At 49.0% G+C, this 57,671-nt stretch carries 58 protein-coding genes (2 of these 58 cut by a window edge); 36 read left to right on the top strand and 22 right to left on the bottom strand.

Going from position 1 to position 57,671, the window contains the following annotated elements; translation table 11 throughout:
- Together glnE and tfpB are read right to left on the bottom strand one after the other, a co-directional pair.
- Positions 1–629, bottom strand: partial view of a bifunctional [glutamate--ammonia ligase]-adenylyl-L-tyrosine phosphorylase/[glutamate--ammonia-ligase] adenylyltransferase gene (glnE, locus tag ACYX4J_RS01085; protein ID WP_476177680.1) — the start only. It extends 2,215 nt beyond the left edge of the window; the window shows 629 of its 2,844 coding nt (coding positions 1–629); its start codon is at positions 627–629; its stop codon lies off the left edge, out of view.
- Positions 630–798: 169 nt separating this feature from the next.
- The gene (gene tfpB / locus ACYX4J_RS01080; RefSeq protein WP_476177679.1) at positions 799–2,574 is read right to left on the bottom strand and encodes a type IV pilus assembly ATPase TfpB; all 1,776 of its coding nucleotides are present in this window, start codon (positions 2,572–2,574) and stop codon (positions 799–801) included.
- A 146-nt stretch (positions 2,575–2,720) separates the two neighbouring features.
- Here tfpB and ACYX4J_RS01075 point away from each other — a divergent pair, with 146 nt between their 5' ends.
- The 7 genes from ACYX4J_RS01075 to ilvD all read left to right on the top strand — a co-directional run bounded on the left by ACYX4J_RS01075 (position 2,721) and on the right by ilvD (position 12,042).
- Entirely contained in the window at positions 2,721–3,398 is a 678-nt protein-coding gene (locus ACYX4J_RS01075) for a TIGR00153 family protein (protein ID WP_476177678.1), read from the top strand.
- 10 nt (positions 3,399–3,408) lie between these two features.
- Positions 3,409–4,683, top strand: coding sequence for an inorganic phosphate transporter (locus ACYX4J_RS01070; protein ID WP_282930993.1), 1,275 nt, complete (start codon positions 3,409–3,411; stop codon positions 4,681–4,683).
- Between the two features lie 153 nt (positions 4,684–4,836).
- Positions 4,837–6,528 carry a thiamine pyrophosphate-binding protein gene (locus ACYX4J_RS01065; protein WP_476177677.1) on the top strand — a complete coding sequence of 564 codons (1,692 nt, stop codon included), beginning with the start codon at positions 4,837–4,839 and terminating at the stop codon, positions 6,526–6,528.
- A gap of 107 nt (positions 6,529–6,635) precedes the next feature.
- Positions 6,636–7,559, top strand: a complete 924-nt coding sequence (locus ACYX4J_RS01060; RefSeq protein ID WP_444907067.1) for a carboxylate/amino acid/amine transporter — start codon at positions 6,636–6,638, stop codon at positions 7,557–7,559.
- Positions 7,537–8,700: an acetylornithine deacetylase gene (argE, locus tag ACYX4J_RS01055; RefSeq protein WP_444907066.1), complete on the top strand. Its 1,164-nt coding sequence runs from the start codon at positions 7,537–7,539 to the stop codon at positions 8,698–8,700. The genes ACYX4J_RS01060 and argE overlap by 23 nt, the downstream gene beginning before the upstream one ends.
- Positions 8,701–8,759: 59 nt before the next feature.
- Positions 8,760–10,082 (top strand): amino-acid N-acetyltransferase, encoded by a 1,323-nt coding sequence (gene argA / locus ACYX4J_RS01050; RefSeq protein WP_444907065.1) that lies wholly within the window; start codon positions 8,760–8,762, stop codon positions 10,080–10,082.
- Between the two features lie 127 nt (positions 10,083–10,209).
- A complete protein-coding gene (gene ilvD, locus ACYX4J_RS01045; protein ID WP_476177676.1) occupies positions 10,210–12,042 on the top strand; it encodes a dihydroxy-acid dehydratase in 1,833 nt (610 codons plus the stop codon).
- A gap of 42 nt (positions 12,043–12,084) precedes the next feature.
- On the opposite strand, the gene ACYX4J_RS01040 is transcribed toward ilvD, so the two are convergent.
- From ACYX4J_RS01040 to lgt, 10 genes are all read right to left on the bottom strand, one after another.
- The gene (locus ACYX4J_RS01040; RefSeq protein ID WP_476177675.1) at positions 12,085–12,729 is read right to left on the bottom strand and encodes an energy transducer TonB; all 645 of its coding nucleotides are present in this window, start codon (positions 12,727–12,729) and stop codon (positions 12,085–12,087) included.
- 223 nt (positions 12,730–12,952) lie between these two features.
- Positions 12,953–14,305: a tetratricopeptide repeat protein gene (locus ACYX4J_RS01035; RefSeq protein ID WP_476177674.1), complete on the bottom strand. Its 1,353-nt coding sequence runs from the start codon at positions 14,303–14,305 to the stop codon at positions 12,953–12,955.
- A 12-nt stretch (positions 14,306–14,317) separates the two neighbouring features.
- Positions 14,318–14,935 carry an energy transducer TonB gene (locus tag ACYX4J_RS01030; protein ID WP_476177673.1) on the bottom strand — a complete coding sequence of 206 codons (618 nt, stop codon included), beginning with the start codon at positions 14,933–14,935 and terminating at the stop codon, positions 14,318–14,320.
- A 5-nt stretch (positions 14,936–14,940) separates the two neighbouring features.
- Positions 14,941–15,342 (bottom strand): ExbD/TolR family protein, encoded by a 402-nt coding sequence (locus tag ACYX4J_RS01025; protein ID WP_444934360.1) that lies wholly within the window; start codon positions 15,340–15,342, stop codon positions 14,941–14,943.
- A gap of 112 nt (positions 15,343–15,454) precedes the next feature.
- Positions 15,455–15,982, bottom strand: coding sequence for a MotA/TolQ/ExbB proton channel family protein (locus ACYX4J_RS01020; RefSeq protein WP_282930984.1), 528 nt, complete (start codon positions 15,980–15,982; stop codon positions 15,455–15,457).
- A 14-nt stretch (positions 15,983–15,996) separates the two neighbouring features.
- Positions 15,997–17,367, bottom strand: coding sequence for a MotA/TolQ/ExbB proton channel family protein (locus ACYX4J_RS01015; RefSeq protein ID WP_476177672.1), 1,371 nt, complete (start codon positions 17,365–17,367; stop codon positions 15,997–15,999).
- A complete protein-coding gene (locus ACYX4J_RS01010; RefSeq protein ID WP_413663573.1) occupies positions 17,364–18,146 on the bottom strand; it encodes a DUF3450 domain-containing protein in 783 nt (260 codons plus the stop codon). Before ACYX4J_RS01010 ends, ACYX4J_RS01015 begins: the two co-directional genes overlap by 4 nt.
- Before the next feature lie 287 nt (positions 18,147–18,433).
- Positions 18,434–18,943 (bottom strand): dihydrofolate reductase, encoded by a 510-nt coding sequence (locus tag ACYX4J_RS01005; RefSeq protein WP_445362660.1) that lies wholly within the window; start codon positions 18,941–18,943, stop codon positions 18,434–18,436.
- Between the two features lie 9 nt (positions 18,944–18,952).
- Positions 18,953–19,786, bottom strand: a complete 834-nt coding sequence (locus tag ACYX4J_RS01000; RefSeq protein ID WP_445362661.1) for a thymidylate synthase — start codon at positions 19,784–19,786, stop codon at positions 18,953–18,955.
- Positions 19,787–19,792: 6 nt separating this feature from the next.
- The gene (gene lgt / locus ACYX4J_RS00995) at positions 19,793–20,644 is read right to left on the bottom strand and encodes a prolipoprotein diacylglyceryl transferase (RefSeq protein ID WP_413665894.1); all 852 of its coding nucleotides are present in this window, start codon (positions 20,642–20,644) and stop codon (positions 19,793–19,795) included.
- 88 nt (positions 20,645–20,732) lie between these two features.
- On the opposite strand from lgt, the gene ACYX4J_RS00990 reads away from it, so the two are divergent.
- From ACYX4J_RS00990 to mepK, 5 genes are all read left to right on the top strand, one after another.
- On the top strand, positions 20,733–21,554 hold the full coding sequence (locus ACYX4J_RS00990) for an NRDE family protein (RefSeq protein ID WP_476177671.1): 822 nt from the start codon (positions 20,733–20,735) through the stop codon (positions 21,552–21,554).
- 414 nt (positions 21,555–21,968) lie between these two features.
- Positions 21,969–23,921, top strand: a complete 1,953-nt coding sequence (locus tag ACYX4J_RS00985) for a L,D-transpeptidase family protein (RefSeq protein ID WP_444907056.1) — start codon at positions 21,969–21,971, stop codon at positions 23,919–23,921.
- A 187-nt stretch (positions 23,922–24,108) separates the two neighbouring features.
- Positions 24,109–25,332: a L,D-transpeptidase family protein gene (locus ACYX4J_RS00980; protein ID WP_444907055.1), complete on the top strand. Its 1,224-nt coding sequence runs from the start codon at positions 24,109–24,111 to the stop codon at positions 25,330–25,332.
- A 56-nt stretch (positions 25,333–25,388) separates the two neighbouring features.
- Positions 25,389–26,567 carry a L,D-transpeptidase family protein gene (locus ACYX4J_RS00975; protein WP_444907054.1) on the top strand — a complete coding sequence of 393 codons (1,179 nt, stop codon included), beginning with the start codon at positions 25,389–25,391 and terminating at the stop codon, positions 26,565–26,567.
- A gap of 861 nt (positions 26,568–27,428) precedes the next feature.
- A complete protein-coding gene (gene mepK, locus ACYX4J_RS00970; RefSeq protein ID WP_282930973.1) occupies positions 27,429–27,962 on the top strand; it encodes a peptidoglycan L,D-endopeptidase MepK in 534 nt (177 codons plus the stop codon).
- 68 nt (positions 27,963–28,030) lie between these two features.
- On the opposite strand, the gene ACYX4J_RS00965 is transcribed toward mepK, so the two are convergent.
- Together ACYX4J_RS00965 and ACYX4J_RS00960 are read right to left on the bottom strand one after the other, a co-directional pair.
- Positions 28,031–29,215 carry an imelysin family protein gene (locus tag ACYX4J_RS00965; RefSeq protein WP_413663580.1) on the bottom strand — a complete coding sequence of 395 codons (1,185 nt, stop codon included), beginning with the start codon at positions 29,213–29,215 and terminating at the stop codon, positions 28,031–28,033.
- Positions 29,216–29,257: 42 nt separating this feature from the next.
- Positions 29,258–29,926 carry a histidinol-phosphatase gene (locus tag ACYX4J_RS00960; RefSeq protein ID WP_444919255.1) on the bottom strand — a complete coding sequence of 223 codons (669 nt, stop codon included), beginning with the start codon at positions 29,924–29,926 and terminating at the stop codon, positions 29,258–29,260.
- Between the two features lie 338 nt (positions 29,927–30,264).
- Here ACYX4J_RS00960 and ACYX4J_RS00955 point away from each other — a divergent pair, with 338 nt between their 5' ends.
- The 10 genes from ACYX4J_RS00955 to ACYX4J_RS00910 all read left to right on the top strand — a co-directional run bounded on the left by ACYX4J_RS00955 (position 30,265) and on the right by ACYX4J_RS00910 (position 39,223).
- The gene (locus ACYX4J_RS00955; protein WP_413665896.1) at positions 30,265–30,771 is read left to right on the top strand and encodes an RNA pyrophosphohydrolase; all 507 of its coding nucleotides are present in this window, start codon (positions 30,265–30,267) and stop codon (positions 30,769–30,771) included.
- Positions 30,772–30,879: 108 nt separating this feature from the next.
- Positions 30,880–33,132 carry a phosphoenolpyruvate--protein phosphotransferase gene (ptsP, locus tag ACYX4J_RS00950; protein WP_475709249.1) on the top strand — a complete coding sequence of 751 codons (2,253 nt, stop codon included), beginning with the start codon at positions 30,880–30,882 and terminating at the stop codon, positions 33,130–33,132.
- Between the two features lie 1,196 nt (positions 33,133–34,328).
- Positions 34,329–34,784 (top strand): hypothetical protein, encoded by a 456-nt coding sequence (locus ACYX4J_RS00945; RefSeq protein ID WP_476177670.1) that lies wholly within the window; start codon positions 34,329–34,331, stop codon positions 34,782–34,784.
- A gap of 175 nt (positions 34,785–34,959) precedes the next feature.
- The gene (locus ACYX4J_RS00940) at positions 34,960–35,268 is read left to right on the top strand and encodes a transposase (protein ID WP_282933834.1); all 309 of its coding nucleotides are present in this window, start codon (positions 34,960–34,962) and stop codon (positions 35,266–35,268) included.
- A gap of 8 nt (positions 35,269–35,276) precedes the next feature.
- Positions 35,277–36,122: an IS3 family transposase gene (locus ACYX4J_RS00935; RefSeq protein ID WP_282933833.1), complete on the top strand. Its 846-nt coding sequence runs from the start codon at positions 35,277–35,279 to the stop codon at positions 36,120–36,122.
- A 52-nt stretch (positions 36,123–36,174) separates the two neighbouring features.
- Complete coding sequence (locus tag ACYX4J_RS00930; protein WP_475709243.1) at positions 36,175–36,777, top strand: hypothetical protein; 603 nt, start codon at positions 36,175–36,177, stop codon at positions 36,775–36,777.
- Positions 36,778–36,858: 81 nt separating this feature from the next.
- Entirely contained in the window at positions 36,859–37,320 is a 462-nt protein-coding gene (locus ACYX4J_RS00925; protein ID WP_475709242.1) for a hypothetical protein, read from the top strand.
- Positions 37,321–37,376: 56 nt separating this feature from the next.
- Positions 37,377–37,781 (top strand): SMI1/KNR4 family protein, encoded by a 405-nt coding sequence (locus tag ACYX4J_RS00920; protein WP_444896463.1) that lies wholly within the window; start codon positions 37,377–37,379, stop codon positions 37,779–37,781.
- 477 nt (positions 37,782–38,258) lie between these two features.
- Positions 38,259–38,477, top strand: a complete 219-nt coding sequence (locus ACYX4J_RS00915; protein WP_475709241.1) for an Imm32 family immunity protein — start codon at positions 38,259–38,261, stop codon at positions 38,475–38,477.
- A 104-nt stretch (positions 38,478–38,581) separates the two neighbouring features.
- The gene (locus ACYX4J_RS00910; protein WP_476177669.1) at positions 38,582–39,223 is read left to right on the top strand and encodes a hypothetical protein; all 642 of its coding nucleotides are present in this window, start codon (positions 38,582–38,584) and stop codon (positions 39,221–39,223) included.
- 28 nt (positions 39,224–39,251) lie between these two features.
- Here the strand turns inward: ACYX4J_RS00910 and ACYX4J_RS00905 are convergent, their stop codons facing one another.
- A complete protein-coding gene (locus ACYX4J_RS00905) occupies positions 39,252–40,193 on the bottom strand; it encodes an IS110 family RNA-guided transposase (RefSeq protein ID WP_476177668.1) in 942 nt (313 codons plus the stop codon).
- 323 nt (positions 40,194–40,516) lie between these two features.
- Between ACYX4J_RS00905 and ACYX4J_RS00900 the strand changes: the two genes are divergently transcribed.
- The 7 genes from ACYX4J_RS00900 (at position 40,517) to ACYX4J_RS00870 (ending at position 45,098) form a co-directional block, all read left to right on the top strand.
- Positions 40,517–40,831, top strand: a complete 315-nt coding sequence (locus ACYX4J_RS00900) for a hypothetical protein (protein ID WP_475709240.1) — start codon at positions 40,517–40,519, stop codon at positions 40,829–40,831.
- A 78-nt stretch (positions 40,832–40,909) separates the two neighbouring features.
- The gene (locus tag ACYX4J_RS00895; RefSeq protein WP_444940560.1) at positions 40,910–41,284 is read left to right on the top strand and encodes a DUF6896 domain-containing protein; all 375 of its coding nucleotides are present in this window, start codon (positions 40,910–40,912) and stop codon (positions 41,282–41,284) included.
- A gap of 114 nt (positions 41,285–41,398) precedes the next feature.
- Positions 41,399–41,812 (top strand): hypothetical protein, encoded by a 414-nt coding sequence (locus tag ACYX4J_RS00890; protein WP_444918418.1) that lies wholly within the window; start codon positions 41,399–41,401, stop codon positions 41,810–41,812.
- 434 nt (positions 41,813–42,246) lie between these two features.
- Positions 42,247–42,636: a hypothetical protein gene (locus ACYX4J_RS00885; RefSeq protein ID WP_475709239.1), complete on the top strand. Its 390-nt coding sequence runs from the start codon at positions 42,247–42,249 to the stop codon at positions 42,634–42,636.
- A gap of 502 nt (positions 42,637–43,138) precedes the next feature.
- Entirely contained in the window at positions 43,139–43,582 is a 444-nt protein-coding gene (locus ACYX4J_RS00880; RefSeq protein ID WP_476177667.1) for a hypothetical protein, read from the top strand.
- Between the two features lie 331 nt (positions 43,583–43,913).
- Positions 43,914–44,639, top strand: coding sequence for an MBL fold metallo-hydrolase (locus tag ACYX4J_RS00875; protein ID WP_475709237.1), 726 nt, complete (start codon positions 43,914–43,916; stop codon positions 44,637–44,639).
- A 114-nt stretch (positions 44,640–44,753) separates the two neighbouring features.
- Positions 44,754–45,098, top strand: coding sequence for a hypothetical protein (locus ACYX4J_RS00870; RefSeq protein ID WP_476177666.1), 345 nt, complete (start codon positions 44,754–44,756; stop codon positions 45,096–45,098).
- 93 nt (positions 45,099–45,191) lie between these two features.
- Here ACYX4J_RS00870 and csrA read toward each other — a convergent pair whose 3' ends face one another.
- The gene (gene csrA / locus ACYX4J_RS00865) at positions 45,192–45,380 is read right to left on the bottom strand and encodes a carbon storage regulator CsrA (protein ID WP_444895861.1); all 189 of its coding nucleotides are present in this window, start codon (positions 45,378–45,380) and stop codon (positions 45,192–45,194) included.
- 1,543 nt (positions 45,381–46,923) lie between these two features.
- Between csrA and ACYX4J_RS00860 the strand changes: the two genes are divergently transcribed.
- From ACYX4J_RS00860 to ACYX4J_RS00830, 7 genes are all read left to right on the top strand, one after another.
- Positions 46,924–47,196 carry a hypothetical protein gene (locus tag ACYX4J_RS00860; protein ID WP_475709234.1) on the top strand — a complete coding sequence of 91 codons (273 nt, stop codon included), beginning with the start codon at positions 46,924–46,926 and terminating at the stop codon, positions 47,194–47,196.
- 434 nt (positions 47,197–47,630) lie between these two features.
- Positions 47,631–48,593 carry an alpha/beta hydrolase gene (locus ACYX4J_RS00855; RefSeq protein ID WP_476177665.1) on the top strand — a complete coding sequence of 321 codons (963 nt, stop codon included), beginning with the start codon at positions 47,631–47,633 and terminating at the stop codon, positions 48,591–48,593.
- Positions 48,594–48,653: 60 nt separating this feature from the next.
- Complete coding sequence (locus ACYX4J_RS00850) at positions 48,654–49,268, top strand: DUF1963 domain-containing protein (RefSeq protein ID WP_476177664.1); 615 nt, start codon at positions 48,654–48,656, stop codon at positions 49,266–49,268.
- 198 nt (positions 49,269–49,466) lie between these two features.
- Positions 49,467–49,832, top strand: coding sequence for a hypothetical protein (locus tag ACYX4J_RS00845; protein WP_476177663.1), 366 nt, complete (start codon positions 49,467–49,469; stop codon positions 49,830–49,832).
- A 121-nt stretch (positions 49,833–49,953) separates the two neighbouring features.
- Positions 49,954–50,151, top strand: coding sequence for a hypothetical protein (locus tag ACYX4J_RS00840; protein WP_475709229.1), 198 nt, complete (start codon positions 49,954–49,956; stop codon positions 50,149–50,151).
- Positions 50,152–50,280: 129 nt separating this feature from the next.
- The gene (locus tag ACYX4J_RS00835; protein WP_444934380.1) at positions 50,281–50,664 is read left to right on the top strand and encodes a DUF7674 family protein; all 384 of its coding nucleotides are present in this window, start codon (positions 50,281–50,283) and stop codon (positions 50,662–50,664) included.
- A 173-nt stretch (positions 50,665–50,837) separates the two neighbouring features.
- The gene (locus ACYX4J_RS00830; protein WP_475709228.1) at positions 50,838–51,497 is read left to right on the top strand and encodes a hypothetical protein; all 660 of its coding nucleotides are present in this window, start codon (positions 50,838–50,840) and stop codon (positions 51,495–51,497) included.
- 92 nt (positions 51,498–51,589) lie between these two features.
- Here ACYX4J_RS00830 and gcvH read toward each other — a convergent pair whose 3' ends face one another.
- The 6 genes from gcvH to ACYX4J_RS00800 all read right to left on the bottom strand — a co-directional run.
- Complete coding sequence (gene gcvH / locus ACYX4J_RS00825) at positions 51,590–51,976, bottom strand: glycine cleavage system protein GcvH (RefSeq protein WP_444895858.1); 387 nt, start codon at positions 51,974–51,976, stop codon at positions 51,590–51,592.
- Between the two features lie 66 nt (positions 51,977–52,042).
- The gene (gene gcvT, locus ACYX4J_RS00820; RefSeq protein ID WP_445360953.1) at positions 52,043–53,131 is read right to left on the bottom strand and encodes a glycine cleavage system aminomethyltransferase GcvT; all 1,089 of its coding nucleotides are present in this window, start codon (positions 53,129–53,131) and stop codon (positions 52,043–52,045) included.
- 268 nt (positions 53,132–53,399) lie between these two features.
- Entirely contained in the window at positions 53,400–54,515 is a 1,116-nt protein-coding gene (locus tag ACYX4J_RS00815) for a CNNM domain-containing protein (RefSeq protein WP_444940548.1), read from the bottom strand.
- 5 nt (positions 54,516–54,520) lie between these two features.
- Positions 54,521–55,462 carry a rhomboid family intramembrane serine protease gene (locus tag ACYX4J_RS00810; protein WP_476177662.1) on the bottom strand — a complete coding sequence of 314 codons (942 nt, stop codon included), beginning with the start codon at positions 55,460–55,462 and terminating at the stop codon, positions 54,521–54,523.
- A 149-nt stretch (positions 55,463–55,611) separates the two neighbouring features.
- Entirely contained in the window at positions 55,612–56,850 is a 1,239-nt protein-coding gene (locus tag ACYX4J_RS00805) for a UbiH/UbiF/VisC/COQ6 family ubiquinone biosynthesis hydroxylase (RefSeq protein ID WP_413663601.1), read from the bottom strand.
- Between the two features lie 50 nt (positions 56,851–56,900).
- Positions 56,901–57,671: the 3' portion of an FAD-dependent monooxygenase gene (locus tag ACYX4J_RS00800; RefSeq protein WP_476177661.1), read on the bottom strand. 468 nt of this gene lie beyond the right edge of the window; 771 of the gene's 1,239 nt are visible here — the last part of the coding sequence; its start codon lies beyond the right edge, outside the window — the gene reads right to left on this strand; the stop codon is at positions 56,901–56,903.

Here is a 57,671-nt window from a genome sequence, read left to right as displayed (position 1 = left end):
ATCAAGCGCTGGCCAAGCTTTTGGAAAAACTGCTGATTCTCTATGCTCTTTCCACCATCGGTATAACCAGGCTCTGGGTAAGCAAAAATCAGATCGATATCCGATGAAAGATTGAGTTCCCGGGCTCCCAATTTGCCCATTCCCAACACCACCATCGACTGACTATCGCCAGCTATACTACGAGGCTCGCCATAGCGCTCAACTAATTTCTCATGGTGCCATTGCATCGCCGTACGAATGGATAGCTCAGCCAATTCACTGAGCCGCAGACATGCCTGGGGAATATCCCACTGGCCGGCAAAATCGCGAAATATGACTTCAGCCGTTACCCGGTTACGCAATAAACGCAATTGAAGATCCAGTTCCTCATCACTTCCTATGATCGGCAGGGAGAGCCCAAGATCTTGTTTAAGTAACAAATCCCGGAAAAGCTCTGGGCGGCGACAGCACTGTTGATAAAAAAATTCTGAACCAATTAAGCTCCGAGCCACTCCTTGCGCAAGCAATGGCTCTGCCAGCAAGCTCTCCACCTCAACAACAAGCGCGGCCTCCACCAGTTCACACCAGTCATGCCAAAGTGACTGAAGTTGAGCGCGGATGGGTTTTGGGCACTGAATGTTGTCAAACATGAGGGTCGATCCTTGGTGCGAATATCAGCGGGCAATTCTGCCTAGCTATCGGCATTCCGATAGCTAGCGGTGGTATCGGATAATGATGAGTGGCCGAGCAAGCCCGCCCCTCGCGTCACTTCACTGGCCTCTACATCTTCAAACAGTTATCTCAGAGAGGCCACCGAAGCTAGAAAGCGATATCCGGCGGTGGGGCCACCCTCAATACCTCTGCCACAGTGGTCAAACCCGCCGCTACTTTTTTCGCACCGGAAAGCCTCAGGCTATTCATACCTTCGCGCATCGCCTGGCGCCGCAGTTGCTGTAAATCACAATCGGTGGTGACAATAGCTTGTACCGACTCGCTAAATGGCAGGATTTCATAAATACCCTGACGCCCACGATAGCCCGTATTACGACACTCCAGGCAACCTTCCGGCCGGTAGACTTTGTCCGGTAACGGCGCTCTCCAGGGTTTCACCAGAGACTGCCAATCGGCCTCTTCAATTTTGTCCTCCTGCTTGCAACTGGGACATAGTGTGCGCACCAAGCGCTGGGCCATCACCCCGAGAATGGTGGACTTCAATAAATAATGCGGCAAGCCCAGATCCAATAAGCGGGTAACCGCTGTTGGAGCGTCATTGGTATGCAGGGTTGAGATAACCAGGTGGCCTGTCAGTGCCGCTTGAACCGCCATCTGAGCGGTTTCCAGGTCACGAATTTCACCAACCATGATGATATCGGGATCCTGACGCATCAGGGTTCTAATACCTGCAGCAAAATCAAAGCCAATAGAGTGATGAACCTGGGTTTGGTTAAAGCTCTCTTCCACCATTTCGATAGGATCTTCAACCGTGGAAACATTCACTGCACTGGTGGCCAACTGCTTAAGACCAGTATACAAAGTGGTGGTTTTACCCGAACCGGTAGGGCCCGTAACCAACACAATACCATTGGGCCGTGACAGCATCGCCTGCCAGCGAGCCAAGTCATCACCACCCAGTCCCAGATCGGAATAAGATCGCGCGAGAACCTCTGGATCGAAGATCCGCATTACCAGCTTCTCGCCAAAGGCTGTGGGAAGAGTGGAGAGGCGCAACTCCACTTCGCTGCCGTCGGGCCTTTTTGTCTTGATGCGGCCATCCTGGGGTTTGCGCTTCTCCGCCACATTCATGCGCCCTAGAATTTTCAGGCGACTGGTAACCGCAGCATTCACTTGATCTGGTAACTCATGGATTGGATGCAGTACACCATCAATACGAAAGCGAATACGTCCCACTTCCCGGCGCGGTTCAATATGGATATCACTGGCACGCTGATCAAAGGCGTGCTGCAACAACCAATCGACGATATTGACGATGTGTTGATCGTTAGCTTCAGGGTCCTTTAAGGCGCCCAACTCCAGCAACTGTTCAAAATTATTTGCCGCTGAGGTTCCCTGAAGGCCGCTTGCACCAGAGATTGAATTGGAAAGGGAGTAAAACTCGACGCAGTGTCGTTTGATATCGGCCGGATCAGCCACCACACGGCGTACTCTGCGGCCAGTGGTATGTTCCAGCTGCTCCTCCCAACCATGGTTAAACGGTTGAGCTGTCGCCACCAGAAGTTCTTCGGTACTCGCCTCAACACAGAGAATTTGGTGTCGCTTGGCAAATTGGAAGCTCATCACCTCGGTGACAGCGCTCACATTAACCTTCAGAGGATCAATATGATACAAGGGGTGGGAGGAGCTCTCCGCTAACCAGGCGCTAAGGATTTCACTATTGAGCAGACTACCCGGTTGCTTGCGGTTGGCCAGGTCACAACTGGCGATATAGCTGAGCGGGTGCATCTGGGCCTGCTCTGCTGTCCGCGGGGTCCCGACAATACGGTTGGCATCCTCTCGGCTAACAAAGCCCTGCCCCACCAAATCTTCCAGTAATCCGCGCAGTTCCAGTATGCGGTCTGCAACTCTACTCTCTGCCATTGGTAACCCCTTTATTCTCATATGGCGACGTCGCATTGTAGCCCTATCATCAAGCTGTGAAAGTGCGCTGTTAACGCACTGTTACGAAGTTGCCCCGATTGGGGTACCATGCCGCCGTTTTCGCATTCTGAGCAATGGAGCTAACCATGGCCCTGTCGAATATTGCCAACTTATTTGGCCGCTCTCCGATTAAGCCAATCGAGAAGCATATGGCTACGGCCCACGAGGCATCGGCTGACCTGATCCCCTTCTTTGAAGCACTGATCAAAGGTGACCTCAAAGAGGCAGAACAGATCCAACTGCGTATCTCCGCCTCGGAGAACCGCGCTGACGATATCAAGAGAGACCTGCGCCTGCATCTGCCGGACAGCCTGTTTATGCCAGTGTCCAGGACCGACTTGCTGGAATTGCTGCATGCCCAGGATGAGGTAGCCAACACTGCCCAGGATATCGCTGGTCTGGCTGTAGGCAGGAAGATGCAGATTCCCGAACCTCTCCAATCCTTGATGACCACCTTTGTGGAGAGCGCTGTCGCCACCTCTGCACAAGCACTGCGCGCGATCAACGAACTGGACGAGTTGCTGGAAAGCGGCTTTGCCGGGCGCGAGGTGGATATCGCCAAACGCATGACTGAAGAGCTGGATGAACTGGAGCGCAAGTCAGACAAGCTTGAAGTCGAAATTCGCGCGTCGCTGTTTGTTATTGAGAAAGACTTACCTCCGGTGGACGTTATGTTCCTCTACCGGGTTATTGAATGGATCGGTGAACTCGCCGATCGCGCCCACAGCGTGGGCAACCGATTGCAGTTGTTGTTAGCACGTTAGGGGGTTTGGCGTGGAAATTATTAGTCAATACGGCCATATATTATTGATTTTGGCCTGTGTGGCAGGCTTCTTTATGGCCTGGGGCGTCGGTGCCAACGACGTAGCCAACGCCATGGGTACCTCCGTAGGTTCCCGTGCACTGACTATCAAGCAGGCGATTGTTATCGCCATGATCTTTGAATTTGCCGGCGCCTATTTGGCAGGCGGAGAGGTTACCGCAACCATCCGCAAAGGCATTATCGATTCTGAAGTCTTCGCCGCCCAACCGCAGCTGTTGGTATACGGTATGCTTTCGGCACTACTGGCGGCGGGCACCTGGCTGCTGGTAGCCAGTATTCTCGGCTGGCCGGTATCCACCACCCACTCTATTGTCGGCGCAATTGTCGGCTTCTCTGCGGTAGGTATATCCCCAGATGCAGTGGCCTGGGGTAAAGTGGGCAGCATCGTGGCTAGCTGGGTGGTCTCCCCGGTTCTCGCGGGCACCCTGTCTTTCCTGTTATTCCGCAGTGTCCAGCGCCTGATCCTAGACACGGAAGACCCCTTCAACAATGCCAAGCGCTACATCCCCTTCTACATGTTTGCAGTGGGCTGGATGATTGCCATGGTGACCCTTACCAAGGGCCTCAAGCACGTTCTTAAAGATGCCAATATCCAGCTCAGCTTTATCCAGGATGCCGGTATCGCCGCCCTGGTGGGCCTTGCTGTCGCCGGTATCGGAGTCACCATGCTCAAGCGCGTCCAGCGCGACCCGGCAGCTGAAGCTGAAAACCGTTTCGCCAACGTCGAGCGCGTATTTGCGATCCTGATGGTCTTCACCGCCTGTGCCATGGCCTTCGCTCACGGCTCCAACGATGTCGCCAACGCCGTTGGTCCTCTGGCTGCCGTAGTTAACACCATCCAGAGCGGTGCTATCACCGTTAAATCCACTATGCCTTCCTGGATATTGCTGCTCGGCGGTATCGGTATCGTGGTGGGCCTGGCGACATACGGCTTTAAGGTAATGGCCACTATCGGTAAGAAAATCACCGAGCTGACCCCGAGCCGTGGCTTCGCTGCCGAGCTGGGTGCGGCCTCCACCGTCGTACTGGCTTCTGGTACCGGCCTGCCAATCTCCACGACTCACACTCTGGTGGGCGCGGTATTGGGTGTTGGCCTGGCGCGGGGTATTGGCGCCCTGAACCTGCGTATGATCACCACTATCGCCGCATCTTGGGTGGTCACCCTCCCAGCGGGTGCAGGTATTGCGATCCTGTTCTTCTACTTCTTCAAGGGCCTGTTCGGCTAAAGCTGCAGTAGCATTGAGCAATAAAAAGGGGGCCTAGGCCCCCTTTTTTGTTCCTCTCACTCATACCAATCTCAACTAAGCTGTGCCAATAGCTGAACAGATATCTGGCGCACATCAACTTCGCCTTCCCCTCACTTCATTCGTGTAAATCACATGACTACTTGCAACTGGACAGTGGGAACCTACCTGGCACAGAGATTAAAAGACGCCGGTATAAAGCACTACTTCGCCTTACCTGGCGATTACAACTTAGTGCTACTGGATCAATTGCTACTCCACCCAGACCTAAAAATGATCAGTTGTTGTAACGAGCTGAACGCAGGCTACGCCGCCGACGGCTATGCACGAGCTACAGGTGGGCCCTCAGCGGCTGTGGTCACTTTTTCTGTAGGCGGCCTGAGCATGATCAATGCGGTAGCCGGTGCCTTTGCGGAAGACCTCCCTTTGATCGCTATCTCAGGAGGGCCAAATACTAACTCTGAGGCTGAGTGGGAATATTTACACCACACTTTAGGCAAGGTCGATTACAGCTATCAGAGCGAAATTTATTCACGGGTCACAGCCGAGACTGTAATTATCCACCACCCATCCCTCGCTCCTGCGGCAATAGACAGAGCAATTGATACTGCGATGCTACGGCGTAAGCCGGTCTATATCGAAATTGCAGCCAATATTGCCAGCGCTCCTACGTCAGCTCCTATCCCCCGGGGATTTGCTCGGAGTGCCACGAGCGACCCGGACTCACTCGCTGCTGCGGTAGATCATATTGCCGCATTCCTCAATACTGCCGAGCGGCCAGTGTTGATTGCCGGGGGAAAAGTACGTGCAGCCTCTGCTGAGGAATCCCTGCGGGAACTAGCTGCGAGCAGCCGCTACGGTGTAGCCTGTATGGCCGATGCCAAGGGACTGCTTTCAGAGACTCACGACAATTTTATGGGTATGTACTGGGGACCAGTCAGTACACCGGGGTGCAGTGAAATTGTTGATACCGCCGATGCACTGCTCTTTGCCGGCCCAATATTTACCGATTACACCACTACCGGGCACCAACTATGCTTCGACAAAAGCAAGACCGTTATTGCATTACCAGCATCTGTACAACTGGGAGATACCTGTTACAGCAATGTCCATATGAATGACTTATTGGAAGCCCTGGTCAATAAGCTCAACCCCAATAACGGTGCAGTAAAAGCCTACCGCCGGGTCAGTAGTCCAAAACATATCCCACAACCAGGCAAGCGAGGCGATGCTTTAACGATTCGACAACTGTTTGCCCGAATCCAAAAAGTGCTTGAAAGCGATACCGCCCTGCTAGTGGAAACCGGGGACTCCTGGTTTAACGGTATGGAACTATCGCTACCAGATGGAGCCCGCTTCGAAATACAAATGCAATATGGGAGTATCGGCTGGTCTGTAGGAGCAACTCTCGGTTATAGCTTGGGTATGGGAAAAGGGCGCATGATCGCCTGTATTGGGGATGGGTCTTTCCAACTGACCGCCCAGGAAATCTCCACAATGATCCGCTACAACGTTAATCCAATTATTTTTTTGATAAATAACGGTGGCTACACCATTGAAGTAGAAATTCACGATGGACCCTACAACAATATTAAAAACTGGGAGTACGCGCAGTTAGTCGAGGTTTTCAGTGCAGGAGAGGGTCGCGCCTGGGGTTGTAAAGTCACCACTGAGGGGGAGCTGGATAAAGCAATAAAAGATGCCCTAAAGCACGATGGACTTTGCCTGATAGAAGTAATTATCGATCGCAATGATTGCAACGTAAATTTGCTTAGATGGGGAAACCAGGTAGCTAGGAACAATAGCCGCCCAAGCCGCAGTGTTTAATTATTCCCTCACCTTGCTTGAAAAACCAAGCTAACTCTAAAAATAGATTTGGAACTCCAAATCCATATCTATTTATTACAAGCAACAGTAGTATTCGGAGTCATAACTTGGGCCTGCCCCACCAATTTACTGCTGCCTGCGAATTTATCCAGATGCCATTACTGTTGTTTGTCACTCTTCTGTGGGCCTTTTCCTTCAGTTTGATAGGCGCCTACCTGGCCGGACAGGTGGATAGCTATTTTTCCGCAATGACACGGGTGCTCCTTGCCACAGCGGTATTTCTACCCATGCTGAAATGGAAGGGTTGCCCTCCCCGTACCGCAATACGTTTAATTGTGATCGGTGCGGTACAATTGGGGCTGATGTACTTGTTTTACTACCAGTCATTTTTACTGCTCAGTATCCCCGAAGTATTGTTATTTACTATTTTCACTCCCCTGTATATCACCGCCCTTGAGGACTTCCTTAACAGGCACTTTTCTGTCTGGAACCTCACTATCGCAGCCATAGCCGTATTGGGAGCCGCCACTATTCGCTGGGGCTCTCCCAGTAACGACTTTTGGATTGGGTTTGCAGTTGTCCAGGGTGCCAACCTATGTTTTGCCGTGGGGCAGGTGGCATACAAGCGCCTGATGTCCAGAGAGCAAGGCCCCCTCCCGAGACAAACCTTCGCTTGGTTTTTTGTAGGCGCCAGCTTGATCACTGTTATTGCCTGGCTCCTGCTTGGGAAACCGCAGTACCCACAGGGCTCACAGCAATGGGGTGTTCTACTCTGGTTGGGGTTGGTGGCATCAGGTCTGGGGTACTTTTTGTGGAACAAGGGTGCTACGCAGGTCTCTACTGGTACCCTGGCCGCAATGAATAATGCACTGATTCCCGCTGGCTTATTGGTAAATCTGTTAATCTGGAATCGGGATGCCGATCTAACCCGTCTCGCCCTTGGGGGAGGACTGATCGGAGCCGCTGTTATCTTGAATGAATGGCGCAACAAGAGTAGGGAAAGTCACCATGGCGAGTATCGCAGTACCTGACCTGAAGACCCAATTACATCAACTGATAGCCTGCCCCAGTATCAGTGCAACCGATCCTTCCCTGGATATGGGTAACCGCCCGGTGGTTGAGCTACTGGGTGGATGGTTGGAAGGACTTGGTTTCAATGTAGAGATAATGCCTTTAAAGGGCTCTCCCAACAAAGCCAATATGATTGCTACTCTCGGAGGTAAAAGTGGTGATAAAGGCGGGCTCGTTCTATCCGGACACACTGATACAGTCCCCTTTGATGCGGGGCGCTGGCAATCGGACCCCTTTAAGGTTTTAGAGCGCGACAACCGCTTATACGGTCTCGGCACCAGTGATATGAAGGGTTTTTTCCCTATGGTTATCGAGGCTGCGCAGACTTTTCTCGACAAGCCTTTACAAAAACCATTGATTGTTTTGGCAACAGCCGATGAAGAAACAAGTATGAGTGGTGCCCGCGCCCTGGTGCAGGCTGGCAAACCCCAAGCGCGCTACGCGGTAATTGGTGAGCCCACCGGGCTTCGCCCGATACGTATGCACAAGGGGGTTATGATGGAAGCAGTGCGTATTACTGGGCAATCCGGCCACTCATCAGATCCCAGTTTGGGGGCCAACGCTCTCGAGGCCATGCATAAAGTTATTGGTGAACTATTAACACTGCGAAAAGAGTGGCAGCAAAAATACAACAACCCCGGATTCGCCGTTCCAGTACCCACGATGAACTTAGGCTGTATCCATGGGGGTGACAACCCCAATCGGATCTGCGGCCATACAGAACTCCAGTTTGATATTCGTCCGTTACCAGGAATGCAGCTTACGGACCTACGGGAAGAACTAAACAAACGTATCCTAACCATTCCACAAGACAATAAAATTCAGGTGGAAGTGGCCTCTTTGTTCCCCGGCACTGCGCCCTTTGAACAGGATGCCCATTCAGAGTTAGTAAAAGTTGCAGAACAACTTTGTGGCCATCCCGCTGAAAGTGTTGCCTTTGGTACTGAAGCGCCCTACTTGAAGAGTTTGAATATTGACACTATCGTGCTCGGCCCCGGCGATATTGACCAAGCTCATCAGCCGGATGAATTTCTCGCCCTGGATCGTATCAACCCTATGGTCAATATTCTGCGCGACTTGATTGGCCGCTTTTGCCTTTAATCTGCCTGCGACAGCCTCCGGGGCTTTAACACCACAAGACTTGCACACGGTAAGAATTAGTGAGCGACGATAACGCCTCCCTGAACTGGTTTCGCCACGCGGCACCTTACATCAACGACCTGCGCGGTCGCACTTTAGTAGTTGGTATCCCCGGCGACGCTTTAGAGCACGCCAATTTCCGCAATCTGGTGCACGATATGGCGCTGCTTGCCAGCCTGGGGGTTCGCTTGGTTGTTGTGCACGGCGCGCGGGAACAAATTAATCGAGCCCTGGATGAGCGCGGCATTGAAAATCGATTTCACGAGAGCCAGCGTATTACCAATCGAGAGACATTGGAAATTGTTAAGTCCGTCGTGGGCAAACTGCGCTTCGATATTGAAGCTGCTTTTTCCCAGGGACTACCAGACTCACCGATGGCGCGTTCGGCCCTCAAGGTGGTCTCAGGCAATTTTGTTACCGCCCGCCCCAGTGGCGTGCTCGATGGCGTAGACCTGGGCTGGACCGGCACGGTTCGGCGCATGGACACCGGCACTCTGGAGCAAAACCTGGATCAGGGTTCCTTGGTACTCCTTTCTCCCCTGGGCACATCCCTGACCGGGGAGCTTTTCAATATCAATTACCTGGATCTTGCCGCTGAGGCTTCCAGAGTATTGCGCGCTGAGAAACTAGTGCTATTCCGCGAACCTGAGCAACTTCAAGTGGACGGAAATCCGGTACACGAGTTAAGTATTTTGCAGGCAGAGCAGGTTTCACCCAAGGTGCAAAGCGCAACCCTACGCTGTGCCATTCGGGCCTGTAATGCAGGGATCGCCCGTACACACCTACTTAGCTTTTGTAAAAACGGCGCCTTAATTCAGGAGCTGTTCCGCCGTGAAGGGGCCGGTACCATGATTTACCGGGACAGCTACGAAGTTGTGCGCAGAGCGCGAATTACCGATGTGGGCGGCATTCTTGGACTGATCCGCCCGTTAGAGAAAGATGGCGTTTTGGTACGGCGCTCCCGCGAGAAGCTCGAGGCAGAAATCGAACACTTCACGCTTGTGGAAGTGGATGGTACTCCAGTTGCCTGTGCAGCTCTGTATCCCATTAAGGATGATAAGGGCACTACCACAGCAGCCGAAGTTGCCTGCCTTGCAAGCCACCCGGAATTTCGCGGTGGCGGGCGTGGTGCCAAGCTGATGCGCCACCTTGAGAGACAGGCGCAAACAGTCCAGGTTGATGAGCTCTACGTCCTCACCACCCAGACAGAGCACTGGTTTATCGAGCAGGGCTTTGAACAAGTCGGTATCAGTGAGCTGCCTACCGCGCGAAAGTCCCTGTACAACATTCAGCGCAATTCGAGAATCCTGCGTAAACGCCTGGGGAAAAGTCAGTCCACTTAGTCATAGAAATTTGAAATATCTATCCTTAATACTCCTTTAATGGGTAGTTTGGGCGCAAAAACATCCCAGGAAAGTCCATTTTTTGCTAAGCTGGCGCATTCATTGTTGCCAGCTGGAATCTGTGACTATGCCCCAATACCGCTCCCGCACCTCTACCGCCGGTCGCAATATGGCCGGAGCCCGCGCCTTGTGGCGTGCCACCGGTATGACGGACGAGGACTTCCATAAGCCAATCATTGCCATCGCAAACTCTTTTACCCAGTTTGTCCCCGGACACGTACACCTAAAAGATATGGGTCAGCTTGTCGCAAGGGAGATTGAACGCGCCGGCGGCGTGGCCAAGGAGTTCAATACGATCGCTGTGGATGACGGTATCGCAATGGGTCACGACGGCATGCTCTATAGCCTGCCCAGCCGCGAAATTATCGCTGACTCAGTGGAGTATATGGTCAATGCCCACTGTGCCGACGCCCTGGTTTGTATCTCCAACTGTGACAAGATCACACCAGGAATGATGATGGCAGCCATGCGCCTGAACATTCCAGTTATCTTTGTCTCCGGTGGCCCCATGGAGGCCGGCAAAACCAAGCTGGCTGACCACAAGCTCGACTTAGTAGATGCTATGGTGATCGCCGCTACAGATACGGCCTCCGACGAGGAAGTTGCTGAGTATGAGCGCTCTGCCTGCCCGACCTGCGGCTCCTGCTCAGGAATGTTTACAGCGAACTCCATGAACTGCCTGACCGAGGCCCTGGGGCTTTCACTCCCTGGTAACGGCACCATGCTAGCGACTCACGCCGACCGCAAGGAGCTATTCCTCCGCGCTGGCCGCGAGATCGTAACCCTAACCAAACGCTACTATGAGCAGGATGACGAAACTGCCCTGCCGCGCAACATCGCCAACCGCACAGCCTTCCGCAATGCCATGGCTCTCGATATCGCCATGGGAGGCTCCACAAATACCATCCTGCACCTGCTGGCAACCGCTCAAGAGGGTGAGATTGACTTTACCCTGGAAGATATCGACAGCCTCTCCCGTGAGGTTCCACAGCTGTGCAAGGTTGCCCCCAATACCGAGAAATACCATATAGAAGATGTACACCGCGCCGGTGGTGTAATGGCCATCCTCGGGGAGTTGGAGGCCGCAGGTCTTATCGACTCCTCGCTGCCAACCGCCTACGGTGGTTCACTCGCCGATGCCCTGGCGCGCTGGGATATTTGCCGCACGGACGACCAATCTGTACTGGAATTCTATCGCGCGGGACCCGCAGGTGTTCCCACGCAAACAGCTTTCAGCCAGGATTGCCGCTGGTCCACTTTAGATGCCGATCGCCAGCGCGGCTGTATCCGTTCTGCGGAGCACGCCTACTCCTCTGAGGGAGGGCTCGCCGTTCTCTTTGGTAACCTGGCCCCCAATGGCTGTGTAGTGAAGACTTCCGGCGTCGATGAGTCGCTGTGGAAGTTCGAAGGCCCCGCCCACGTAGTAGAAAGCCAGGAAGAGGCGGTTTCCAATATCCTCGAAGGGAAGGTCAGTAAAGGAGAGGCTGTTATCGTCCGCTATGAGGGTCCTAAAGGAGGACCTGGGATGCAAGAGATGCTTTACCCCACCAGCTATTTAAAGTCCAAGGGACTCGGTGAGCACTGCGCATTGATTACCGATGGCCGCTTCTCAGGCGGCACTTCAGGCCTCTCTATCGGACATGTTTCACCGGAGGCGGCGTCTGGAGGTAACATCGCTCTGGTTCGTAATGGAGACCTTATACGTATTGATATTCCAGAGAGGAAAATTGAGATCGCTATTGAGGAAAGTGAACTCGATAAGCGGCGCAAAGAAATGGAAGAAAATCCCAATGGCTGGAAGCCCATTGAAAAGCGCCATCGTAAAGTCAGCAAGGCACTGAAAGCCTATGCCATGCTTGCCACCAGTGCAGACCGCGGGGCGGTAAGGGAAATTGACTGATTAAAACTGTTCTAAAAAAAACGGCCCCTTGGGGCCGTTTTTTTATTCCGCTATTTTGTAGCTGATTCGATTGCGTACCCCGTAGCGTTCCACTGGCTGGCCATTCTCCACTTGGGGTCGATACTTAAACCGTTCTGCCGCGGCTATCGCAGAACGATCGAACACACGCGTTGGGTTCCCATTAGAGTCATAACCACCGACAACACGAGCATCTCGCACTGCCCCTGTTTTTGTCACTGTAAACTCTACAACAACATATCCTTCAATTCCCCTGCGCAAGGCGGCACTAGGATATCGCGGTGCAGCTTTGTACACAGGCAAAGGATCTTGCGATACCTTCATCCCAGTTTCAGAGACTGGTGTTGGAGAGCCTATTTGAATATTCAACTTAACTGGCAAGACTTCAGTCTGCTCAACTCGCATATTCGGCTGCTCAATGACTGTTTGTGGTGGTGTAGGTGCCTCATAATTTTCGGTAACAATCACCTTTTTCGGCATATGTACTGATTTAATCTGTGGCAACAACTCAACTGTTGGCTCTTCAATATCAGTTGCCACCAGCTGGCTCATTAAAAAGAGCAGTCCCACTGTTGTCACGGCAGCATATCCCAGGCCCTTCACGTAGCCTGCAAGTAAATGCTGGGGGAAAAACACAGGGTTGGAAATTGACTGACAAGCTCTATCCATAACACCTCTCCTATTATTTTTAGGGTGCAATAAGCGGCATTCTTGTGCCGAAAATGGAAAAACTGATCAGCTGACTTAATCATTAGTCAATTTACAAAAAAATGCAAATAGTCTGTTAATACAGGTTATATCAAAATTTTGTATCGGCATTCACAAACAAACAGGTATAAAAAAAGCCACGCATTTCTGCGTGGCTTTCAAGGGGCTAAGAAGTCAACCGGTATTAAATTGCCAGTTGCTCTTCACGCTCCTTTTCACCTTCGACAAAGGAAATCCACTGTTCAGCGAACTTCTCTGAGCGCTCATCTTTACGTGCAAGTTTGAGGCTCTTTAAAGCTGCGTCATAACGCTTAAGGTTGGCATTCGCCATACCCATTACGATATGCAACTGATCAACACGCTTAATACTACCTTTGGCCAGAGCTTTTTTACCCATAGAAAGGGCTTTCTCGTTCTGATCCAGGTCCAGGTAAATACCGGCCAGGCGTGAATAGATCTCACCTTTATCAGAAAGCTGTGCTGCCGCTTCCAACTGGGGAATAGCTTTCTGCAGCTCTTGTGACATCTGGTAAGCCTGAGCAAGGGTTTCCAGGTTTTTAGCTGTGCGCGGGATCTTCTTATCTTGAATACCCTTGGCAATCACCTTAGCTCCTTTATAAGGCATTTCATGCCCCATAAAGAGATACCCCATATTTAACAGGTCTTTATCCTTCTCCAAAGCTCCGGCAAGGTAAGCTGCTTCCATCATGTGCAGCTGATCCTTATCGCGCTTCAGCTCACCGTATACCGCCCCAAGGGTTTTGTAATACGCTGGCTTCGGATAGTACTGCACCAGTTTTTCTAGAACAGCAGCTACTTTCGGGTAGTCTCCGCGTTCGAAGTACACATATTGCTGTAAGCCGAACCAACCTTCCTTCGGTATCTTGCCCTCTTTTTCAAACATGGATACCGCTATATTGATATCCGCGAGAGCCTTATCCTGGTTGCCAATCTGGTTGTAAGCCTGAGCGCGCAGTGCATAGGAGTCAGCAGTGATACGATCAGAAACTTTAAACCACTGGTTCAAGTAGTTAATCGCCTGCTTGTAATCCTCAGTTACGAAGTACAGCTGGGCAAGTGTAAACAGGGTGCCCACTTCCAAAGCTACCGGCAGGTTTTTCTCACCCTGGGCCAGTACCTTTTTAAAGTAAGGGATCGCCTCTTTATAGTTTTCAGTGCTGTAATAAACAACACCGAAGAAGTTGTACATTTGGGCAACTTCGTAGCCGTTGTACCGCTTCTTACTTGCGTCCATCTCTTTCAGCGCTGCAAGAGCACCCGCCCAATCCTCTGCATCAGCAGCCTCTTGAGCTTTTTCCAGCTTCTTGTACGCAGCTTCACGCATAGCCGGAACTTTACGGGTTTTTTGCTTGCTAGGCTTTTTTTGTTCCTGCGCCTGTGCTGAAGCGAATGGCGCTGACACACCAACAGCTTCTAACACTGTGACGCTGACCGTCGGTGCAAGAACCAAGGGTAGCGCCACGGACGTGCGCAGAGCGAACTTGGACAAACCTTTAGTGATGGTCGTCAACTTCATAGTGCTTCCCCTTTAGTCCTTAGCCATGTTAAAGCTGATCTTGGTCCTAACATTAGGAACTTCGGTCGGCTTGCCATCGACTACCCGCGGCTTGTACTTGTACTTCAATGCGGACTTCAGGGCAGACCGATTGAAAACCGTTGTGGGCTTACCTTCCAGAGTGAAGGCCTCAATTACGATCGGATCACGTACTGAACCGTTTGTCGTTACTGTGTATTCAACGATTACATAACCTTCCATGCCGCGCTGTAGCGCGCGACGGGGATACTGCGGCTGTACTTTTACGATCGGTAGGTAGTCACCTTCACCAAAGCTGAAACCAGATAGCTTAACGTTGCCTCCCGCAGAGGGCGCAGCGATATTGATACTGCCATCAAGATCCGGCTCCTCAAAATCGGGCTCCGGCATCTCCGGTGGCGGAGTCTCAGGCTCATCTGGTTTTACCGGCTTGGCGGTGTCGTACTGTGTTTCAATCTTCGTATCAGGCATCACCACATCGGCAACTTTGTACTCCGGAGTATCCTCTGGAGCACCCATGTTTGCCGCAATCAGCTGATGCATGGTGAAGATGAGGCCAAAGGTAGTGGCCAATGCCAATGTACCTGCCCCAAGAAGTCTTACCGGATTCATAGCTGTTAACTCTTCTCTGTAGCGACGGAAACTTTCTTGATACCAATCTTCCTGGCTGCTTCTGCAATCAGGGCAATCTTCTCAATGCTTGCTCCCTTATCGGGCTGAATTACCAACCACCCTTTCGGGTTTTCCGAGTAGAGACGCTCCAGGACAATTCGTACCTGGCGCTCATCAACCTTCTCTTTAGCAATCCAAACCTCGTCACTGTCGTTGATCGCTACCAGGATAGAGGCGGCCTTGAGTTCAGCGGTCGTCGATTCCGGCTTCTCAATATCAGCACCCGGTTCCTTGATAAAGGTCGCGGTGACGATAAAGAAGATCAGCATGATAAACACCACGTCCAACATAGGCGTGAGGTCAATTGCGCCGGCTTCCTCTTCTGCCGTATTTTGTCTTTTGCTCATAGCAACTCTCTTAGCGAACTTTTCCAGCGGGGGCTCAGGGAGCCCCCGGCGAAAGTATCTGGCTTGGCTAAACCTTCACAGTAAATAAGCAGGCTTATTAACTGGTGTATGCTTAGTGATCCATCGTCAGATGATCTTCCAGCAGCTGGGTTTCACGCTCAGCTTTACGGGCAAGGTAAGTGTTGGCAAATACGCCTGACAGCGCCGCAACCATACCCGCCATTGTCGGGATAGTTGCCATGGATACACCACTGGCCATCTGCTTGGCGTCACCACCACCTGTAATCGCGAGAACATCAAACACGTTGATCATGCCCCAAACCGTACCCAACAGCCCAAACAGAGGAGCCAGGGCGACACAGGCTTGGATCATGTCCATATTGTCCTGAATTTTCTCGGATACCCGGGAAATCATCGCATAACGGATCTGGTGCGAAGCCCAGGATTTGCGCTCACCGCGCCCCTCCCATTGGTCTACCGCACCTTGAACGTCACTTTTCAACCCTTTGTTAAAGTAGAAAACACGTTCAAAAATCAGCGTCCACATAAAGAAGGTCAGGCCGGCGATCAGGAACAGTACTGGCCCGCCCGACGCCATAAAGGCGTTGACGGCGGCCCATGCGTCATTTAATGCGTGCATGTTGCCGCCTCCTCTTATTTGCGCTCGGCGTTTTCTGCCACGATACCAGCACTCTGCTCTTCCAGAATGTGCAGGACACGCTTGGCACGACCATTAACTACGGTGTGCATCAGAACGGTTGGGATAGCCACAACCAGACCGAGAACAGTGGTAATCAGGGCTGAGGAAATACCGCCGGCCATTGCCTTGGGATCGCCCGCACCAAAGATAGTGATCGCCTGGAAGGTGATGATCATGCCGGTAACGGTACCCAGCAGACCCAGCAGCGGAGCAACCATCGCGATGATCTTCAGCAGGTTGAGGCCGGATTCGATTGCCGGACGCTCTTTCAGTACTGCTTCTTCCATCTTCAGTTCGAGAGTTTCACCGTCTACACCTTTGTTCTCTTCTGCAACAGCCAGTACACGACCCAGTGGGTTATTAGTGTTCGGAGTAGAGGAGCGCAGCTGTGCATTCACTTTGGCGCCAACGCCAGTCAGAATGATCAGGCGGAAGATAGCCAGCAGCATCGCGAAGGCACCAACAGCGGAGATGATGTAGCCCACGATGCCACCTTGGTGCCAACGCTCTACGATATCCGGGCTATTGATCATGGCTTTCAGGTAGGAGCCGCCGGTAGGACCAGTCGGGTCTACACCGAAGGCACTGAAACCACTGGTAGAAGCCTGCAGAGCTTCAGCCATGCCTTGGAACTTGGCGTCCGGCTGACGAATCAGCTCAGCCATTTTGTAGGCATTGTTCATTTCCAGGTATTTACCATTGGAAACCAGATTGAAGTTACCTACACGAACCACTTCCTGGTCAGCCTGCTCACCGTTGGGCTTGATCACGGTCGCGTTAAACTTAACGATCTTGCCGGATTCAACCGTTTCGCGCTGAATTTCAAACCACAGACGCTCGATCTCTTCGATAGTCGGCAGCTGAGTAGCGCTGTTCATTTTGCCCAGAAGGCCATCAATGAACTCAGTACGGTTAGGGTATTGAGCGGAAACCAGAGAGGAACCGATATTGGCACGCAGGTCGGCAGCAGTAGAGGACATATGGCCGAACAGTTCCTTCAAGGAACCCAGGCGCTGGTCCAGTTGCTGACGCTTCTGATCAACAGCGACTTCCTGCTCCTGGTATTTCTTTTCCAGGTCAGCAGAACGCTTCTCTTCAGCGGTGCGAGTATTCTTCGCTTGGTTCAGCAGGGCATTCTGGTTTGCCTTTTGACGGCGGAACTCAGCTTCACGCTGCTTGTGTTCTTTGGACTCGGCAACTTTGGACTGCTGAACCATTTTCAGCAGGTCGTCCAGGGAAGCAGCCTTCTCTTGAGCAACTGCGGAGAAGCTGATCAGACCAGCTGCTGCCGCTACTAAAACGCGTTTGGCGAAAGAGGTTTTCATTGCGCTGCCTCCGGAGCCGGAATCGGCATGGTCATGATGTCGATAGTGGCCTGCTTCTTGGCAATTTTCAGACCGTTCATGAGAGCGCGGCGGTATTCACCAGCGTCGATCTCAACCCACGCTTTTTGCGCTTTGTCATATGCGAGGGCAATTTCTGCATCAGTAGTCTGAGCCAGCAGGGCGATACGGCCGATTTGCAGAACGCTCACCTCGCGCTCCTGACCAGCAACGGTCAGAGTATCGCGGTAAGAGTCGATCTTACGGGCGTATTCCGCTTCGAAGTTGTACAGCTCCAGTACCTGGCGGAATTTTTCCGCAACACTTACATCGGAACGGTCCATGGTGCTCTTAACACCGTTGAGGTTCGCCATACGCTCTTCGAGCTTGAACGGTGCGTCCAGCTCAATGAACTGCTCCAGACCTTCCAGCATACGCAGGATCAGCGGCTGAATCTGACGTTCAATGACAGTAACGTTGGCAATGGACTCGTCCAGCTCATTGATAACTTCGAGCTGGTTGGCCAGCTGCTTTTCCAGCTGACGGTTGTATACGCGCAGACCATCGATTTCTTTATTAACCACCTTGAAGTCCTGCAGCAGGCTGCTGGTTTCGTCGGCAATCTTGTCGATGCGCTTTTGCGATGCCTGGGCCGCAGTGGTTTTCTGCTGGCCGACGGCGAGTACGTTATCAAGAGTATCCGCAGTGGCTACGCTGCCGTAGAGCGCGCCAGCAGACAGCGCAGTGGTCAGCGCCACAGCCATGAATCGCTTGGTTTTCATTAGACCCCCCAGTGGGTTCAATATTTCACAACATGGTCGCGATGAGATAGCTGCCACAACGCGGTGTCCTTTTGTTTTAAAAACATTGGTTAGAAGACAGCTAAGAGCCGCACATTGTAAACAGCCGATTTGATTATTCAAATGCCGATTGCCAGCATCGGCCCGCTTGGGTAGCAAGGTAACACTTAGGTAACATTCCCGGGTCACATGCACACATTCGCGGCGACGTTCCCTGTGCGAGCTGTTGGAGAATTTAACAGATCGATCAACTTTTGATCAAATTGTTTTTATTTAAATCTGTCATATTGGACTAATGAGTAGTTGTACTCATTCCTGTCTGAGGCCGGGTAACACTCTCGTGCCGATTCGACCCACGAGTCATCCATGTCGGGAAAGTATGCATCCCCGTCGATATTTGCGTCAACTTCGGTGACATATAAGCGGGCAGCCAGTGGCAGTGCCTGGCGGTAAATTTGTGCTCCACCAATGACCATCACCTCGCTTGCCCCACTGTCTTTAGCGCTTTCTTGAGCCAGACTCAGGGCTTTATCCAGAGACTGGACCACCTCAACGCCATCCGCAACCCAATCGGTATTACGCGTAATGACAATATTTACGCGCCCCGGAAGTGGGCGACCAATAGACTCAAAGGTCTTTCGTCCCATTACTACAGGCTTTCCCATAGTGGTCCGCTTAAAAAACTGCAGATCGCCAGAGATGCGCCAGGGGAGCTCATTGTCCTTACCGATAGCACCATTGCGGGCAACCGCCGCAATCAAAGCAATAGAAACCGTCATTACTGCCCCTTAAACCGCTACAGGTGCTGGAATATGTGGAAAGGCTTCGTAACCTTTGAGTTCAAAGTCCTCGAAACGGAAAGAAAACAGATCTTTCACATCTGGATTCAAGTGCATTTGCGGCAGAGGCAGAGGGTCGCGCTGCAATTGCAGTTCGACCTGCTCCATATGGTTGGAGTAGAGGTGAGCATCACCAAAGGTGTGGATAAAATCGCCGGGCTTCAAACCGCATACCTGTGCCAGCATAAGGGTCAGCAGGCTGTATGAGGCGATATTGAAAGGCACTCCCAGGAAAATATCTGCGCTTCGCTGGTAAAGCTGGCAGGACAACTTGCCATCAGCGACATAGAACTGGAACAGGGCATGGCAGGGAGCCAGGGCCATGCGCCCTTCACGAGCATTATCAGCAGGTGAAACACCTTCATCTGGCAGATCCGCAGGGTTCCAGGCACTAACCATCAGGCGCCGGGAGTCCGGGCGAGTTTTCAACTGGTGTACCAACTGCTCAATTTGGTCGATCTGGCGACCATCAGAAGTGGGCCAGGAGCGCCATTGATGGCCATATACAGGGCCCAGATCACCGTCTTCTGTCGCCCACTCATCCCAAATCCGCACTTTATTGTCCTGCAGATAACGGATATTGGTATCCCCCTGCAAAAACCACAGAAGTTCGTGAATAATCGAGCGCAAATGGCACTTTTTAGTGGTGATCAGCGGAAAACCTTCCGCCAAATTAAAGCGCATTTGATAGCCAAACACACTGAGAGTACCAGTGCCGGTGCGGTCACCTTTAACGGTGCCGTTATCGCGCACATGGCGCATTAGATCGAGATACTGCTTCATCTACTGCTATGCTCCGCCTTTAACTCGGGAAGACCCTGCTTTCTTACCTTTCTGCTCAGTTCTCCCCTCGGGAAGCGGCTGAGTTTTATAACTCCACACCAGCAATGCGATGCCGGCAATAATCATTGGCAGGCTCAAAAGCTGCCCACGAGTCATCCATCCAAATAAATCAAAACCAATATGCCCATCGGGCTCCCTGACAAACTCCACCAGGAAGCGGAATACACCGTAGAGCGTCACGAACATACCGCCCACCGCGAGTCGAGGGCGCGGCTTACTGGAGAACCACCAGAGCAGCGCAAAGAGAACCAGCCCCTCAAGGAAGGCTTGATACAGCTGGGATGGGTGCCGGACTAGAAGGTCCGGGTCCTTTGGAAAGACCATGCCCCAAGGGCCTTCAGTTTCACGCCCCCAAAGCTCCTGGCCAATAAAATTACCGATCCGCCCAAGCCCAAGACCAATGGGCACCAGAGGAGCAACGAAATCAATTAGAGCTGGGAAGGTTGTACCAATTTTGCGCGCATAGAGTGCCGTGGCCAACATTACCCCTATCAGCCCGCCGTGGAAGCTCATCCCCCCTTCCCACAGCCGGATCAGTGATATCGGATCTTCGAGCAACTGGGGGAAATTATAAAAGAACATGTACCCCAAGCGGCCACCGATAACGACACCAATGGCACAGTAGAGAATCAAGTCCTCAACTTCGGATTTAATGACCGGTGACCAGGGTTTGGCACTTCGGCGCAATGCCAACCACCAGGCCGCGACAAAGCCAGCCAAGTACATCAGCCCATACCAGTGCACTTTTAAGGGGCCTATTGCAAAGGCTACCGGGTCAATTTCGGGATAGGTCAGCATGGGGGAATCGCGATTGCTAATAAAGGGCGTATTATGGTCGTAAAGCCCCCCGCTGTGGAAGGGCAGCTTGCCCCTAGGGAAGATCCCCATGTGTCTACTGCTATTCGCCTATCAATGCCACCCGAAATACCCTCTGCTGTTGATCGCCAATCGGGATGAGTTTTATCAAAGGCCAACCGCAGCAGCGGAGCACTGGCCCGGGACCGGGCTAATTGCGGGTAGAGACCTTGAAGCTCAGGGAACCTGGGCCGGCGTATCCCCCGGCCGGGTCGCGGCTGTAACCAATATCCGGGAGCCCGGGACACCGGAACCTGTAGGAGCGCTTTCCCGCGGAGAAATACCGCAGAAATTCCTCAGCCAACAAATTAGCCCTGAGCATTTCATCCACTACCTGGAATCCCAGCAATATCGAGGCTTTAACGCCCTGCTGTTTGATATTCAGAATCAAAACACTCTCTTCTGTGCCGGGAACCGGCACAAGCCATTTACTTTTGAACCGGGCATTCACGGTATCTCCAACGGAGCACCAGACGAACCCTGGCCAAAGGTGGAGAGGGGCAAAGCGGGGCTGGCAAAAATAATACCTGCGGCCGATCAGCTGGTAACAATCGAGAACTTTGTGGAGCCAGCCCTGGCACTGCTCAAAGATCGCACCCAAGCGCCGGACCAACAACTCCCTCATACCGGGCTACCACTGGAGATTGAGCGGGCACTCTCTCCGATATTCATTCAAATTGATGCCGATAGCTCGGCGACAGAACCAATGCTTCGCAATGGAGGCTACGGTACCCGCGCGAGTACCGTGATCACCATCGACCAGAGGGGGTGTGGCCAACTTTGGGAGCAGACTTTTATACAGGGCAATGAAAATGGACCCCTGCGCTACTTCACTACCCAGTCGCCCAATTAAGCAGGCTCAATGCTAATGGCAGAGAAATTGTGCATAACTTTTTGTGCAAGCCTCTGCACCATATTCAAATAAGCCCCAGTAAACACGCCCCTTTTTCACCCACGAGCGAAATATTTGACGCAAAACTCATCATTCGCAAATCCTTACTCTAAAAAGAATGAAGCGCCAAGCAAATTTTGCATTTATTGCCATACTTACTTTCACAGACTGAAGTTGGTTGAGTTTCGCGCAAGCAGGACACCGACAGCAGTCTTAATAAAAGGAAGTCGCGCGGGACGCATGACACGTGCGAGTCACCGATAATATCCCTGAGTATCTGGATGGGCTCGCCACAGGTTGGGAAGGTATGAACGATCTGGCGCCCGGCATTTTCCAAAATATCGCACCGGGCCCCCGCAGAATCGCTGAGGTACCATGTCGTATTTCAACCCCGAGCATCGTAGACGCAAATCTGTACTTCCACTGCTGACACTGGGTAGTCTCTGTGTCTTCATTCTTTATTATGCTTTCGCAGCAAACCAGAAGACCGTACCCGTTTTACCGGAGAACGCTGTTCGCCCTCATTTAGTGCACTGGCTGGAGGAAAACCCCGATGCCTGGCCAGCCCAGGACCCCATTTTTAACCCCGCCGCTGTGCGCAAGATCTACCAGCGCACGGATTACCGCTTGCTTTGGTTCGATAACTACAGCCTAAGTGATAGTGCCAATGACCTGCTGAAACAACTCACAGCTGCCAGCTCCGGCAATCCGAGCAGCATGGTCGACTACCGCTACCACCTGGGGTACTTCGATCGCACCCTCCGCGATACGCCTCAACGTCTGCAGATGGCAGCCGTATTGGATATCTTACTGACCGATGCCTTTGTTTCCTACGCGCAAGATACCCAGCTGGACAGGCTCAAGCCCAAAACCCGCCCGCGCCGGGGTGTCACACCGGTTCTGCGGGATAGCGAAGGTTTCCGCCTGGTTGCGACCAGCACCGCTCAACAGCAGGCTTCCAGTGAACCCAGCGGGCGCAAGTACTTCCGCGGATATGATCGCGCAGCCAATCTCGGCAGCAATGTACGCAGCCGCTATTACTCGCGGGAATACAATGCGGATACTTCCGGCAATTACTCAGGACGCAATTATTCCGGTAGCACTCGCACCTATGAGCGCAGTCGATACCGTTCCTACCGGGACAACAATAGTGGCTCGGGTTCCGGCAGTCGCGTTTATTACAACCAGGGGCGGTCAAATACTGCCGCCCCACCGGTGAGATCTGAAAACAGTGAGGGGCCTTACTACGAGGAAAACCGGCCCTATGGCAACGATGTAAGAGCGCTGCGCGGTGAGCTGCAACGGCTGCGCAAGATTTCCTCCAGCGGTCGCTGGCGTCCGATCCCGGCGGGCCCTGCCATGACCATGGGTGCACGCCACCCACATGTGGGCCTCCTGCGCAACCTGCTCTCCCTATACGGTGATTACCAGTCTTACTACAGCTACGGCGGCACTGATCGCAATCGCTTCGATCGGGGCCTTCACCAAGCGGTGGTGCGCTTCCAGAAACGTCACGGCCTGAGAGCAGATGGTATTGTCGGTCGCTCAACTCGCAAGCGCCTGAACTTATCCCCAGCTGCACGCGCCCGCATTGTGGAAATGAATATCAAGCGCCGCGAAGAGTTGCCGGAACAATTGGGCAGCCGTTTTATCCAGGTCAATATTCCCGCGTATCGTCTCAAATACGTGGAAAACGATCAGGTCAAACTGGCGATGAATGTGGTCGTCGGTAAGAAAAAACACGCAACGCCTGAAATAACCACCCGCGTCAGCAAGGTAGTCTTTAACCCCACTTGGACAGTACCGCGCAGTATCCTGGTAAATGAGATACTCCCCAAAGCTCGTAAAAACCCTGCGGGTATGGAAAAAATGGGATACCGGGTGATTAGCGGTAGGGGTGAAAAACTGCCCCTGACTCCGCAAAACCTATCTGCTGCAGGTTCGGGTTCCTACCTTATGCGCCAAATGGGCGGTGAGGAAAACATATTGGGACGTGTCAAATTTGAAATCCCCAATATTCACGACGTGTACCTGCACGATACGCGCGCGCGCAAACTTTTTTCCCTGACCTCACGGGGCTATAGCCATGGCTGCATCCGCCTGGAAAAACCCCGCCACTTGGCCGAAGCGCTGCTTCGTCCCCAAGGGGATTGGGATCAGTGGCGTATCGATCAATTGACCACAGGAGAGGAAACCACGGAAGTGGATATGTCCCAATTGGTGAAGGTTTATATCACCTACTGGACTGCCTGGGTCGATGGTCAGGGCAACCTGAACTTCCGCCCGGATATTTATGGCAAAGATGGACTGACCGATAATCAATTTTAAAAGAAACCGGGGCGGCTATACGTCGCCCCGGTTATAACCAAGGAATTATTGAGCGTGTTATTCCATTAATTAGCCTTTCTTAAGCAGCGCCATTCCTGAAAATTATTTAAAGACTATCAGTCACAAGTTATCAATGTGAGCACAGTGATAAATCTCACTGATTTCTCAGTGCTTGCAGGGGTGACTTATGGGTGCTGCCAACAATTCACTTTGCGCTTTTTTGCCACGCAACCAACTAACCTCCCTCAGGGCGAGTGCCGCTGCGATTGCCATAGCAATATCGCTAGGCATTCACTCACCACAAATACTCGCCGAAGCTCAAGATACCGTCGAACCTGACTTGATCGGCAGTCGCGATCCTTTTTTACCTCAGGGCAGGCAATTTTCCCTACTCAGCGAAGCGTTAGCACGCTACCAAACCCTGGCACAAGGTAATTACTGGAAACCGCTCAGTGCTGGACAACCTATCGCACCGGGCAGTCGCAGTCCCCGGGTTGCGCAATTGAGAAGCCTGTTAATGCTCTATGGTGATCACCACCCCGAAGAGTACGGAGCAGATACTTCTAAAGCAGATGTCTACGACAAAAAACTGCAGCAGGCCGTTAAACGGTTTCAGAAACGTCACGGATTAAAGCAAACGGCACTGGTTGATGAGGGAACCCGGAGTCGACTCAATACCCCGCCAGATAAAGTTGCCAAAATTCTGGCAGCGAATATTGAACGCTGGAAACAACTTCCCAAGGATTTAGGGCCTCGCTATATCATCGTGAATGTCCCGGAATTTAATTTGCGCCTAATTGAAGGCGATAAAGAGCAGTTCCGTATGCGTGTGGTTGTGGGAAAACCAAAACACAAAACACCGCAAATCGCTACCCGTATGACGCGACTGGAATTTAATCCTGTATGGCGTGTCCCGCCCAGTATTGCGCTGCGTGAACTTTTACCCAAGGGCAGCTCCGCACTGAGAGCTAAGGGTTATCGCCTAATGAATCATCGGGGCAGATCGGTGCCTTTTACTCGTGGAAATGTGGCTGCAGTGCGTAGAGGACAAGTTTCACTGCAACAAAAAGGCGGGCCGGGAAATGCTTTGGGAAGAGTGAAATTTGTTATCCCCAATCGGCAGGCCATTTTTCTCCACGACACAAATAGCAAGCATTTATTCAAAAAATCCCAAAGAGCCTTTAGCCACGGTTGTATTCGCCTTGAAAAACCATTGCAGTTTGCTCGCATGATGTTAGCCCAGCAAAACAAGTGGAGTGATGCCCGTATCAATCGCGCGCTGGGAAGTGGTCGCACCCATGGCGTTGCCCTTAAAAATCCCCTACCGGTTTATATCGCTTACTGGACTGCCTGGATCGATGAAAATGGGCAGCTTCAGTTTCGGCCGGATATCTATAACCGGGATCAGTAATAGGAGATAGCGGAGTGAAGCGGATAAAGACCTATAGGGACTACTGAGTTATCAGTATGGCAAATGGCCCATTCCAGCTCGGCATCGCCGCACTGATAAGCCTCGTAATTGCCTCGGCCAGCCCTTTGAATGCTTCATTCACTGGGCAGACCGATGTCATTATTGAGCCAATCAGTTCGACCCAGCAATTGCGCGATACCGCTCAGGCCTACCGAGTGTTAGCGAAAAACTGGCGACCGATTACCCAGGGAAAAACTTTACAGCCCGGAGACAAAGGCCCTCGTGTCCTACAACTACGTAATTTACTGGCAATGTATAAGGATTATCACGGTCAGCCCGGGCCGCTTTCCGCTCCGCAAAAAGACCCCCGAAGATTTGACAGTGCGCTCCAAGCTGCAGTGGAGCGCTTTCAAGAGCGTCACGGATTGAACGTTACCGGCATCGCCGATGAAGACACACTTGCAGCCTTGGCCGTATCTCCAATGGAGCGCGCTCAGCAAATGGAATTGAATGCATCCCGATGGGAGAAACTAAAGCTCCCGGAGGATGATCGCTACGTAATCGTTAATGTGCCCGATTATCGCTTACAGCTTATCGAAGATGGTTCAGTTGCTCTCGATATGAAAACCGTCGTAGGAAAAAGCAGCACGCGCACACCGGATATGCGCACGCGAATAACCAATATTGTTTTCAGCCCAACCTGGACTGTCCCCCGAAGTATTCTTGTCACCGAGCTTTTGCCCAAGGCACGACACAACCCAACAGCCATGCACAAGCGAGGTTATCGAGTAGTGCAATATCGCAGCGGTAAATCGTCCCCTATTACAGAGGAGACTATTGCCAAGGCAGCCGGTGGGCACGCTACTTTGAGGCAATTAAGTGGCCCTGAGAATACTCTGGGAAAAGTGAAATTTGTTATCCCCAATAAGCAGGCTATTTTTCTCCATGACACCCAAGCTCAAAGCCTGTTTAAACTTCGCCAGCGGGCATTAAGTCACGGATGCATAAGGCTACAAGCACCAGAAGAATTAGCGTACTTTCTTCTCCGTGACCAGGGTTGGGATAGAACTCGGGTAGCACAGGCAGCGAATGGGCATGATGCTCTGAATGTAAAGGTTAAGGGGTCACCCCGTATTTACATTGTTTATATGACAGCATGGATAGATAGGGATGGGCGCCCCCAATTCCGCCCTGATATTTATCATCGTGACAAAGAGCTGCCTTATCCAAATTAGGGAGCTTATCGGCAAGTGAAAAATACTAAGTATCGATAAAGGACTTTGCCTGTTCTCATTTTCGCTGGCAGCGCTCTATAACGCTAAAGTTCTCCAAACAATAGAACTTGAAAGACACCGGTCAAAATAACCACCTAAGCAAGTTTGATTTAATTTTCAAAGCACTACTCACACTTCTATTTAAACCCTGGCTTTGGTTTGGAAACTACATCCTTATCATCACAAAATTAGAGCTTTGCCATATTCACAACCGTGGTAGCAATACTGGCCGGATCTAATTTTTCCAGGTTTCTTTTTATCGCCCGCTTCTACTGGAGGGCTCCAGGAAATCGAGATCAATACGCCCCCAAATATAGGGCGGTCCAGGGTCTGCCAGATAACCTAAACAGCTGAATGTCCGGAGAAATACTACGCTAGCAGCACCTAAGCCACATGTATATACATGTACATACAAATTCTTATCTTCTCTATATCTAGGTTGTCTTCTGTATATAGATGGGTAAACCATCCACTAATAAAGAAGGCTATCAAGCTCATGACCGAAGAGGTGATCGGATAGCTCCCAAGTACACTGACGAAACAGCCCGATAAAACTTATAAGTCGCAGAAAAATAATTTTTTAGTGATTAGCGTGCAATGACAACGCTGTCTCCTCCCTATCCAACACCGTCGACTGATCAGCAATAAAAATTCCGGTTTCAGGTAGCAGAAAAGAAAAAATATACCACCGGGGCCATCTAATTATTTCCGAATTAGCAGCTTCAGGTTTGTAACAACTGGTTATTTTTTGTACATTTTCCGCCGTACCCGGTTGCGCCAACTAAGGCAAACCGACGAGAGATTTAACGACGAGGCGGAATTATGAAGAATCCATCCAGACGTCGATTCCTGGCAGTGACCTGCGCAACTGCGGCGGCCGTCAGCGCCGGACCGACTTTCGCAAAAGTAGGTAGCTCCCGCACCCTGAAAATGCGCAACCTGCACACCGGGGAGAAGCTGGAGGCCGCCTACTGGACCAACGGAGATTACAGCAGCGGAGGCCTGAAGCAGTTCAACAAATTGCTTCGTGACCACCGCGCCAACGAAGTGACCCGAATGGACCCCAAGCTTCTAGATATCGTCTACAAGCTGAAGGAGAAGTTCAATTACAACGGCACCATTGAGATTATCTCTGGATACCGTTCACCTAAAACCAATGCCAAGCTGCGTGCAGCTGGCCGAGGCGTAGCGAAACGCAGTTACCACACACGTGGTATGGCCTTGGATATCCGTATGCCGGGAGTGTCCCTGTCGAAGTTGCGCCAGGCAGCACTCAACCTGAAAGCGGGCGGTGTCGGATACTACCCGAAGAGTAACTTCGTACACGTGGATACTGGCCCTGTACGTCGCTGGTAATCCCCACCCAACAGATACAAAAAACCCGGCAGTCGCCGGGTTTTTTGTTATGCCTGTGAGAGCAAGATTTATTCACCATCAACCGGTAAGCTAACCGGCATCACATCCTGATCGGATACTGGCACTTGGGTAGTACCTGCCATCAACCCGGCGATACGTTCCAGAAGTTTGCGTGCCTGGGCCAATTGGGTCAGCTCCGCCAGTTCAATCGGGTCTTCCATTTGCAACAACAAGCTCTCGAAATCCACAAAAGCCTGCTCTAAAGCCGTCACCTGATGTCGATCCAGCAACAGCTCCGCTAAGCCGCCCCCACCAGTGGGAATCCAGTTTGACTGGAGAGTTGCCATAATTGCCAATATCGCCTGCTTTGAATCGGCAGCACGGCTACTTTCCACATCGCTCTCGGAACTCTCCGGCAACCTGCGCAACAGCTGCTCATCAATCACCCGGGTGTGCGATGCACGGATTTGCTGCAATCGGGCAACCGGTCCAAGGGATAAATAGGGTCGCGACAGGCTGTTGGCTGCCGTCGGCCAACGGCGGGCCAAGCCTGCCATATCCTCTTCCACACCTTTAACGATCAAGCGGGTTAGTTCACGGCGCCGATTGACGGCCAGGGCCTCGGGTTTTTCCCCATCGGACTTAGCCAAAAACTGCTCCGCAACCCGCTCGCTGGTGGGCCCCCAGAGCATAATTTCCAGGGCGTGAAAACCGGTGCTGGCCTCTTCATGGGCCGTCAGGCGGTGCTGCTTGCGGAGATTCGTTAAGGTCAGATCAATGGCCGTATCGTTAACGATACCGCTCTCAGAATAACCCGGCACTGTATCCAGGTAGCCCGCCTGAGCCGGCCAACTATCTACTGATAACAGTAATTTTCTACCCTGGCTGCGCAACTCTCCCGAAGAAAAAGCCAACTGGATATAAGGCAGTGCAGCAGCAAATTCCCTGTGGGCATCCAGCCAGGCGAGCCTGGCATTTTCCAACTTGTTTTCATTCGGCTGAGCCAGGAGACCATCCACTTCACGCTGCAACGTTTCAACAGCGGCATGGGCGTGGATAACCTGGGCCTCACCCGCCTGCCAAATTGCCAGGGATAACTCGGTCGCAGCCTTTTCATTCACAGGTTGCGGCGCAATACTTTGTTGCGATACCTGCTGCGGTTTTTCTACCGCTTTTTGCTCACAGGCAGAAAGTCCGGCCAGGGCCCCGATTAAAACAGCCAGGGCCCGGTACTGGATAATAGATCCGTTCACTCAATTCCCCATCTTGTGCATTTCACAAATACTGGCAAGCACCTACTCACTCTCTTCCCGCAAACTGATCACCGGCCAGCCGCGAGCCTTAGCTTCTGCGCGCAGACGATCATCCGGGTCCACCGCAATTGGGTGCTCAACTTCGCCCAGCAAGGGCAGATCATTGATGGAGTCACTGTAGAACCACTTTTCACTGTTGGCGTATTCCGGGTTGTGGGCCAGCCATTGGCGCAACCGGACAACTTTTCCCCCCTGGTAACAGGGTTCACCAACTACCTTTCCGGTGAACCGCCCCTCATCCTCCTCTGGCTCAGTGGCCAGCAGGGTATCGACACCGAGGCGCGAGGCAATAGGCTCAACCACAAAGCGATTGGTCGCAGTGATAATCATGATGTGGTGGCCTTTGCGGCGGTGCTCGCCGATCAGCTCCTGGGCCCGAGGCAGCCACAATTCACTGATAACTTCCTGCATAAACTCGCTTTGCAAGTTATCCAATTGGCCACGGGAAAGCTGAGCCAGGGGCTCCAAGGCAAATTCCAGGTAGGCAAAAATATCCAATTCACCGCGCTGGTAATCTTGATAAAAGCGATCGTTAGCCGAGCGGTAACGGGTCCCGTCGACATGTTCACGCTCCACCAGAAATTCGCCCCAGGCATGATCGCTATCGCCACCTATCAGCGTGTTATCCAGATCAAAGATTGCCAAGTGCACCGTCGACTCTCCCATAACTATAGGTTCCCCATAAGCATTTGACCGCCAGGAAGCCGGAAACGTCCCCTGCGCGGCCGCTAATTTTACCTTGCGCCGCACGACAGCACACGGACTGCGTCACTGAATTGCTGTAAACCCCCCGCTGTGGAACAATGCAGAACAAGTAAGTGCAGCGCACGGCCGCACACAACAGTATTGAGGATGGTATTTTGGGCGACGGCAAGCCGGCACAGGCCGGACGAAAGAACCGCCGTAAGCCCGCCAAGCATTCGAATCGCAATGATAAAGCCCCGGCCGGTAACAAGAACCGGGGCACGAGTGGCGAGAGCAGCAGCAATATCGATGCCGAGGGGTTCCGCCCCAATGTCGGTATTATCGTGCTCAACGCCCGCGGTCAGGCACTGTGGGCGCGGCGGGTAGGTGGCAAGGACGCCTGGCAATTTCCCCAGGGTGGTATTAATCCGGGCGAAACCCCTGAACAGGCGCTATATAGGGAACTATACGAGGAAGTAGGCCTTACTCGCGATCAAGTCAGTATGATTGCCTGTACCAGAGGCTGGCTGCGCTATCGCCTGCCTCAAAGGCTGATTCGACGTCGCTCCGAACCACTGTGCATCGGGCAAAAGCAAAAGTGGTACCTGCTGAGGCTCGAGGCAGAAGAAGCCTCTATCAGCTTCGACAACGGTTACAAACCCGAATTCGACCACTGGCGCTGGGTAAGCTACTGGCACCCACTGAGTAAAGTGGTGACCTTTAAGCGTGAAGTATACCGGCGTGCACTGACCGAGCTGGCCCCACAACAAATACAGCTGGAGAGACGCTGGCTGCGCGGACAGGAAAGCTGACCGCATAGGGTAGTTAGCAGCGAATCTTCACAAAATGGCCCCGATCAGCATCGAAATTCTACTTTCCGGGGCCATCGAATTTCTCCGTTGATTGGCGAGGACAGGCCATTGCTCGGATCTCTGCGCAGTATCGTTCAGGAAGTAAATGCCGCCCGGAACCTCACCGCGGTGCTGGAAATCATTGTGCATCGCGTGCGGGAAATCATGCACACCCGCGTCTGCTCCGTATATCTGCGCGACAAGCAACACGGCAACTATGTCCTGATGGCCACCGATGGCCTCAACCCCAAAGCAGTTGGCCAGGTCCACCTGGCCCCCGGCGAGGGACTGGTGGGCAATGTAGTTACCCGCGAAGAGCCGATTAACCTGGAAAGGGCCGAAGCCCACCCCGCCTTCCAATATTTCCCCTCTACAGGAGAAGAGCGCTTCAGCGCCTTTCTCGGCACACCGATTATTCACCACCGCGCCGTACTGGGTGTCCTGGTTGTGCAGCAAGAAGAGAAGCGCCGCTTCGACGAGTGGGAGGAAGCTTTCCTGGTCACACTTTCGGCGCAGCTCGCCGGCGTTATCGCCCACGCCGAGGCCACCGGTCTTCTGGCCTGTATTGGCAAGCAACAACGGGAAACTCACTTCTCTGGCATTGCCGCATCCCCCGGTGTGGCTATCGGGCGGGTACATATTGTCACCCCGCATGCGAATCTCGGCACAGTGCCCTACTCCGAATGCGAGGATGTGGACACTGAACTGGCCCTGTTCCAACAGGCCCTGACCGCTGCCCAAGAAGAAATTCGCGAAGTCGGTGAGCGCCTGAAGAGCGACCTCAGCCCCGAGGAACGGGCGCTATTCGATGCCTATATCAGCATGTTGGATGACAGCTCCCTCGCCGTCGAGGTATGCGATCGCATCCAACAGCAGCTCAGTGCCCAGCGGGCCTGGGCCGAAGTTATGTTGGAACATGTGCGGCGCTTTGAAGCCATGTCCGACTCCTACTTTCGCGATAGGGCCGCCGATGTTCGCGACCTGGGCGCCCGAGTACTGATGCACCTGCGACAACAGCAACAGAGCGACCGGGACTTCCCCGATAACACCATCCTGATCGGCGAAGAGCTAACCGCAGCAGTATTGGCAGAAGTACCCAGGGAAAAGCTGATCGGAGCCGTATCCGTTAAAGGCTCCTCCAACAGCCATGTGGCTATTATTGCCCGAGCCATGGGACTGCCCGCTGTAATGGGAGTTCAGGACCTGCCCTACGAAACCATCGACGGTGTCGATATGGTGGTGGATGGCTACCGGGGCGATTTGCATATTCACCCCGGCGCAGAACTCAAGCGCCGGTACGACGATATTGTTGCAGAAGAGCAGCAACTGGCCCGCAACCTGGACCACCTGGCTCAACTCCCGGCAATCACCTCCGATGGCCATCGCATTCGCCTGATGGTAAATACCGGGCTGATGGCCGATGTTGTTCGCTCCCTGGAGCGCGGCGCTGAAGGAGTAGGACTTTTCCGTACCGAAGTACCTTTTCTATTGCGAGACCGTTTCCCCTCCGAGGAAGAGCAGCGGGAAATTTACCGGGAGCAACTGGAAGCCTTTGCCCCCCTGCCCGTCACCATGCGCACCTTGGATATCGGCGGCGATAAAGCACTGGCCTATTTCCCTATCGAGGAAACCAATCCCTTTCTGGGATGGCGCGGTATTCGCGTAACTCTCGACCACCCGGAAATATTCCTGGCGCAAGTGCGCGCCATGATGAAAGCCAGCCTGGGGCTAAATAACCTGCGAATTATGCTCCCCATGATCAGCGGCCTGAACGAGCTCGAAGCCGCGCGCAAACTGGTGGAAAGAGCCTACCGGGAGCTGCTTGAAGAAGGTTACGAAATTGTTATGCCCCCACTCGGGGTAATGGTAGAGGTACCCTCCGCCGTCTACCAAGTGCGGGAACTCGCCGTACATGCAGATTTTATATCGGTGGGTAGTAATGACCTCACTCAATATCTCCTGGCGGTGGATCGCAATAACAGCCGCGTAGCCAATATTTACCACGCCCTGCACCCGGCAGTCCTGCGCGCTTTGCAGGAAATCGTAACAGCGGCCCATGCCGTTGGTACCGAAGTAGGGATTTGCGGAGAACTAGCAGGAGAACCTAGCGGTGCATTGTTATTAGTAGCCATGGGCTACGATATGCTATCGATGAACGCAACTAACTTACCGCGAATAAAAGCTACGCTGCGTGCCGTTAGCCGAGCTGATATTGAGCAACTCCTGCAACAGGTTTTGCAGATGAATAGCCCCGAGCAAATTGAAAGTACCGTGAAAGGGTTTCTTAATGAGGCAGGGCTGAAGGTGTCTTTGCAGCCGTAAATGATGAGGTATTTAAATCTAAATTTACCCAATTTTATAAAGCCTGAGTTCAATATCTAACAACCAAACCGTTAGCCCCTCGCAACAGCAAGATATTTGCCCAAGCGATTAATGAAGAGCTATATCGCTCAACATTATTCTGACCTTCTAAATAACTTCTCAATGTTTCCTAATCCTTAAGCTACTTTTCAGAAATGGCAAGCTCACTTTATTTTTAAGCGTGTCAATGGCATAGCAGAATATCCCCCACCCAAAGAAAAAACAAATAACTACTAAATACGCGTGATACTCAATTAGTACACTCAAACTAAAAAAATATCTAATCCTTCACAACACTCAATCCTGAAGCCTTGGCCTCATCACACTTCTAAATTCCCGATAATTCTGACAAGTTAGTGAGTGCCAGCTCAGGTAATTATAATCATTTTGACCGTTATTTTTGAGCTTTACATAGAATGTATAAAAATACTATACAAATCAGTCAGTTATAAGTTGAGTTAAAAACCGGGATAGTAGTCAAAGTGATTATTTTTGTAGTTTGCACTTTAGCACCAAATACATCTAACCCTATGATTTTTATTTAAAATTTCCGTTATATCGGGGAAATTGATTCCGAAATAGTAATCATGATAAAAGTGGTCAGAATGATTACTATATAAATGTTAAAACATCCAATGATCGAATTCATACAATCCATCACTGAGAGTGAACTTAGGTTTATAGCGAAAAGTGACTACGGCACAGATGCTGACGATTACTATAAAAGCCTTAAAAGCATTATCTTCGCTCAGGGCTGCATCATGACAACTAGCCAAAGTTATGTTCCCGGAGAAGTGATATCTTTATGCTCAAACTATCCTACCGAAAGGCATGAGCGTGAGTTCACAATATGTAACTTGTTAGTGATCATTAATCGGGGTGTATTTCACCTTAAAGACTCTGACTTAGAGTCAAAGCTCGAGGCCAATAGAAGCCTCTATAGAAGTCTTGGAGCTAAGTACTCAGACCTCATACTTGGTGCATACAGGTGGTCTGGGTTTTAACAAAGCCGGGCAATTTACTCCGGGCCTACGGCCCTCCGCGGGACAGCGTACCTTGTGCACCTTTTGCGTAGGTCGCTGTGCTCCCAGTTTCGCGCAAAATGCGCACAAGGTAAGCTGCCCCTGCCGGCGGCGTTATAAATACCAAGGCGAAAGATGAAAATATTACTGACTATACTAGTACCCTTTTTTGCAGCAGTTTCTTGGGCCGGGTCCGCTAAAGTGCCCAATGGAGTTTGGCAGCCTTCGTACGCTTTTTTAGGGAAAATGCCGTGGAACAAAAATTACCTAATTGTTAACGATGGTCAAATAATAGTCGAGAGTCTGGGTTTACCTTCGGAAAAATATGAGTACGAGGCCTTGAGCGATGATGCCGATATAGTTATCAAGCTGTCTAACCCTAAGTTATGGAAGTTTAAACTGAACCCAAAATATGGCTGTGTAAAAAAGAATAAATATTCATACGACTCCAACTGTACCCAACAGGATCAACGGAAAGTATTCACGCTGCTTGAGTGTGAATCTACTGGAGAATGTAAAATACTAGATTCATATTTTAGTTTTGAGGATAAAGAGCTTGTTAAGTTGAGGCTGGAAAGTGAAAATTTATAACAAGGCGCTTAAATTTGCTCCGCCCCTGCGGGGCTCCGCCGGACACAAATGGCCGTGGTTCGTTTCACTCTACCACAGCCATTTGTGCCGTTTAGCTTGGCGTTATATTTAAGACTTACCCACGTTTAGTAGACACCCTGTATAGTTAGGTTTAGGCCTAACACGGAGGTGTATCATGGGTAAGAAAAGAACTCAGGCGTATACGGAGGAGTTCCGCAGAGAAGCAGTTAAGAGAGCGGAAAAGGCTGGAGCAACAACGGCTTCTGTGGCGCGAGAGCTAGGCGTCAGCGCACAGCAGATCTACAACTGGCGTCGTCAATTTAATCGACTGTCTGATAAGCAGTTCAATAGTTTAGACGGTGTCGACTATTCCAAACAGGAAAGCGCTGAAGTTCGCAAACTCAAGAAGGAGCTGCATGAAGCTCGTCAGGAGGTTGAGTTTCTAAAAAAGGCAGCTGCGTACTTTGCGAACCACCAAGAGTAAAGTACGCATTGATACAAGAGCATGTAGGGTCATTCCCGGTTAGTTTGATGTGTCGGTGTTTAGAAGTCTCAAGATCGGGTTATTATCGATGGCGGGGGCGATTGCCATCTGCTCGCACGATTAGAGAGATACGAACAATCGAGAAAATCCGAGAGACGTTTGTTGAGTTTAAAGGTCGTTATGGCGCGCCTAGAATTGCTTGCGAGCTTCAAGAGTTAGGTGAGCCATGCTCGCGGAACTACGTCGCTAAGCTTATGCAACAGGAACATATTAAAGCGAGAAACGGCAAAGGCTTTCGATATAGTCAGCCCGTAGAGGGGAGCATTAACGTCTCCGCCAACTTACTTAAGCGTTGCTTTGATGTGGATCGACCAAATTGCCGCTGGACCAGTGACATTACGTATATCTGGGTTCTGGATAGGTGGCTATACCTCGCGGTAGTTATGGATCTGTACTCTCGACGTATTGTAGGTTGGGCATTCGACTCGCAGATGACCGATGAATTGACACGTCGAGCATTGAAAATGGCCCTAGAGCGACGACCAATAAAGCCTGGACTGCTAGTTCACTCTGACAGGGGTGTGCAATATCGATCGCAGAAATACCAGGATCTCTTGTCCGAAAGTAAGTGCAAGCCGAGTATGAGTCGCCAGGCTAACTGTTGGGATAATGCGGCAATGGAATCATTCTTTAGCAGGCTAAAAGTCGAGCTGGTCTATGCCGGAACATTCGAAAGCGAAGAGCAAGCAAAATCTGAGGTGTTTGAATACATTGAGATTTTCTACAATAGGGTTCGTAGGCACTCTGCATTGGGCTATGTAAGTCCAGCAGAGTATGAACGAAAATACGCATAGTTAGAGTGTCTACTTTTTGTGGGCAAGACCAGTTTCATAAGGAGTTTATGTCTTGCAATTTAATGTGAAAGAAGTCTCGGCGGCATTATTTACTGTTATTACTGTCACGGCTGCCGCCACTTGGTATTTGCGTGGAGAGCAAATAGATGTTTTAAAGCAACAAATAGCCGCCTACGAAACGTCCGAAAAGCTAAACCTCATAGAGTTGTCAAAAAAGGCTGCTGATGCAGCCGACAAATTGTCTTTGCAACTTAACAAGCAAGAAGAGTTCGATAAACTAAATAGCGAAATATCACGATTAAAATTGAGTGTAATAGAAGAAAAAAATATTTCAGAGAAACGCTCAAAGGAAATCCAAGAGAAAAAGAAAGAAATCGACGTTCTTAAGGGGAGGATCGATGCCCTTTTCTCCAATCATCAGGAGTTTGACTTATACGAAGGCGATGTTAAAAAGCTATTCAGTGCAAAGTACATACTAAGCGTGACAACAGTCTACGATGATGATGCAAATATTGTATTTAACAATCAAAAATCCAACATGACTGTAGGGCAGTACATAAACCTGAAGCAGGGTGATCAAAGCTGCCGCCTATTTTTAGATAAAGTAAATAGCTATAAAAGCGTAAAATACAGTGTCCTATGTGAAAAAACATAACAAACACATCAAAAATCGCTCCACTTCGTTGCGCTGGACCTCCCTCTCGGTCGGCCTTTTATGTGGGTGTTATGTTTACTTATGAACAAAGTTCTTCTCGTGATTTTAAGTTTCCTCTCGGTTAGCTGTTTTGCTGTCGAAGAGCCCAATCCATGCCCTAGCCGAGTAGAAGGTACTGAGCATGGGTATAAAATGGATGTAGACGTTTACTCAATAAAAAGTGAATTTGATGGCGAGCTTTATTATGTGTCTATTTCCTTGCCTCAAAAATACAACTCAAGAGATTTGAGCAGTATTAATCTGTATAAAAAAGAACAAGGAAAGGTTAAGCTAGCGTCAGGGCTAGCCTTAGAAAAAGAAAGAGGTTTTTCCAAAGCATACTTTTACGCAGCTCCCTCTGAAATTGAAACACTAAGCATTAGCGCTGTATATTTTTCTTACTATGAGTGCCAAGGAAAGTTAGTTTGGGACACAATGAGAGGGTATGACCTACCTATAAACATAACAAGGCGGTCAATGTCGCCTTCGGCTGGACAGCCTTAAGCGTGGCTTCGCCACAAGGCTGCCCATTACCTTGTCGTTAAGCATCAGATCAAGTTATGAGCATCGAAAAGGAAGCGAGAGAGTTCAAAGAAAAAACAGGGATAGAACTTCCTGTATCTTTAGTTGAACTCTACAAAGAAAAAGGAAATGGAGGCTTTGGCCCTGATTGTGGAATGCTTGGAATAATTACCGGGCACAAAACAGACTTAGACGACTCGATCTTGAGCTTATATCAGAGTTTTTGCTCCGGTGATCCAGATGATCCGAACTGGGTGTGGCCAAAAGAACTGGTGCCCTTCATCCATGTTGGCTGTGCAATTCACTATTGTATCGATTCAACCAGTAGCGCAAGTAGCGTCATTGAGTTCGACCCCACTGACTATGCCTCAGAGGTTGGACCCAAAGATCATTTCAGAGAGGTTTGTCCTTCTTTTATGGAGTGGGTAGCTAGCAATGTGTAAATGCTTAACAAATCAATCAACTTCGCGCCTACGGCGCCGGACAGCTAAAAGCGTGGCTTCGCCACAACGCTGCCGGTTATTGAGGCGTTAAGCAATAAAGCTATGGCAAATATAAAATTAATTATTTCCAAATTTGAAATTGTGGCAGGATGCACTCTAATTCTTGTATCTGTGTTGGCGCATATCCATAGTTATACTTGCTTTTTATTTACAGAAGGATGCGGGATAGCCGAGGGACTGTACGCTTTATATGGCATTGTCTTCGGGTCGTCATTAACAGCCGCTGGTATCATGCTTCTTCACTTTTCAAAATGGCCTGCATGGCTAGGGCAGTTACTTCTAGTGTATGTTGCAATATTCTCGGTTACGGTGTAATAAATGCTTATTAAAGCGTGCTATGATCGCCCTTCGGGCTGGACTGCTAAAAGCGCTGCTTCGCAGCAACACGGCCCATTCACTCAGCGCTAAGCATCAAAAATGAAAATATACGGATATTCTAAGTCCTCAGGTGATGAACTACTGGAATTGGATGAGGTAACAATTTCGGCAAATCCAGAGTGTCTAAGATCTTTGGCTACTTTTTTGGTGCATTGTGCAGAAAGCATCATTAAAAAAGGCTGCTCCTGGGAGCATGAGCATTTCGAAGAGGGCGAATCTCCTCCTGTATTAGTAGTTCACAATCCAGATTCGGAGTAATTTATGCTTAAAAAGCTAATGAACTTCGCGCGCGAAGGGGGCGCGCCGGACAGTCTACGCTACGCTTCGGCTGCCGGTTATTAGAGCGTTAGGCATGTCGAGATATGAAGGTATTCCTAGATTGCAATATTATTCAGCACTCAGCGACAACATATCGCACTATGGATATATATTTTGGTGGAGCTAAGCCAGGTGAGCCATTGGTAAGAAAAGGACCAATTCAAACAATTAACAAGAAACCAGCAAAAAACCAAAAACTGAGGGCGGAAATTGATTGTTTGGAAGAGCTGGCATCTAAATTGAAAGCTCTCCGTGCCACTCTGATCATGGATTTTGATAATATCTATTCAGAGGTGCGTAGGGCGGGAAGATTTAGGAAAGAATTCTTTTATGGTAGCGACATCAAATACGCGGAGCGGCCGCCTGAATTTAATACGGTTCTAGGGGGTCCTAGCTGGTTAAATTCAGGGCCTACCGACAAGCAATTTCACAATTTCCTTCATAATCTGAAACACCCAAGATTCTTAGAGTTAGCGAAATTCTCTGGTGCATTACAAGGAAAGGATGCCAATTACAATCAGCTTGCAGATGCGTATTTCTTGTGGTGTGCAGAGATAAATGAGGCAGATTACTTTTTAACCTTGGATGCCAAATTAGAAAGGTCTATAAATCAGGCTAAAAGTCTAGTTTATAAACCAAATGTAATATCAGCTTCCCAATTATTAACCGAACTACAAAATGCCTAACAAGTGACTATGGTTACTCGTCAAGTTTTTAAGCCATACTTTCATCCCAATAGGTGTTATTTTTCACCATCGTATTCAGGATGGTAATCTGCTTTCTCATGCAGGCAATCAGAGCAACCTTTTTAGGTTTGCCAGCGTCGACTAATCGCTTATACATCGGCTTTAATTTGGGATGATGCTGAATGGCTGACATGATGGAGACAAACAAAACTGTTCGTACACGATGCCTTCCTCCTCGAATATATCTCTTTCCCTGGAAGCTGCCGCTATCACGGTTCATCGGAGCGATACCTACAAGTGCAGCGATTTCTTTACGGTTCAATTTTCCTAGTTCGGGAAGTTCACTCATCAGCGTATAAGCCAATACATTTCCGCCCCCTTTGGCACTCAACAATAGGTCGCGCCTTTGCCGCCACTCAGACACACTGTTAACCAGTTTATCCAGTTGCTTGTCGATACCTTGTAACTCTTTCTTGATGGTGTTTAGAATGGTCTGGATAGGTTTGTGTACTGATTTCGGCATCCTCTGAAGCCGATTCTTTTGCATTGTACTCATCTCTAAACACTGACTTCTTACAGCCAGTAAGTCACTGATCTCCCTAAGCTTTACTGGCTTTAGCTCCGATAGTCTTGGCTTCATGGCCTCACCAAAATGTGCAATATCCATTGCATCTAGCTTGTCAGTTTTGGCGAGGCGCCCTGCGGATTTAGCGAAGCTTCTTATCTGTGAAGGGTTGCAAACAACAACAGGTAATCCTGCTCTGTCAGCGGCGCAAACAAACTCTAATTCGAGTCTTCCTGTAGACTCTATTAATACTCTTTGAGGTTTAAGAGGTTGTAATTGTTTAATGGCATCCTTAATGCCATTTTTATCATTGGCAACACTAAAGAATTGGCCAGTAGGTCTCACATAAATATCGAGTTGTTTACTGCTGGTATCGATACCGACATTGATCTCTTGAGGTTCCATAAGATAAGCTATCTCCGCCTTGCTATTCGGGCTCGAGGCCCACATGACTATCCGAGTTATGCCTAGTGAGTGCTTATCACGTTCATACTTGTTATCGGTCTTTTACGAACCAGTCAAGCAGCGAACTGTGATAAACAAGGCCTTCGGTGGCCGCCGAAGGTGGGTCTCAATTTACCCGTTAACGAAAAGGATTTTCAACATCAGAATCAGACAAGAGCAATCATACAAAGCCAAGCACAATTGCCCAATGCAAAAAAACACATTGGGCTGGACCTCGCTGCGCTCGGCCTGTGTTGGCGGCGTTAGAAATCATCTGGTGATCCATGGCTAGGAAAAAGAAGAAAAAGAATGGAAAAAGTGAAGCTAAGGCTAAAATCCGGATAAGAAATCAGAGAGCATTGTTCAAGCTAAAAAATTCCACAGTTTCATGTCCAGCTTGTAACCTCCGTGTACCGTTTATTAGTATAGAAAGCCACTATGGCTTGAATCATCCTGGTGAGGTATTTAATCAGCAGGAATTAAGTTCTATCCCGTTTGCACCTGAAACAAAGGGTAAATCTAATCCAGGCTTCGGGCATCGTAGGCAAGGTGCCTGGCCGCTTTCTGGTGGGCTGCCAAGTTTAGGAAAAAAGAGATAGTGCCAAGTATTTCTAACAATCTCAGGCAGTATGCTACAGCCCTTCGGACCTCCGCGGGCGTTATAGCGCAAGAAAATAATGGATAACCTCGAGAAAATTAAAAAAATAATTCCCCTTTGGTACGCTCAAAAGGCGTGGGCAGAGGAGCTTTTGATTCGTGCATTTGATCTGGAAAAGGCAGAAGATATCCTCAAAAGCGAACACCGAGGGAGAAAATCTATCCCAGGCACAAACTGGATGTACGTGACCCATGGCATCGGTGTTGACGTGTACCGCACCGCTGATGTTGGAGGTATCGACTTCGATTTTGATAAGCCAGACCCAGACGAGTGGCGGTTGCGGTTATTTTTTGAAAAACAATATAACGAGGGCAACCTTCCTCTAGCAGAGTACCGAGAACTCTATGAAGACGAAGGTCTATTAAAGTGTTTTGTCGCCGAGGCACTAAAGTAGTGGGCTATAACAATGCGCTCAAATACGTTCCGGCCGCAAAAAGCGCGGCCTCCACCGGACAGGCTACGCGTTACTTCGCCTGCCGTTTAGCTTAGCGTTATGAGTAAGTGTAAAATGAAGAATGTCCTGATATTTCTATTGGTATTAATACTTCCCAAAATGGGTATGGCATGCTCTTGTTCAAATATTGAAGTCGAGGATTATTTGTCTTCGTGTGATTCTTTGTTTATCGCTCGGTTAGTAAAAGCAGAATATAAAGAATCTGATGAGTCAGGAGGCGAAATAAAGGGAAAATTTGGTGCCCCGATTGAAGTATTTCAAGGCGATCCTGGTAAAGTAAAAGGGCTTAAGATTGAGCATATGATTGGTTCGTCTTGTGACCAATATCCAACGATAGGTAGTAAATACTTAGTTTGTGGGAAAAATGAAAAAAAATATACCAGCTATAGCCATTGCTCTTATACAGTAGATCACGCGGAACACTATCGCCGAGATATATTAAAACAGCTAAGAGATAAAAACTTATAACAAGCCATTCAAGGCGGCAGCTGGCTGGGACGTTATGTATAGGAACATGAAGGCACTTATCATCTACTACATTAAGCACGTTCTGCTATTGGGAACGGTTGGCTTTGTAATGTTTCAGTGCATTGCTTGGCTACAGCTGGGGTGGTTTTGGGCTTCTGACAGCATAGAGGCTTGGCTCCTCTCCTTGGCTATCGTAGCGATATATCTATTGCTAGTTGGCTCTCCAATTATTTGGATTTCAAGTAAATTCAATCTAAAGGGATGGGCGGTACTTTTTTGTACCCTATCTGGGCCTTTGGCTGTAATTCTCTATATGCTTGTATTCAGCCATCGGCCGCCAAGCTTATATAATTACTTTGTCTGGCCCAGGAACATGCATCTGATATTTTTGATTATTGGTCTTTTGTTCGGCTTGTCACATATAAAGGCAAAAAATGCATAAGCAGTTTAAGCAGTACGGCTGTTACGCACCCCAGGCGCTTCTTGCCATGAGATTTCTCACTGTAACTCTTCTAGTCTTATGCACGCCGTTAATGGCTAAAACCTCTTGCGACAACGCAATACTAATCCCAGGAAAACAGATCTACCCTAGCAAGACTGCTGCAGGTGTAGACATACTCTCATCTGGCCCCTGTGAAGTTTATGTCTCTTTTGACCTTGAAAACTCAAAGCCTGTAAATATTGACACAAGTACAGCCACTGGCCGCTGTGCACTGTTCTATCGATCAGCGTCTAAACTCGTTGAAACAACGACATACGTTAAAGACTCAAATATTAAAGGCTGCAACACTAAAGTCATATATGTTGAAGGTGGTGGCACCTAAATCGGGTAGCCGGTAGTTTCTAGCTACCAGCCCCCACACCACCCATCGTGCGAGTCCGCAATGGGCGGTTCCCTATCCGTGATGAATCTCTTACCAATGATAGTATCAAGCAGATCTTCATCTGAGTTTAGTGTCACAGCTTTCCCCAGATATGAACGTGAACTTACACAATACACTGCATCATTTACTCTGCCCATTAGGTTACTTGGCTTCGGTATCCTTAGCTACCTCGCCTCCAGGCTAAGCTCTATATTATGTTTTTGTTCATCAGCTCATAGCTTTGCCAGCGGCTTCCTCACCACAAGACCTCACGGTGTTTCAGTTGCCTTTCGCTAGTAGTTAGCATTTAATGGAGCCCATTAAATGGTGATCTTTCTGCAGAGGACTTTCACCCCATTAGTCCGCAACCATGTTGGGCGTACCAAGTTTAGGTTGCGGAACCAGCTGACGCTGTTTCGCAAATAAAAACGTTAGGTCGTAGAATTCAAATGAGAAGTTAATAGTGAATAAAATTATTAAAGCAATAGTATTGTCCTCATCTCTCATCGCTACTGGTGCGGCATATGCCAACCAAGAGGCGCAGCAGCTTAGTATATGCCTCACAGACTCAATGAATGGTAAAGAAAGGAAAAATTTGGCCAAATGGATTTTTTTTGGCATGTCCTCGCATAGCTCGATCAAACCTTTTTCAAAGGTTACCGAGTCAGATATTGGAGATTCAAGTAAGTATGTTGGGGCATTAATTACCCGGCTTATAACTGAAGATTGCCCCAGTCAAGCTAAGGCGGCTTCAAAAGTACTGGGTTCAGCTGCCTTTGATCAAGCATTTAAGGTTGTTGGAGAAGTAGCAATGCAAGAACTAATGGCTGAGCCCTCAGTTGGTCAGTCGCTAGGAGCATTTGAGAAACACCTTGATAAAGAGAAATTTAACGCGGTATTTCAGTAGTGTATCCATTTTATCAGGGCAAGATCACACAAAAAGACTAGCGAATTTTCTGTCTGCGACTAAAGGCGTTATATCCAAGACTTACCCACATTTAGTAGACACCCTATATAGTTAGATTTAGCCCTAACACAAAGGTGCATCTAAATTACGTAAGGTAAGGAAAACTTTGAAACCAAAGCTCACGATATGTTGATAGTCACGTCTTACGGTGTTTAACATATCGATGAAATTTAACTAAAATGCAAAAGGATTTGCTTTGAATATTTTCAAAATTCTTCTTTCAATAATATTCATACTCATCAGCTCCACTGCTTCATCAAGCATAGTTAAGATGAAAATATCTGAACAACTATATATCTTAAGTGGAAAGGAATATGGCACTAATATCGGTTTAATAGCTGCAGAAAATGGCTTGATATTAATTGATCCGATGCCGGGAAATAATCACCTGACCGAATTAGACCAAGTAATTCAGTCGATCTACAATAAGCCTATCATTTTTATCTTAAATACACATGCACACTCTGATCACACTGGAGGCAATAAGTATTTTGAAAATAAAGGTGGAAAGCTAATAGAGGGTGACATTCCCCTGAAAGGGTTTACTCATATTAAAGTTGAGTCTCATTCATCGATTGACAATATATTTTATCATAAGGAGAGTAACGCAATATTTGTTGGTGATATTTTCGATACTAGCTGGCATCCCACATTTTATGCTGGTGGAGTTAAAGGCTTCAGCAGCGCAGTTGATACTATTTTAAATATGGGTGATGATCAAAGCTTAATCATACCCGGGCATGGTGTTACTGCCAATAAATCATCTCTAATTGAATTTAGAGAAAATACTTTTTCATGGATAAATAGAGTTCGAGAACTTTATCATAAAGAAGCAGATCTAGAGATAATAATAGCGGATACACAATTAAAGAGTATTTTACAGAAATTCAACGCGAGCGATAAAGCCACATTTATACCTAAAAAGGCTTACAAAAGATTCATAGAGAGAACAATCTCCGTGATAGATAATGAAGAGAGTTTGCAACAAGCTCATTGATAGGGTGAGCTTTAGCACCCATCTTTTGTTATTATTCTTCTGAGGAAGAGCCCTTCACTGTAAAACTTGTTAACTACAGGAGCCTACGCTCTATTGAAAGTCTTGGTATTTGATTTGAAGAAACTATTGATTTTTACCATCACACTCCTACTTGCACTTGCTGCATATTATCTTACTTTTACAGCCTTCTATGAGTCATGGTTCCCTTATTATTATGAGGAATATCTTTCGTACTTCTTCTTAGCTGGACTAGCAATAGTTGTATTATTACCATTCGCCATTGCAGCCACTTCAGGCCAAAAAAATGGCCTGGGTTATCTTTCTAAGTACGCCAATTCAGCAACGAAGGTTCATTTAGCTGTAGTTATCTTATCTATGTTAATTTTTGCTTATATGATGTCCAATGGCGTTTTACTAAATGAGGCCGGTGTTTATCAAGTAGTACCATCAGGTGAATAGACGTAACTAGCAACGGCACCTGGCACCAATACCGCAGCTCTGCTAAGGTTTTGATGCCGATGCTTTGAGTGTTCCACAATTAGGGTCATGTTCTCAACAGTTTCTATTCCCCTGCACCCTTCCCTTCTGGACACGTATGTAAATTTCTTCACGGTGAACTGGAAGTGATCTGGGAGCCTGTATTCCTATCTTTACCTGATTTCCCTTAACTTCCAACACTGTGATTGAGACATTGGCTCCGATCCTTAGGTTTTCACCAGTTCTGCGCTTTAAGATCAACATATTTCTATTCTCTGCTTTTCAAACCATGGGTAGACTTTTTATTGATGGACGGCTGAGAAACTAATCTGTTGAAGAATGCAGGGGGAGCGCGTGAACGATAGGCATAGAAGAAGAAAAGGCGGACGCAACGCTGCCAGAGCTTGGAGAGTCTCTCCAAGCCGCTGGATGTACTCCACTTTATTGAAGACGAGCGGGTTTCTAGCGTATGATCCATATAGCCATTTTGATAGTCTAGTTATCAATTTGGTTAGCTGGCCCCTGGTGTTCCCGCACCTTGGGTCAGCGCCTTTTACTTACTCTTACGTCACGCTACCGTTCTCCTTTGAGAGGGTGAATCTTTTATAAAAATCTTATTCTATTGAGTTTCTTTGGTTATAGGCCTTCAAAAAGCGTCCTATTTACGACCAAAATACCAATAAATGTCCATCGATTTTACGCAGATTTGACACTGAAACAAACTTAATAAATTTCAATAAGATCATTTTTGTGCCTATTTTTTGTAAGTTACCGCCTTGGAAAATATCGGCTTATGTAGAAAATGGCCAATCGTATTGGCAATCTTTAATGGCCTTTACGTTAGAACCTCAAGGCACAAGACAATCAAAAATAAATACGTAAACGTACTCCTCATTTCAAAAGAGAAAGGCTAAGTATCTTCTAAGTATTGGATATATTGCCGTGGGTTTTATGCGACTTACCCATTGGCATTCGCACTCTGATTTTCAGCCAGTAATTTAGGAGAGATATCCTGCATGATCGTACCTATTTAAAAGTTCAATGTCCCTGAAAACTCATTAATTACTCTTCTCAAGCCGTATATTTTGGCTGGGTGCTACTTATGATACATTCTGATATTAAAAATATTTCAGCAAGCACCCTAACCTGTTGATTTATAACATTTTTTTTTAAAAGATGGCTCAATGCGAATATACTGTACGCGAGATATGGCCACTGGAATATTCTTCAATCGATACTGGTTAGTATACTAGTGGGTATCTTTCCCTGATTTGAGTCATTTTCCATTCTCTGTGCATGCTGATAAGTGATATGATTTTGTCCATTTTCGAATATACGAATAGACCAGCCAAGGAGAGTAAATGGTCAGTCAGAGAATTAACTATTTGCAGGTAGCAGGGATACTCACAGTGTTGGCTGCTTTAGTTCATATCGGGTGTATAGTATTTGGTGGTGATTGGTATCGGTTTCTCGGTGCCGGTGAGCATATGGCTCAACTAGCTGAAAGTGGCCACCCCTACCCAACTATTGTAACTAGCGTAATTTCAGCCGTTCTACTGCTTTGGGCTAGCTACGCTTTTTCTGGGGCGGGTTTAATTATTAGGTTACCGCTGATTCGGCTTGGCCTGATACTAATCTCAACGATATTTTTGGCTCGTGCGCTGGGTTTTTATTTCATAATGCCAGCCTTCCCAGATAATTCGCTAACTTTCTGGCTAACCAGCTCAGGCATATGTTTAATTCTCGGCTTAACCTATTCGCTTGGCTTAATACAGAGATGGAACCTAATTGGCGGAAAGGCCTAACAATGGGTGTGTTACTAGAAAATTTTATTCGTGAAGAACTCTCCGAGCGCTTGATTGGGCGTATTGAAGCGACTGTTGAAGAAGCTAAGCTTAACCCATCGATAGCTTTTAGAGAGTTTAATGGAAATGTTTATGACCTTGTATTTAATTTTGAAAAATCAGAAGTAAGTGTAAATAGTGTCTTAGATGCTAGTTCAACCGGCACTGAGAACTTGTCAATAGAAGTATTTTTATTAGCAATAGGGTCCAATCTTAATTGTTACGTAAATTTGTAAAACTTAAACTTCTAGTTCTTATAGCATGTACCGCTTTAATTATAAGTTGTGGTGAAAACGCGTGCACAGCACAATCTGATAAAGTGGTCGCAGCAAAGCGTTTGACTAATGAACAGTTAACATCTCTCTATCATTCATCACTAGAGCTTATGGATAGCTCTGAAAATATAATACTTACAGGCGATCAGATTCCGGCTATATTTTCAAATACAATTAGTCCAACTCTTATTCGGGTGAAGTCGAAATCTATCTGGCTGTACCTAGAGGCATGTAGCTTTGACAATAAAGTGGTTATCTTTATTAATGCTCCATCTGTGCTCAGTAGGGGTAATATCACAATAAGGTGGGGAGAAGGCCCAACCACACAATCTATTGAGCTTTGGCATCAAGTGTAACAGGTAAGAGTATTATCTTTCCCTATATCATTAAAGATTATGATTAAGAAATTGATATTAGCATTTGTGAGCAGCATAGCTATTGGCTGTTCCACAGTAGTTACAGAATATATTGAGCGGTCTAATAGCTTTGATTTTAAAGAGATTGTTTCTTTCGATAATATTGAAACTTATGGGTTTAAGAACAACCGGTATTGCTCTACAGAGCATAAAGTATGCACAAACTATCTTCTAGGGGAGCCACTTGAAAACAAGAAGCTTCGCTATACGGTTTCCCTGGAATCATTTAGCGGTGCGGAAAGCACTGTTAGTTTAGACATTTTAAAAAGCTCACTACCTGAATTACATTCAGGAACAGTTGTTCATATACATGGTTTTAGGGCATCTAAAGAGTTTATGCTGAATTCGGCTCTGTACTTCAGAATGTTAGGCTTTAGAGTTATAGTCCCTGACTTATTAGGGCATGGTGAGTCTGATGAGGATAAAGAATACGGTGTTGGTGATAGTAAAATAGTCAACGAAATTATCAACAAATATGAAAATAAAACCCTGTATATTGTTGGTAACTCTATGGGTGGTACAACTGCAATGCACATTTCTACTTTAAGAAATGACATTGATGGAATAATACTACAAGCTCCAATGCTTCGATTTGATAAGGCAGCTTTAAATTATACTAAAGCTAACTTTCCGAGTATGACAATGCTTTTCTCAGAGGAAAGCATCAAGCAAGGAGCGTTAGATAGTTTAGTTAGAGCCGATATCACCCTTGAGCAGACGGACATTAAGCCAATTATTGGATCTTCTAGTGTACCTATAATTATTTTTGCATCATCTTCAGATCCTATTGCTCCACACAGAAGCTATAGCAATCTAGCATCGAATGGTGTTTCAATTGTAAAAGTTGACGACCGAAACCACCCAAGTATGTCAATAATTGGTGACAATGAAAGTCGGGAGTTAATTCACTGGTTTGGTAAGCTAACACACAAATCCAAGTGATGCTTACAATCTGACTGACTTATTAATAAGATTCTTTTAACTTGCGTGAGGTATTAAATTTTGTCTGAAATTGATTGGGAGAAATATTGGGAAGAGTTAAAAAGCAAACTCAGCCCCTATAGAAAAATCGCGTGGGAACCTCAAACACAAGAGCAAGTGACTGAAATATCAGATTCTAAATTTTGTGGAATGCCACTACTTACAGCAGAAGGCTGGCCTGAGTGTGGAAATTGCAATGAACCTATGCAACTCTTTGTACAATTGAATTCTAAAGATCTCCCAGAGGCTTCAAATACCCCTTTTGGAGATGGAATATTACAAGTTTTCTATTGTGTTAACGAAAATTCAAGCTGCGAGGCTGACTGTGATACGTGGGCTGCAAATTCAAAAGCTATACTATTAAGGATATTGCCACTAAATACTCCGGCTCAAACAGAAGTTACATTAACCCCTTCTTCAGATTATCCAGAATTAAAAATAACTGGTTGGGAAGAGTTAGAAGACTACCCAGATACATTTGAGCTCGAGGAGTTAGGTGTAGAGCTATCAGAAGACGAAGAAGATTTTCTATGCGAAGACGAAGTTCCATTCTCAGGTGAAAAGTTACTGGGGTGGCCGCATTGGGTGCAGGGAATTGAATATCAATCCTGCAAGATATGTAATAAACAAATGTAGTTTATCTTTCAAATAGACTCCTCAGGAAATATTCCTTATATGTTTGGAGATTCTGGATGCGCACATCTTTCACAGTGCACAGAACATAAGGAACAATTGGCAATGGCATGGGCTTGCTGTTAATAATGGAATTAATATGATGCCCTTTATACAAAGCTATTTACAAAAAATTATTATAACCTTACTGGAAAGACCAGAGTGTTTTATACAAAATTGAACAAGAAATCTATAGCCTGGGGCTTGATTAGTTTCAGTATTCTTTGGGTCATGCTGACTCTGATGATAAATTTTCTAGACGTTCCACTTAGCGCTACAGGGGTACTCCTAGTTTTATCGTCCATTCTCTCAGGCATAGTGGTGGTAAAACGTGGTGCTCAGGCCTCTTTAACCAACGCTGCAATCTCTGGTGGCATTGCTGGATTGCTTCTATATATCTTGACTGTTCCATTTTTTGGTATGGAGCTGTGGAGCCTGATTTATTCTTTAGTAGTTACTACGGGGGGATTTGTGGTAGGTGCTACTCTTTGGCTGGGCGCCTCTTTTTTTGTAAAGCTACACAACTAAGCCTCCTCTTTACTAGGGAATAGCACATAAAACAAGTTTGTCCCAAGACAATTGAAAATTTAGGTAAGTAATAAAAACTGATGTCGCAGAAAAAACTGCTTTGATAGTTCAGCAATCAAGTATGATTATGGGTTCACACTTGTACTATCTCATAGAAGTTTTAGATGAAAAAGAATTCATAAGTATATGTAAAAAATTCGGAAAGGTAATGAGAGAAGCTCATTTGCAAATACTTGATCCAATATGGAAAGCCCACCCTGAGCTATTAGCTGAAGAACTGGGTGGAGAATACAAAATTGATAAAAATATGTATTTATAGCTTCAATCGCTTGTTAAAAAATATGCATACAATGACTCGGAGTCCTAACTTGAAAAACCGTACACACGCCACTCTGAACTCCCAGTAAACTATTTGCCGTTTATCACTACACTATGCCGCATGGAACACATGACTCCACATGAATTTATCAATAGCCTTTTAGAAGCCTGCCCTGATATCGACTCGGAGTGGCAGGAGCACCTTGATTTTTGGGACGGTGATATTCCTGGATTCTATAATGACATAAGCGTAATCGTTCATTACGTACTTTCAAAATATAGAGATAATGACTTTCAGGATCTTGAAAATGTAGCCTTAGTTGTTGACCTTGGTCTTAACTCAGGGAATCCAGAAACATCGGAGCTTGCATTAATTGGGTTTCTTGAAGGTATATTATTCGTCGGATCACATGAAAATCTATCTCCCATAAATCATAAGCACTGGTTGCGTGAACGATCCTATTGTGCACTTGTCAACTTGAGCGAGGCGTTCGAAAGTCTAAATAACAAGTAACGACAGCATTACTTACTACAGATATTAGGTCTAGCGTACCAGCTTCTTGCCAAATAATTTCAAATAATTATTTAGCCCCAGTGATACACTATATAAGGCGCCCATTTATTTAAAACTCACTAGAAGTTTGTGCGCAATGATGAACCAACGCATATAAAACAAGGAATGAAATCGTGCTAAAAAAGATAGCGCTTCTCGCACTAGCTACAATGATCACTGCCTGTGTTTCACCTATTCCGTTACAGGAGCAGTCCGCAAAAGCAGAGTACACAACTAAAGAGCCTGTTTTAATTTCTGTTATTGATCAGCGTAAACGTGTTCAAGAAGGGAAAGATAAGAACTTTATAGGAAAAGCCCACGTTTCATTTGGTATCCCGGTCGATTGGCATGTTAATCAGGTGTTAGCTACAGAGCCGGGAGATAAAGAAAAGAATCTGGCTCAGTTTCTACAAAGCCGATTGACTCACGGCTTGAATGAAACGGGCTGGAATACCACAGCAGTAGATTTAGATGAAGTGCCGAGTGATGAAGCCATCAAAGCCTTGATGGAAGAAAATAACACCGAAAAAATGATTAGTCTTGTGCTTAATGAGTGGTATTTCAGTGTTAACTTGAACTGGGTTTCAGCATTCAACTTCGACACAAATACCGACATCCTCGTATACACCCTGGAAGAAGGGAGGTTACTTGCCAAGAATATTGCTGAAAGGGATGTCGTTGATGAGCAGGCTAATGAATCTCCACAAAACAATATCTTGCGAGCCTATAAAGCCCAGCTAGATCAGATTGTGAATGATGAGGAAGTTCGCAACGCAGTATCGTTTGATCAATAAGCGGAAATTGATTTAGACGCTTATAAAACAAAAAAGGCTGTGGGGATTACCCACAGCCTTTTTTTAATATGCTTTTCAGCACATTCGCTCTATTAGTCTTCAGACTCTGAGCGATATGTGTCTGCATCCAGCATATTGTCCAGCTCGCTCACGTCGGAGGGCTTGATGCGGAAGAACCAGCCATCGTCGTAAGGAGAGGAGTTTACAGTTTCCGGAGCGTCTTCCAGAGCTTCATTGACAGCAACTACTTCACCGGAAACCGGGGAGTAGATATCGCTGGCAGCTTTAACGGATTCAACTACACCCGCCTCGTCACCAGCAGCCAGGTTGGTGCCCACTTCTGGAGTCTCAACGTAAACCACATCACCCAGGGCATCTTGAGCGTGATCGCTGATGCCGATGGTTACGGTGCCGTCCTCTTCCAGGCGTGCCCACTCGTGGCTGGAGAGGTATTTCAATTCATTGCGGATTTCGCTCATGCTGTTATCCCTTGATTAAGCATCTAAGTTTATTGTCTTAGTGACGCGTACACCTCTGGGCGACGCTTAAATAACTGACTTGCCGTTGCGTACGAAGCAGGGCTTAACCACCTTGACTGGCTGCAGTTTCTTACGGATTTCCACCTGTGCGGTATCACCAACACTCACCGGAACTCGCGCCAAGGCGATAGAGTAACCCAGTGTGGGGGAGAAAGTGCCGCTGGTAATGATACCCCGGTCATCACTATCGTCTACCACTACCGGTTGACCTGCGCGCAATACACCGCGCTCTTCAAGCACCAGGCCTACAAGCTTGTGCTTAACGCCATCGGCTTTTTCCTGCTCCAGAACACCACGGCCGATAAAGTTGCGGCTCTCCGGTGCCCAGGCAACCGTCCAGGCCATGTTGGCAACCAACGGAGAGGTCTCATCGTCCATCTCATGCCCGTACAGGTTCATACCCGCTTCCAGGCGCAGGGTGTCGCGTGCACCCAGTCCACATGGAGAAACGCCCGCTTCGGCCAAGGCGCGCCAGAAACCACTGGCGTCTTCACCCGGCAACATAATTTCCAGGCCATCTTCACCGGTGTAACCGGTGCGCGCTACGAACCAGCCACCCCGGGCAACGCTTTGGAAAACTTTTAGTGCATCAATCGCGGCAGTCCAATCAATGCCCAAAACCTCTTTGGTTTTCTCGATGGCATTGGGGCCCTGGATAGCGACCATCGCTACATCCGGGCACTCTGTCAGGGTCACATCGAAGGACTCTGCCTGCTTGCGCATCCACGCCAGGTCTTTCTCGCGAGTTGCACAGTTAACAACCACTCGGTAGCCGGGATCGCGCAGGTAGACGATCAGGTCGTCAATCACACCGCCTTTGTCATTGAGCATGCCGGTGTAAAGGGCCTTACCCGGGTTGCCATCCAGCTTGGCCACATCATTGGCCAGCAGGTAGCGCAGGTAGTCGCGGGCCTGGGCGCCATCTACGTCGACCACGGTCATATGGGAGACATCGAACATCCCCGCATCGGTGCGCACCTTGTTGTGCTCATCCAGCTGCGAACCGTAGTGCAGCGGCATGTCCCATCCACCGAAATCCACCATTTTGCCGCCCATAGCGACATGCGTGTCATACAGAGGAGTTCTATTTCCCATTTTTAAAATCTCAGTCCGTCAGGTTCCGAAGCGGCGTATTCTAGCGGCTTGGGTACCGGCCTTGCCAGCGGGGCAGGCGCGGCAATATATATGCTCTGCAAGCCTAGCAGGCATTGGTAGTAAAACCTGTCCAGGTTCACAGAGGCCGTCAAAGATTCCGCTGGCGCTCTATCCTGCTTTCGCTCACGTTATGGAATCGGGCAATACCCAATACCCACTGTGTTGGGCTAGCGCAGAAATGATCATTTTTCAACCAATGAAGTTCTTATCAGTCGCTGCCCCGGTCGCGCCCTTGACCAGCCTCTTCCGCGTTCTCTTCCGCGTTTGCAGATTCGTCGACTTTAAGGCCGTACTTCTTCGACCTCCAGCGCCACAAACGCTTAGCCAACTCCTGACGGTCGGGTGTTTTATCTGCCTCGTCGACAATTTCTTCCCCGAGCAGGGTCTCCAGCAGATCCTCCAGGGTCACCAAGCCCTCGAGACTGCCATATTCATCCATAACCGCACTAATCTGCACGCGGCGGGACAGCATTTTCTGGAACGCTTGGTAGATAGTGGCTGTTTCCGGCAGGATCAACATTTCACGGCGATAATCCGCCAGAGTTTTCTGGTGCTCACCTTTGGCGTAGGCCAGCAATAGCTCCTGTCGCAATACAAAACCCACCACACAATCCGGGTCGCGATTTTCATAGACCGGGATACGGGAGAAACGCCCTTTCTCTGCATCCTCGTAGGCCTCTTCCACAGTAATGTCCTGCGGCAGGGAGAAGACCACTGTGCGGGGAGTCATCACTTCGCGCACGGAGTGGTCCCGCAGGGTGAAGAACAGGTTGCGCAGGATGCTGGACTCCCGCTGCTCTAACTGCCCTTCGGCCTCGCCAATTTCCGCCATAATGGCAAACTCATCGCGGCTGAAGCCCGTCAGGGTTGGGCCGTGGGACAGGCCTTTGGTCAACCACTCGGACATTTTCACAAACGGGTGGAGTAACCAAACCAGGCCGCGCAATACATAAGCGGTGCTTGGGGCCAATTGGCGCCAGTACACGGCTCCCAGTGTCTTGGGGATAATTTCGGAAAAAACCAGGATCAACAGGGTCAGGATCGCTGAGGCGATACCCAGGTACTCGTTGCCAAAAACCGCTGCAGCCTGGGCACCGGCACCTGCAGCACCCGCTGTGTGCGCAACGGTATTCAGGGTGAGGATAGCGGCCAAGGGGGCATTAATATCGGATTTTAATTTGCGCAGCAAAGACCCCGCTTTATGCCCCTCCCGCTCCATCAGACGCACGTATGGGGTAGTTACGCTGAGAATAACTGACTCTGCTATCGAGCACAGAAAAGAAAAGCCAAGGGCAATAAAAACGTAGGTTATCAGTAAAATCATATAATTCAGGTTGAAGCGGGATAAGAGTTAAATTTTCGCGCACCACCAGCAACGCAGTAAACCAGCGCAATCAAAAAACCAGCAAAAAAGCCTCCTAAATGCGCAGCATTGGCGATGCCGATCCCAGTAAAATAGGTAATCACTCCAAGAACGCACAATATCATCCACACAATCGCCAGGGTTATAATACCCGGGGGTATATCTCTCCATGCCGGTTGCCAACGCTGCATCACCACAGCAAATCCGACCAGCGTGTATACAACACCCGACATTCCAGCGAATATCACCTCGGGCTTCCAGGCATATTGGGATAAATTAGCTGCAATCCCGCCGAGCAACACCAGAAGGCCATAAATAAATGGCCCTCCGCGTGCTTCCAGTGGACGCCCAAGTATCCAGATAGCCAGAGCATTGAACAGGGCATGCTGAAAAGACAAGTTGATGATTGCAGGAGTCCACAATCGCCAAAACTCCCCTCTCTCCAAGTGCCACATTAAAGACGACTGTGAGAAAAGTGGGCCACCACTGGTATCTGGATATATTAAAAGCGGGGCAGACAGATTATTGGAATGTAAAAACCAACCAAAAAAACACAGGCCGATAAGCAGTAAACTAATCGGAGTTTTATCCATTGGGAAAGTCGGTAAAAATGAGGGGCTTACAGGTGCTTTCTCTTTTGGTGCTTGTCCCTCTTCACCCGGTAAATGGTCGCCGCCCTCTGGTTCTGCCTTTGTTAGCTGAACTCTGTCCAGATCAACTAATCCCCGCTCCCAATCTTGCAAAAGCGGCTTCAGCAATTCAGCTATCCCTGAATCTGTCGTCAACAAAGCCTGCTGATTTTCTTCCTCAGCAATTCTCAATGGCAATTGGTAACGCTGTATTAAGCGAAAAAGCGCGCTGAGATCCTTTGATATAGGAAATGAGTAAACAGTAATCCAGTGACTCAATTGAAATTAACCTTTTTTACCGACGGCAAGGCTTTTAATTCCCCTATGCCTCTGGGAAAAGCCACTTAGTAGATAGGTAAACACCAGCAACTTCTCTGACACCCCCACTGAGCACTTTCTCCCGATCCATTTTTACGGGGATAGCTAATTTAAACCGCCATAGCCCGCATAATAATCCGCTTCTTTAACATGGGGCTGGCATCTACCATGCTCAACCCAGTGTTACGCAGCCAGCGCCAGTGCACATCGCCAGCACCGAACAAAGACTTAAAGGCACTCATCGCTTTCATAGTGGCGGCGTTGTCGCCGCGACGGCGGCGTTCGTAGCGGGCCAAAACTGAAGAGTGAGAGGGCTCCAGGCCGCGTGCCATAGCGCGGTCAATTTCATCTGCCAGCACCCGTACATCCTGCAGCCCAAGATTTACACCCTGGCCCGCGAGGGGGTGGATACTGTGGGCGGCGTCTCCCACCAATACAGCACCAGGGCCACGATAACGTTCCGCATGGCGCGCGCGCAGGGGGAAGGAAAAGCGCTCACTGACGGATTCCACTTTGCCCAAACGGCTCTCAAAGGCTTTTTCCAGGTTCAGGGCAAAGGCCTGGTCATCCAGCATCAATAGCTCCTGCGCCAACGCTTCATCCGCAGACCAAACCACGGCACAGTGATTGTCATCCCCCAACCCCGCGAGAGGTAAAAATGCCAGTGGACCCGTTTGTAAAAAGCGCTGCCAAGCGGTGTGACGGTGAGATTTCTCACTGCGCGCGACACACACCAACGCAGTTTGATGGTAATCGGTATCCTGGGAGCGGATATGCAGTAAGTCCCGCACTTTAGAGCGGGCGCCATCGGCACCGATTAACAGGCGGGTGCGCACTATCTCAGGTTGCTCACGGAGGCCATCCTCTTCATTTAAGCGATCTTCACCGCGGGGCTGTAAATGCCAGAGTCCGCAGTCGCGCCACCAGCTCTCCAGGCGAAAACCATTGACCAACTCCACGTTGGGTAGGGTTTCCAGCCGTGCTCTTAACGCGGCGACAATGACATTATTCTCGACGATATGACCGAGATTCGGCAGCTGCACATCGCGGCTGTTAAAGCTTACTGAGCCGGTTCCATCTGCATCCCAAACCCGCATTTCCACATAGGGGCAGGCGCGGCGGCTGGCAATATCATCCCAGGCTCCCACCTCTTCGAGCAGCTCGCGGGAGGCCTGTGTCAGGGCCACCACGCGGGGTTCATACTGCGGTGACAATTGCGGCGTTGTTTCCGGGGACGCCTCCAGCAAGGCCAGACGCATGCCCGGGTGCCGAACTGCCAGCAGCGCTGCCTGGGCCATGCCCACCATGCCCGCACCCACAATGGCAAAATCCAAACGATGTCTGTTCATAAAAGCCAATTCCGCTGAAGTGGCAGTAGCCGTCCCCGACCCTGCACCTTTTAAAGCCCAAATCCCGCCGCTTGACTGACAAATTCCCGGCGCAGCGGCGGGACCATTGTAAGGCCGAGCATTCCCAACTGACGAATTCCCTGTTGCAGCCAACCGGAAGAGGAAAACAGTGTGGGAATACGGTCACTGAATCCAATCGTCAATTGCTGGTCCAGCTGGCGCATCTCTCCGTATTCCTGCAGGAAATCGAGCCGCCCTGGCAATGTATCCGACGTCACTGTCGACAGGGCTTGCGCCAATCCATAACAGTCCCGCAGAGTCAGGTTAAAACCCTGCCCTGCTACTGGGTGCAGAAAGTGGGCGCAATTGCCCATCAACACCACATTCCGGCGCCACTGTTCCTGGGCGATCGATAAACTCAGTGGATACCCCTGAACGGCTCCAACCTTAATAAAACGTCCGGCACGCCAGCCAAATACCTGCTGGAGTTTTTTCAGGCGTTCAGCCTCAGGCATTACACCGACACGCTCAGCCTCTGCTTCCTCGCAAGCCCACACTAGTGCCGCGCGGTGCTGCCCTTCTCTATCTGGCAGCGGTAAAAGTGCCATGGGCCCCATTCGGGTGAAGCGCTCGTAAGCCACACCTTGGTGAGGCTGTTGCAGAGCGACCGTAGCGACCAGCGCTCTCTGAGAGTACTTAACCGAGCTGATTTCTATTCCCAGCTGGCGGCAAAGGGGAGAGTTCACCCCATCGGCAACGACCACCAATCCGCAGGACAGCGCCTGATCGGGGGAATTATCCTCGGATCGCCACAACAGGTT

This window comes from Microbulbifer sp. ABM4_008, from assembly GCF_056311705.1.
Note: the sequence above shows the minus strand (reverse complement) of the source record. Positions and strands in the feature narration are given on the sequence as shown.

Excerpts from the sequence above, each read along its gene's own strand:
- tfpB (WP_476177679.1), bottom strand. The coding sequence starts at position 2,574 with ATGGCAGAGAGTAGAGTTGCAGACCGCATACTGGAACTGCGCGGATTA.
- ACYX4J_RS01075 (WP_476177678.1), top strand. The coding sequence starts at position 2,721 with ATGGCCCTGTCGAATATTGCCAACTTATTTGGCCGCTCTCCGATTAAG.
- ACYX4J_RS01065 (WP_476177677.1), top strand. The coding sequence starts at position 4,837 with ATGACTACTTGCAACTGGACAGTGGGAACCTACCTGGCACAGAGATTA.
- argE (WP_444907066.1), top strand. The coding sequence starts at position 7,537 with ATGGCGAGTATCGCAGTACCTGACCTGAAGACCCAATTACATCAACTG.
- ilvD (WP_476177676.1), top strand. The coding sequence starts at position 10,210 with ATGCCCCAATACCGCTCCCGCACCTCTACCGCCGGTCGCAATATGGCC.
- ACYX4J_RS01040 (WP_476177675.1), bottom strand. The coding sequence starts at position 12,729 with ATGGATAGAGCTTGTCAGTCAATTTCCAACCCTGTGTTTTTCCCCCAG.
- ACYX4J_RS01035 (WP_476177674.1), bottom strand. The coding sequence starts at position 14,305 with ATGAAGTTGACGACCATCACTAAAGGTTTGTCCAAGTTCGCTCTGCGC.
- ACYX4J_RS01030 (WP_476177673.1), bottom strand. The coding sequence starts at position 14,935 with ATGAATCCGGTAAGACTTCTTGGGGCAGGTACATTGGCATTGGCCACT.
- ACYX4J_RS01025 (WP_444934360.1), bottom strand. The coding sequence starts at position 15,342 with ATGAGCAAAAGACAAAATACGGCAGAAGAGGAAGCCGGCGCAATTGAC.
- ACYX4J_RS01020 (WP_282930984.1), bottom strand. The coding sequence starts at position 15,982 with ATGCACGCATTAAATGACGCATGGGCCGCCGTCAACGCCTTTATGGCG.
- ACYX4J_RS01015 (WP_476177672.1), bottom strand. The coding sequence starts at position 17,367 with ATGAAAACCTCTTTCGCCAAACGCGTTTTAGTAGCGGCAGCAGCTGGT.
- ACYX4J_RS01010 (WP_413663573.1), bottom strand. The coding sequence starts at position 18,146 with ATGAAAACCAAGCGATTCATGGCTGTGGCGCTGACCACTGCGCTGTCT.
- ACYX4J_RS01005 (WP_445362660.1), bottom strand. The coding sequence starts at position 18,943 with ATGACGGTTTCTATTGCTTTGATTGCGGCGGTTGCCCGCAATGGTGCT.
- ACYX4J_RS01000 (WP_445362661.1), bottom strand. The coding sequence starts at position 19,786 with ATGAAGCAGTATCTCGATCTAATGCGCCATGTGCGCGATAACGGCACC.
- lgt (WP_413665894.1), bottom strand. The coding sequence starts at position 20,644 with ATGCTGACCTATCCCGAAATTGACCCGGTAGCCTTTGCAATAGGCCCC.
- ACYX4J_RS00990 (WP_476177671.1), top strand. The coding sequence starts at position 20,733 with ATGTGTCTACTGCTATTCGCCTATCAATGCCACCCGAAATACCCTCTG.
- ACYX4J_RS00985 (WP_444907056.1), top strand. The coding sequence starts at position 21,969 with ATGTCGTATTTCAACCCCGAGCATCGTAGACGCAAATCTGTACTTCCA.
- ACYX4J_RS00980 (WP_444907055.1), top strand. The coding sequence starts at position 24,109 with ATGGGTGCTGCCAACAATTCACTTTGCGCTTTTTTGCCACGCAACCAA.
- ACYX4J_RS00975 (WP_444907054.1), top strand. The coding sequence starts at position 25,389 with ATGGCAAATGGCCCATTCCAGCTCGGCATCGCCGCACTGATAAGCCTC.
- mepK (WP_282930973.1), top strand. The coding sequence starts at position 27,429 with ATGAAGAATCCATCCAGACGTCGATTCCTGGCAGTGACCTGCGCAACT.
- ACYX4J_RS00945 (WP_476177670.1), top strand. The coding sequence starts at position 34,329 with ATGAAAATATTACTGACTATACTAGTACCCTTTTTTGCAGCAGTTTCT.
- ACYX4J_RS00940 (WP_282933834.1), top strand. The coding sequence starts at position 34,960 with ATGGGTAAGAAAAGAACTCAGGCGTATACGGAGGAGTTCCGCAGAGAA.
- ACYX4J_RS00925 (WP_475709242.1), top strand. The coding sequence starts at position 36,859 with ATGAACAAAGTTCTTCTCGTGATTTTAAGTTTCCTCTCGGTTAGCTGT.
- ACYX4J_RS00920 (WP_444896463.1), top strand. The coding sequence starts at position 37,377 with ATGAGCATCGAAAAGGAAGCGAGAGAGTTCAAAGAAAAAACAGGGATA.
- ACYX4J_RS00915 (WP_475709241.1), top strand. The coding sequence starts at position 38,259 with ATGAAAATATACGGATATTCTAAGTCCTCAGGTGATGAACTACTGGAA.
- ACYX4J_RS00910 (WP_476177669.1), top strand. The coding sequence starts at position 38,582 with ATGAAGGTATTCCTAGATTGCAATATTATTCAGCACTCAGCGACAACA.
- ACYX4J_RS00905 (WP_476177668.1), bottom strand. The coding sequence starts at position 40,193 with ATGGAACCTCAAGAGATCAATGTCGGTATCGATACCAGCAGTAAACAA.
- ACYX4J_RS00900 (WP_475709240.1), top strand. The coding sequence starts at position 40,517 with ATGGCTAGGAAAAAGAAGAAAAAGAATGGAAAAAGTGAAGCTAAGGCT.
- ACYX4J_RS00895 (WP_444940560.1), top strand. The coding sequence starts at position 40,910 with ATGGATAACCTCGAGAAAATTAAAAAAATAATTCCCCTTTGGTACGCT.
- ACYX4J_RS00890 (WP_444918418.1), top strand. The coding sequence starts at position 41,399 with ATGAAGAATGTCCTGATATTTCTATTGGTATTAATACTTCCCAAAATG.
- ACYX4J_RS00885 (WP_475709239.1), top strand. The coding sequence starts at position 42,247 with ATGCATAAGCAGTTTAAGCAGTACGGCTGTTACGCACCCCAGGCGCTT.
- ACYX4J_RS00875 (WP_475709237.1), top strand. The coding sequence starts at position 43,914 with ATGAAAATATCTGAACAACTATATATCTTAAGTGGAAAGGAATATGGC.
- csrA (WP_444895861.1), bottom strand. The coding sequence starts at position 45,380 with ATGTTGATCTTAAAGCGCAGAACTGGTGAAAACCTAAGGATCGGAGCC.
- ACYX4J_RS00860 (WP_475709234.1), top strand. The coding sequence starts at position 46,924 with ATGGGTGTGTTACTAGAAAATTTTATTCGTGAAGAACTCTCCGAGCGC.
- ACYX4J_RS00855 (WP_476177665.1), top strand. The coding sequence starts at position 47,631 with ATGATTAAGAAATTGATATTAGCATTTGTGAGCAGCATAGCTATTGGC.
- ACYX4J_RS00840 (WP_475709229.1), top strand. The coding sequence starts at position 49,954 with ATGATTATGGGTTCACACTTGTACTATCTCATAGAAGTTTTAGATGAA.
- ACYX4J_RS00835 (WP_444934380.1), top strand. The coding sequence starts at position 50,281 with ATGACTCCACATGAATTTATCAATAGCCTTTTAGAAGCCTGCCCTGAT.
- gcvH (WP_444895858.1), bottom strand. The coding sequence starts at position 51,976 with ATGAGCGAAATCCGCAATGAATTGAAATACCTCTCCAGCCACGAGTGG.
- gcvT (WP_445360953.1), bottom strand. The coding sequence starts at position 53,131 with ATGGGAAATAGAACTCCTCTGTATGACACGCATGTCGCTATGGGCGGC.
- ACYX4J_RS00815 (WP_444940548.1), bottom strand. The coding sequence starts at position 54,515 with ATGATTTTACTGATAACCTACGTTTTTATTGCCCTTGGCTTTTCTTTT.
- ACYX4J_RS00805 (WP_413663601.1), bottom strand. The coding sequence starts at position 56,850 with ATGAACAGACATCGTTTGGATTTTGCCATTGTGGGTGCGGGCATGGTG.